The following is a 56405-nucleotide window of genomic DNA, read 5'->3' on the forward strand; positions in this document are numbered from 1 at the left end:
TCCTCGAGCGGCTCGACCTCAAGCACGAGGCCCTGATGCGGCGCATCGGCCGGCACGAGGCGGGCGAGGTCCGCCGCCTGCCCGATCTCCACGGGGAGGCCTTCGGGCAGGTGGAACTTCTGCGCGATCTCGCTCGTCACCCACAGCTTGCGCGGCGTCCGCTCCGGATTGCCCAGCGCCGCCTCGACGGCGTGCTTCCCGTAGAAGCGCGGGTATCTGAACGCACCGCCGCCCTTCGCCTTGCCGGATTTGCCCCGTCTGCCCATTGCCGTCTTCCCGTTCCGCCGCGACGCTGCGCGCGTCTTTGCGGCTCCTTAGAGCATCGTGCGGAAAAGTGGGAACCGGTTTTCCGCGAAGAACGATGCGGCCACGAAGAGATGGAGCGGGCTGCGTGATTCCGGCGATCGCGCAGCCCGCTTCAGGGCGGATCGACATTCAAGATGCAGGTTGTGCGTCCCTCGACTTCGCTCGGGATGATACCCGTTTTTACAAGCTGCCAAGGCCCTTCATCCCGAGCGAAGTCGAGGGACGCACAAGGCATGTGGTATTCTTCCGTCCGCACGGCAGCGCTCACGGCGAATGTCGATCAGCCCCAGCCCGCGCGTTCCCCCTCTTCAACCCTCTGTTCGGTGTCCGCGCGTTGCTGTATGAATGTCCGGTCAACCGGAAGGGGGCTTCCATGGCGACTCTGGCACCGCGGCGCTCGGCGGCACCGGCCGACCGCTGGTTCTTCACGTCGACGGCGCTGCTGATGCTTGCGCTCGTCTTCATCGGCTTCGCGCCGAGCTACTACCTGTCGGGCGTCCTCGCGCCGCCGCCGGGGCTGAAGCCGCCGACGCCGCTCGTCCACGTGCACGGCGTCCTGTTCTCGGCATGGATGCTGCTGTTCGTGCTGCAGACGCAGCTCGTCGCGTGGCGGCGCACCGATCTGCACCGCGCGCTCGGCACGATCGGCTTCGTGATGCTGCCGGCCATGATCGTGATCGCGACGGTTTCGGCGCTCTACGGGGTCCACCGCGCGTCCGGCCCGCCGATGATCCCGCCGCTCACCTTCCTTGCCGTGCCGCTCCTCGACGTTCCGGTGTTCGCGCTGCTCATCGGCGGCGCGCTCGCCAACCGCCGCACGCCGCAGATGCACAAGCGGCTGATGTTCATTGCGATGATCGGCATGATGAGCCCGGCGATCGGGCGGATGCCCCTGCCCCCGCCGTTCGTGGGGCCGGTGGCGATCTTCGCGCTGCCGGACCTGTTCCTGCTCGCGCTCGTGCTCTTCGACCTGATGACGCTCGGCCGCGTCCACCGCGCGACCGTTTGGGGCGGTCTGCTGCTCGTCGGCTCGCAGGTCCTTCGCGTGCTGATCTGGGAAACGGAGGGCTGGCTGGCCTTCGCGCGCTGGGCTTCGGGGCTCGTCGCCTGAGGGCCCACATCACGCGTTGACATCGCCGCGGCCATTCGCCATCTAGCCCGCCTTGCCGCGCCCGGCTTTCCCGCCGGGCCGCCCGCCCTGTGGAGGGGTGGCCGAGTGGTTAAAGGCAGCAGACTGTAAATCTGCCCGCATAGCGTACGCTGGTTCGAATCCAGCCCCCTCCACCATCCCGTCAGAATTATGGGGCATTTTCAATCCTTTAGCTGGGTTTTTGTCAAACTACGATTCGAGTTTGACAATCTTTGTTGCCGTTTCACCCCCTCCGATTGCCGCAATAGCATCCCTAGCCAGTTGCGCCTGATTAGCGGCGGCGGTGTACCGGACGACCTCTTTCAAGGTTTTATGGCCCGTGATCGCCATGATTTGGTGAGGGGTACAGCCCGCCTCTGCCAAGCGCCGCGATGCAGCCTTTCTAAGGCCGTGGGGTGAGCGGCCCAGAGGCAAACCGGCGTCCTGAACGCAATCACGAAACCAGTTCGTGAAGCTCTCCGGCGTGAAAGGCTTCCCATGAGCCGACACGATAAAGGTCATATTGCCCGACTCGGTAGCGTCCAGCACCCGCCTCAACTCCGGATGAATCGGGATTTGAAGCCGCGCTTTCGTCTTATGCTGGCAAACGGAAATCGTCCCGTCCCGGACATGTTGACGGCCCATGCTCACGACATCCGACCGCCGCTGAGCGGTATACAGCAAGAGCGCCATAGCGAGTCGCGCACGGCTGCCCAGCTTATGGCACGCCTCGAACTTCGCGATTTCTTCTTCCGTCCAGCTATGAAACCCCGTGGATGCAGATCGGATTTTCCGGACGTGCAGCGTCGGGTCGTCACGCCGTATGTTTCGCTCAACGGCAAAGCGCATGAGCATCCGAAGCATTCGCAGCAAGTTGTTCGCAGCGGCCGGTGTATCCGCCTTCGCATCCAGCATAGCCCGTATGTGGTGGGGCTCCAGTGCCGCGACATTCCTGTCGCCGTATTTGGAGCCGCCCCCGTTAGGCTTACTCTCGCGGAAGTTTTCGATGATGTTCCGATAAGTCCGGCGGGTCGCGTCCGATAGAGTCCGATAATCGGCCGAACTATAGTAGCTCGCGATCAGGGAATTGAACGTGCCGGGTTTGATACGCGCGTTCGCTTCCTTCGGCGTGCCCTCCAGCGCGGCCTGATAAGCTTCCATGAACTCCGTTGAACCGGGCAGGCCGGGAAGAGCTATGCGTTTGCAGCCCGGCTTCCGAAAGTAATAGCGCTGTTTGCCGAAACGGTCGCGGAACGCCTGAATGTATTTTAGCATCAGTCGTGTCATTGCAGCACATCATCCCACTCATTGAAGCGGGATGCCTCATCATCTGTCAAACGGCGTTCAAAAGGGACCCCCGATCGGCGTCGAAGAGGGACCCCCTTTTCGGATAATATGATGCTGGTTTGTTGAAGATGGCCTTGCGCTGCGTGCGGCGGAGGGCGGGCGTAGCCCGACCGGAGGCGCGCGCAGCGCAAGATAGATTTTTGAAGGCGCCGAAGGTGGCTGTCAGCTGCGGTTTTTGAAGCGCCAGCTGTCGTTGCCCGTCTCGACGATATCGCAGTGGTGGGTGACGCGGTCGAGCAGCGCCGTGGTCATCTTGGGATCGCCGAACACGGTCGGCCATTCGCCGAAGGCGAGGTTCGTGGTGATGATGACGCTGGTCCGCTCATAAAGCTTGCTGATGAGGTGGAACAGCAACTGCCCTCCCGAGCGGGCGAACGGCAGATAACCGAGCTCGTCGAGCACGATCAGGTCGAGCCGCGACAGCTGCGCCGCCAGGGTCCCGCCTTTGCCGATCCGGGTCTCCTCTTCGAGGCGTGTCACCAGATCGACGGTGTTGAAGTAGCGGGCGCGAGCGCCCCTTCGCACGACATTGGCGGTGATCGCGATGGCGAGGTGGGTCTTGCCTGTCCCCGTGCCGCCGACCAGCACGATATTGCGGCGAGGCGGGAGGAAGGAGCCATCGTGAAGGGAGCGGATCATCTCCTCATTGATCGGTGTGCCCTCGAAGCTGAACCGCTCCAGGTCCTTCACCACGGGCAGCCTCGCAGCCGTCATCCGATAGCGGATGGAGGCTGCATCCCGGTGGGTCGCCTCAGCACGGAGCAGGTCGGTCAGTATCTCCATGGTGGTGCGCTTGCGCTGGAGGCCGGTGGTGACCGCCTCGTCGAACGCCGCCGCCATGCCCTTGAGTCCGAGGCCGCGCATCGTGTCGATCATATCATGCCGCTGCATCATAGCCTCGCAGCAGATCATAGCGGGCACAGTCGGCGAGCGGAGGATGCTGCAGCATCCGGTCTTCCGAAGTGACGATGCTGTGGGGTGTCGCCGGCTCGCGGCGCCGGGAGAGGATGTTGAGGATCAGCTCGTCGCTGGCCGTTCCGTTCGCCAACGCTTCGCGCACGGCAGCCTCTACCGGCTCCAGGCCATCGGTGAGCACCGCCGAGAGGACCCGCACGAACCTGCGATCGGCCTCGTCCCCGGTGCCGAGCCTTCGCCGTAATCGGTGCAGGGCGGGCGGCAGATCCCAGTCCTGGAACGGTGCGCCGTTACGCAGCGCGCCGGGCTTGTGCGCGAGGACCGGCAGATAATGCCAGGGATCGTATATCGTGCGGTTCCGACCGAAGTGGCGCTCATGCTCCCCGACGATCGCATCGCCGCAGCGTATGACGATGCGATCGGCATAGGAGCGCACCTGAACGGTCCGGCGTGCGGCCGTCGACATGACCGAGTAGCGGTTGCGATCGAAGCTGATGAGGCAGGTGCCGGTGACGGCATGCTCGCTCTCATGGAAGCCGTCGAACGGTGCCAGGATCGGCTGCAGGGCCGGTCGCTCCATATCCAGCGCCTCGGCGACGGTAATATCCCCGCGTTCGGGATGGGCATGATGCTCGGCCCAGCGCCGGCACTCGGCCTCCAGCCACCCGTTGAGCTCGGCCAGGCTGGCGAACCGGAGTCGCGGCTGGAAGAAGCGGCCTCGGATCGTCTGGACCTGCTGCTCGACCTGGCCCTTCTCCCATCCCGCCGCCGGCGAGCAGGCGGTCGGCTCGACCATGTAATGATCGGTCATGATCAGGAAGCGGCGGTTGAACACACGCTCCTTGCCGGTGAACACGGCCGTCACCGCCGTCTTCATATTATCGTAGATACCGCGTCGCGGCACACCGCCGAAGAACGCGAACGCCCGGGCATGGGCATCGAACAGCATCTCCTGGCCCTCGCGCGGATAGGCTCGGACATAGGGTGCGCGCGAGTCGCAGAGACGCATATGCGCCACCTTCACCCGCATCGGCTTGCCGGCGATCTCCACATCCTCGTGGCTCCAGTCGAACTGGTAGGCCTCACCCGGCTGGAAGGTCATCGGGATGAACGCCGGTGCGCCTTCGCCAGCATCCTTCCGCCGCGCAGCACGCCAGCGCGCCGCATAGCGGCGCACCGCATCATAGGATCCATCGAACCCCTCGCGCACCAGCAGGTCATGGATACGCGTCATCCGTAGCCGATCGCGGCGGCCGCGACCTTCGTTCTCCTCAAGCAGCGCATCGAGACGATCCTGATAAGGACCGATCCGCGGCAGCGGCTGGACTTTGCGCTGATAGTTGAACGCCGCCTCCGGCGACCGGATCGCTTTGCGGACGACCTTCCGCGACAAACGAAGGTCACGAGCGATCGCCTTGATCGCCTTACCCGCTGCATGCTCACGCCGAATCCGAACCACTGTCTCCACGATCAACATCCCGTTCTCGCCAACTGATCAAAACCAGTCGGCCGACTAAATCCCCGGGATGAAGGGGTCCTTTTTGCACGCCGATCACCCCACGAAGGGGGTGCCTATTGCACGCTGATCCTCATCGGTGAGGATAGCGAGGGCTTCACGCTGAGCGACGGGCAGAGGCTTCCCCCGTGGCACTGTCCCGGCGGGCAGTTCGTCCACGATGGCAGCGGTGATCGCGTCCCCGTCCTCATCGTGGCCCAATTCTTCCGCCGCCACGCGGAACGCTATGTCGAGGTCACACGGACCGTTCCGATTCTTGCTCAGGCGCCCCCGGATGATCCCATCATTGTCAGGTGGGAGAAGCTGAAGCGCCACATCTAGCGCGCCGTTCAGGACGCTGTGTCCGCGCGGCGTCGAGCCTTCGGCCTTCGTACCGTGATGGATGAGGACGACAGCCGCCCCGTGGCACGTCAGCGACCGTGTGGTGGCCACGACCCGATTCATGGACGCGGCGTCGTTTTCCTCCAGATCGCGGAAGCTCATTGCCAGCGTGTCGAGAAAGATCAGGGCCGGGCGCTTGTCGTCCACGACGCAACGAAGCGCCGCCAGATCGGGGCTATCATCGTCCAGAAGGTCCGTTACGCCGTCCACGACATAGAAGCCGGGAGCATCGCCAAGCTGCCCCCGCAACGCCTTCACGCGATTCTTCATGCCGTGGGCATCTTCGGCGGCGACGTAAAGGACGCCGCCCGGCCTCGTGCGAAGCCCGAACGCCTCAGCGCCGGTCGCAACGCGATAGCCCAGATAAGGCGCGATCGTCGATTTTCCGCCGCCCGGTGCGCCGAAGATGCAAGCAACATCGCGGGGCGCAATCAGTCGCTTGATGACGTAGCCGCGCGACGGGGCATCCATGCATTCGGCTGGGGTGAACAGTTGGAGCCGGGATGTCTTGACCGGACTGGCGGCCTTGACGTTCCAGCCGTGATCCTTCGCCATGCGGTATAGTGTCCCGATGGCCGTTGCCTTCCGGCCGTGTCGCCCGAACGACTGCCAGACTCGCCGCTGATCGCGGGCGTTGTATCGTGGGCTGACGGCGCTCCACTCATCCCAGAGTGCAAAGCCTGCTTCGTCGCCATCGAACTCATCGTGCAATGCCATTCCGACCGGCCGCCAGCAGGCTTCCCGGTCGTCGCGCGCTTCTACTGGGATCGCGGCAAGCGCGGCGTTGATCTTTGCGAGGTTCGGAGCGGGTCTCACATTGCCGAAAGGATCGTCGTCCAACAGTTCGGGCGGGACATACCAGAAATCGTTGGCAAGGCCGTTGCCGGACAACGATCCGGAATCAGACGGCGCCAGAGTGTCGGGGGAGGCCGAATCGTTTCCGGCCGCCTTGTCCGGGGCGCTGGCGGCCTTGCCCCTCTCAAAGGGCTTGCCCCGCTTATCGAGTGCGGTTGCATCGAGCCCGCCTAACGTGTCGATACCTGCGCCATCTACCATGATCGTTTCGACCGGTGCGCCACCCTCGACTCGTCCGTAGTAGTAGCTTTGCGAGAGGGTGAAGGACTCAGGCGCCAGCGCGCCACCAAGGATTCCCTGCAACCGGGCGCATAACTGTTCCCGTTCATCAGGGGATAGCGAACGCGAGGTGGGGCATAGGACACGCCAGCGCGGGTGCTCAGGTGTATGTGACGGACTGGTATAGATCAGCGCGGCGGTGCCGTTGGCCCGGAGCCGGTCAGCCGCTTGGCCGGGTGTAAGCGTTCCCTTGTCATGGTCGCCTTCCACGCCGTCTATTGCCGTCACGTTATTGTCGTTCCGGAGACAGCCCTTGTCGGTCGACTGGTTGCCGAAGCTGGCGAGCTTGAGCCAAGGCAGCTTGTCCTTTCGGCGAGCACGACGCGCCGCGATTCTCGGGGCTTGGTTCCTCAGCGTGACAACGTGCCGCCGGGCTTCGGTCGCCAGTCGGTCATGAAAGGTCGTGACAGTGATAGGCCGGTCGAGCGGACTTGCTGTACCGGTGCCGGTGTGGTATCCAGATACCGGTTTAGGTAGGCTTTGGCAGTCGTGATCTGAACCGGCATTAGAAGATACCGAAGCGCCGTCACGGGGACCATCCGGGGCGGCGTTTTCGTAGGGCGGCCCTTGGGAGAGGTTTGACACTGCCGAAGAAACGCCTTTGAAATCAACGGGCGCAGATTCGGCGGTTTGACATAATAAGGTATTGGAATCAGTGGATTGAGCGACTCCAGCCCCCTCCACCATCCCGCGCCCCGCCGAGCGCTTTCGGCCCCGCCCGGACCCTTGTAGCGGCTATAGTGGCCGCGGCGCGGCCCGCTTGATCGGCCGCATCACGATGCTCGACGTGATGCTCCTGACGCTCGGCAGCTTCAGCAGCGTATCCATCGTCAGGTTCGCCATGTCCGCCATGTCGCGGACCTCCGCCCGGATCAGTATGTCCTGGCTTCCCGTCAGCGCGGCGCATTCGATGATGCGGTCGTCGCGCGCGATCCTGTCGAAGAACATCTTGGCGTCGGTTTCGATGCGCTGGTCGAGGTCGACCATGATGTAGAGCGAGATGCGGGGTCCGAGCGCCGCCGGATCGACCACGGCGGCATAGCCGCTGATGACGCCGGCCTCTTCCAGCGCCCGCGTGCGCCGCAGGCACGTGGACGGCGACATGCCGACGCGCGCCGCGAGGTCGATGTTGCTGAGCCGCGCATTGCGCTGCAGCTCGCGCAGGATTTTCCGGTCACCCGGATCGAGTGTCATGGTCGATCTGGTCATTTCTGGCGCATATCTGGTTCAATTGATCCGAATTCGGCGCGAATCATGGCATATCCGGCGAGATCGTTCAATCGCCACGCCTTACTCTCACCAAGCGGCGCGGGAGGAAAAATGGCATCCGATCGACAACTTCGTCTACATATCACCGCGGACGCGCTGGACCGCGACCCGCACCCGGTTTTCGAGGCGATGCAGTCGGCACCGCCGGCGGTCTGGGTGGAGGACCTCGGCATGTGGCTGGTGGTCGGCTACAAGCACGTGGAAGCGATCCTTCGAAACACCGAGGACTTCGTCACCGGCACGCCGGGCTCGCTGATCTTCGACACGTTCGGCGAACACATGCTGACCGCCGAGGGCGCGCAGCACGAACGATTCAAATCCCGCTTCCGCGGCGCCTTCAGCCCCGCCCGCATCCGCGCTTCGATGGCGCAGAAGGTCGATGCCTGCTCGCAAATGCTCCTCGACGGTCTGTCGAGCGGCGGCAAGGCCGATTTCCGCAAGGCCTATGCAAGCAGGCTCCCCGTGCTTTCGATCCTTTCGCTGTTCGACATGCCGCTCGAAGAGGAGCCGAAGCTGCGCCTCTGGTACGACGGCTTCGAACGGGCGCTTTCGAATTTCGCGTGGCGCGAAGACGTTCGGGCGCGTGCCCACGGCTACGTCGGCGAGTTCCATGCCCTCGTCCGGCGCCACATCGCGCGGGTGCGTGCGGCGCCCGACGACAGCCTGCTCAGCGAGGTCGTCAACGACGAGAGCGACGACCGGCTGGATGACGCGGAGATTTGCAGGAACGCCTCCATCATCTTCTTCGGCGGCATCTCCACGGTGGAGGCGGTCATCCTCAATTGTCTCTACGCGCTGTGCACGCACCCCGATGCGCTCGCCGACGTGCGCCGGGACCTCGACCTGATTCCGCAGGCCATCGAGGAAACGCTGCGCTGGCTTTCCCCGGTGCAATCGGCGACGCGCCATGTCGTGCGGGACCTTTCCCTCGGCGAGTCAACGTTTCGCGCCGGCGACATCGTCAACTGCATGATCGGAGCCGCCAACCGCGACCCCCGCGTCTTCGAGGATCCCGGCGCTTTCCGGCCGTGCCGGACGAACGTCAGAAAGCATCTCGGCTTCGCGCTCGGTCCGCACTTCTGCCTGGGATCGAATCTCGCGCGCCTCGAAGCGGCCACGGCCATCCGGCATATCCTCGAACGATGCCCCGGCCTGCACCTGTCGGCCGATCACCCCACGGAAATTCGAGGCTTCGAGTTCCGGCAGCCGACGGCGCTGCATCTCGAATGGCGCACATAGGCGCCCGGTTCAATAGATCGGCGAATTCGGCTCTAGCCCCAGAATCGCGCGTCCGTGCAGCTCCGTCGCGCCATCGTAATCGTACACGACGTGGCTCGCCATCACCGTCACGTCGCGCATCGCGCGCTGGATCGGGTTGTCGAGCATGTGCGCACTTGAGCCGGACGCATCGCAGAGGATGCGCGTCGCGCGCTTGCACATGTCCATCGCCAGCGCGACCTGCGCGCGCAGCGCGATCCGTTCTGCCGGGGATGCGAGATGGTCGCGCTTTCCGAGTTCGAAATTCGCCCTGCCGACCTCGCGCAGCAGAGCCTCGGCCGATGTGGCGAGCACGGTCGCCTCGCCGAGCTTCATGTGCGCCGCCGGCTTTTCGATCTGCGATGTCGTGGTGCCGTGCATGACGCGCTTTCCGATCCGCGTCTTGAAATGCTCTGCGGCGGATCGGGCCGCGCCGACGGCGCCGATTGCCGCCGTGATGGCGAGAAACGGCGTCATCGGCATGTGATAGACGGGGTTCGCGTGGATCATGGCGCCCGGTGCGCGCCCGGCACGCATCTCGGCCATGTTCATCACCCGGTGCTCCGGCACGAAGAGGCCGTCGACGGCGATGTCGTTGCTGCCCGTTCCGCTCATGCCGTCGACGTGCCATGTGTCGATCACGCGCACGTCCGCCGCCGGCACGGCGCAGAACAGCGGGCGCGGCGGCGTCTCCCCCGGCACGTTGCCGACCACCATCACCCAGTCCGCGTGCATCACGCCGGTGCCCCATTTCCAGCGCCCGGTCAGGCGATAGCCGCCGTCGACCGGCTCCGCGACACCGGGCGGCGCCGTGGCGCCCGGCGCAACGATGTAGGGAAACGCGCCCGCGAAGGTTTCCTCCTGAAAGCCTCTCGGGAACTGCGCCGCCATCCAGTTGTGCTCGACGCAGAAAGCCGTCACCCACCCGGTCGATGCACACCCCTCGGCGAGCGGCAGCATGGCGTCGATGAACGTGTCGATGTCGAATTCGAGCCCGCCGAACGCGCGGGGCACGAAATGATAGAAGCACCCCGTCGCGCGAATCGCGTTCCAGACGCTGTCGACAGGCCGCCGCAACCGTTCGCATTCCTCCGCGTGTGCCGCGAGCAACGGCTTCAGCGCCGTCGTCCGCCGCACCAGCTCCTGCGGTGTCAGCGCATCGAGCTCTTCGCGGGTCAGCCAGTCGCCCCCGGCGGGAATGCGGCGGTCGGCGAGCGGTTCGTTCGCCGCAAGACGCACCTGATTGATGTTCATTTTCCAGCCTCTCCCCACAGGTTTTTTCGTTTGAATTTCGCGACAGGTGGTAAAGCTACTTGACGACATAGGTCAAGTCACTTTACGTTTAGTATTCTAAGAGCCCTGAAGGGCCATGCAGGGGAGGTGTTGTGGGTGAGGCGCTCCGGGTGGACCCGACGTCGTTCGAGTTCCGTCACAATAGCATTGCCATGTATCAGCGCCTGCTCCGCGAGCAGCCTGTGTGCGAACTCGAGAACGGCAGCGTCCTGCTCTGCCGGCACGCCGACGTATCTCGCGCGCTGACCGATCTCGACGCATTCCGGCGCCCCTATGAATGGTCGATGGCGAACAAGCCCGAAGGCCCGTTTCGCGAATTCGGCCGCAACAACATGATCGCGATGAATCCGCCCGACAACACGCGCTATCGCCGAGCGATGGCCCGCGCCTTCGCGCCGCGCCGCATCGCGCAGATGACAACGGACATCCAGACGACCTGCGACATGCTGATCGACCGCATGGCGGAAACCTCGGAGTGCGATTTCATACGCGATTTCGCTTTGCCGCTTCCGGTCGCGATCATCTGCCAGATGCTCGGCATCCCGATCGAGGACCAGCACCATTTCGCGGAATGGTCGGCGACGATTCTCGCAGGCATGGAAATCTCGTCGAGCGCCACGGAGAAGGCGGCCGCAGAGACGGCCACGACCGCGCTGTTCGACTATCTCGCGGCGATCGCGGAGACTCGCCGGAAGGACGCCGGCGACGATCTGATCTCGACGCTCGTCGAAGCGGCCGATGCGGAGAAGCTGCGGCGCGACGAGGTCGTGTGGGGTGCGATCACGCTGCTCATCGCCGGGCATGAGACGACCACACATCTCCTCGGCAACGGTATGCTCGCGCTCATCCGCAATCCCGACCAGATGCAATTGTTGCGGGCGCGGCCGGACCTCACCCAGAATGCCGTGGAGGAATTTCTCCGCTACGACCCGTCCGTCTACGTGCTGTTCCGCGAAGCCGCGACCGACGTGACCTTCGATTCCGTTCCGATTTCGAAAGGTACGCTGCTGGTGCTTTCGCTCGCGGCGGCAAATCGCGACCCGTTGGTCTTCACCGATCCCGACCGGCTGGACATCACCCGGCCCAACGCGAAAGCCCATCTCAGCTTCGGCGCGGGCTTTCATCTATGCCTCGGCCAGGCGGTCGCACGCGTGGAGGCGCGCATTGCCTTCGAAACCCTGCTGCGGCGGGTGGGCAGCATCGGGCTCATACATGAACCGACGCCGCGCGACGGCCTGATGTTCAAGGGAAATCACACGATGCCGGTCAGCTATAGGATGGCCGCCTGAGCCAAGAAAAAACGAAACATTCAAACTTGCGGGAGGGACGAATGAAATACGGACGCAGATTTGCCGTGACGTGCAGGGCGGGCGCAGCGGGAATCGCACTGACGGCAGCCGCAACACATGCGGCGGCACAGGGAACGGAAAGCCCCTCATCCGCACACGGGTTCGAAGAGATCATCGTCACGGCGACAAAGCGCGCGGAATCGCTTCAGGACGTTCCGATCTCGGTCGCCGTCATCAGCGGAAACATGATCAATGAGCTCGGCCTCAGCCGCTTCGAGGATCTGCAATCGACGATTCCCAATGTCCAGATCGACAATTCGCTGGGGGCGCCATCGATCTTCATCCGCGGCATGGGGTCCGGCGCATCCAATTTCTCGTTCGAGCAGTCCGTGGGCCTGTTCGTCGATGGCGTCTATTCCGGCAGGTCGCGATTCTTCACGGTTCCGCTGTTCGACGTCGCGCAGGTGGAAATCGTGCGCGGGCCGCAGGGTGCGCTGTTCGGGCGCAACACCAACGCGGGTGCGGTCAGCATCACCACGGCGAAGCCGACGGACGAGCGGTTCATCTCGCTGCGCGGCGGCTATGAGGTTCTCTACGACGGCTATTTCCTTGAAGGCATCGCCTCGGGCCCGCTCAGCGACACGTTCGGCGTGCGCGTGGCCGGAACGGTGAACCGCGAGGGCGGCTACCTGCGCAATCACGCGACCGGCAAGCGCGAGCCGGTGACCGACACGTGGTATCTGCGCGGCACGGCCGTGTGGAAACCCTCGGACGGTTTCAGCGCCACGCTCCGCGTCGAAGGCGGCAAGGTCGATCAGGACGGCGGCGTCTTTCAGCTTTTCAATCGTGGCACCGCCGCGCTCGCAGACCTGTGGTTCGCAACCGATCCCAACGCGGAGGACAATCTCGACCTCAACCGGTCGGTGATTCCGCTGCTGCCCGAATTCGATGACACGGACACGCTCAACGGGTCGCTCACGATCGAAATCCCGCTCGGCGACCATACGCTCACCTCGATCACTGCAGCCGGCGGCGTCAACAATCTGAAGAGCGTCGAATACACGGGCACGAGTCTTCAGATCGCCGCCTCGACACTCGGCGAGAATTTCGACCAATGGAGCCAGGAAGTCCGGCTGTCGTCGCCGACAGGCGGCGCGTTCGAATATATCCTCGGCGTGCTCTACACGCGGCACAAGCTGAAGACGCTTCAGGAATCCGAGTTCAACAATTTCGGCCCCTTCACGGGCGTTTCGACGCGCACGTACCATGAGCGCGACCGCGCGATCTCGCCGTTCCTCTCGGCGACATGGTCGCCGATCGAACAACTCACGCTGATCGGTGGGCTGCGCTACACGGACGAGGTGAAGCGCGGCCGCACCAGCCACGTGGCGAGCGGTGTCATCTTCCCGACCTACCTCCCCTACAGCTACAGCGGACGCAGGCACGAGAAGCACTTCACGCCGTCGCTCACCGTTCAGTACAAGCCGAGCCGTGAGCTGATGCTCTATGCCCTCTACGCCACGGGCACGAAGGCAGGCGGCTTCCTTTCCAACGACGCCACGCTGCAGGCGCGCATCCTTGCCGGCACGAACGACTACGAGTTCGAGGAGGAAACCGCGAAATCCTATGAAGTCGGCGTCAAGGCGACATTGTTCGGGGGCAAGGGCCTTCTCAACGTCGCCGCGTTCCAGACCGATTTCGACGATCTCCAGGTCTCGAACTTCAACGGCGATTTCTTCATCACCAACAACGCCGCCAAGGCGCGATCGAAAGGCATCGAGGCGGACTTCCGCGCGAACGTCGCCGAAGGCGTGACGCTCGGCCTGTCCGGCGCCTATCTCGACGGCAAGTTCCGCGAGTATCCGAACGGCCCCTGCATCGACGTTACGCCAAATCCCGATTGCAGCGCCTTGCAGACGCAGGATCTCGGCGGCTATCGCCTGCAGCGCGCGCCCAAGTGGACCGGCAGTGCGAACCTCGATGTCCGCCGGCCGATCGGCAGCGATCTGGCCTTCGGCGGCACGCTCAACGTCAACTACAAGAGCAAGTACTACGGCGGTCAGAACCTCTCCGAGTACGACGCCGAGAAAGCCTTTGCGAAAATCAACGCCCGGCTTGCGATCGGCGCCTCGGACGATCGCTGGCAGGTCGCCGTCGTCGGCCGCAACCTCACCAACAAGCTGACCAAGAACTGGAGCTTTCCCACACCGGCCTTCGGCGGCAACGCGCACACGACCTCGATCAGCCAGCCGCGGATGATCACGATCGAAGCGCAGACCCGGTTCTGATCTCGGGCGAAGGATGCAAGACCATGCCGTTGTTATTTCACGCTTCCGTTTTTGTGCCGGGCGGGTCTGGACGTCCGCAAGGCACCGGACCCATAAGGGGTTCCGCTTTCAGACGACTGGGACCCGCGCGTGCGACACCGCAATACCGAACGCCACATCATCGCCGGCCTGCTCAAGGGTCTGGACTGGTTCGACAACAGCCTGCAGAGCATCCTTGCCGACCGGGGCTTTCCGGCGGCGCACAGAACACACTCGATGATGGTCGTGCTCGTCGCCAGCGGCATCAACCGGCCTGCTGACATCGCGCGAGAACTCGGCGTGTCCCGTCAGAACATCCACTATATGGCACGGCCGCTCATCGAGAACGGAATCCTCTGCCAACTGCCCGACACGAAGGACGCGCGCGGGGCCGTGTATGCTTTCACCGAGGAATCGAAGCCCCGGCGCGATCTCGCCATGAGCGCCCTCGCCCGTCTCGAGGAGATCCTGATCAGCCGCATCGGTGCCGAGCACGTCGCCAATCTCCACAACGTCCTCGCTCAGGATTGGGGTCCGGAGGTGGAGTCGCTCAGCGACGAAGAGCTGCGCGGAACGCAATGATGCTGTCCCGCGGCGACGCTGCGAATACACGCATCGACGCTTCGCGGGGCGATCCCGTTCTCCTGCTGGACGCCGCGACGCGCGTCGTTCAGCGCGATATCTCGATGATGTTCACGCAGCTCGGCCGAAAGCTCGGCGTCAACCGGACCCAGATGCGCCTCCTCTATCTGCTGGCGCAGAACGAGAGCATGACCCAGCGCGAGCTTTCCCGAAAGCTCGCGATGCATGATCCGGGAATCACCCTCGCCCTCGGCGCGCTGGAGGGCGAAGGCTACATCGTGCGGTTGCGGCACCCGCACGACGCACGGCGCATCGTCGTCCGGCTTTCACCGGGGATGAAGACGCAGATGGCCGCTGTCGCATCCGACATCCGCGAGACCCAGAAAAAGGCCGAGCGGATCCGGTCCTCCCTTTCGCAGCTGCTTTCCCGGTCGCGCTGACGAACGGCACATATGGGGCTGGGCCCATCACGGTCGGGCACCCCGTCACGGGGCCGGCGGACCTTTGCAGAGAAGCGGCAGGCTCTTATATTCCTCCCCATGAGTACTGCGAAGTCCATTGCCGCGCCCGTACCGCGCCTCGCGCTCCCCCTCGGCGAGCCCGTCACCACCGCCAGCTTCGGCATCGGCGAGGTGGTGCGGCACCGCTTTTTCCCGTTTCGCGGCATCATCTTCGACGTCGACCCTGAGTTCGCGAACACCGAGGAATGGTGGGAGGCGATCCCCGAGGACATCCGGCCGGCGAAGGACCAGCCCTTCTACCACCTGCTCGCCGAGAACGACGACCAGACCTATGTTGCCTATGTCAGCCAGCAGAACCTGCTGCCCGACGAAAGCCGGGCCCCCGTGCTGCACCCGGCCGTTCCCGAGATGTTCGAGCGGATGCCGGACGGCAGCTATCGGCTGAAATCCCGGCACCGGCATTGATGCCCGAACCTGTGCTGAATCGGTTGACATTCGCGCCCGCCGCCAGTAGCTAGCTGCGCTTTCCGCAGGCATCGGCGTGTTTTTGCGCGCGGGTGTCTGTTGTTCAATTTCTGGGCCTAAGGTAGCCAAAGCCATGTTCGCAGTCGTGCGCACGGGCGGCAAGCAGTATCGCGTCGCCGCCGAACAGAAGATCACAGTCGACCGCCTGAAGGGCGAAGTCGGCGAAACCGTCCAGCTGGGCGACATCCTTGCCATCGGCGAGGGCGGCGAGCTGAAGGACGTGGCCGGCCAGGTCGTCTCGGCGGAGATCGTCGCGCAGCCGAAGGGCGACAAGGTCATCGTCTTCAAGAAGAAGCGGCGCCACGGCTATCGCCGTCGCAACGGCCACCGCCAGCTGCTGACGGTGTTGAAGATCACCGCGATCGGCAAGGCCGCGACCAAGACGCCGAAGGCCGCGAAGGCCGAAGCCGCTCCGGCCGTTGAAGCCGCAGCCGAGCCGGCCGAAAAGCCCGCGAAGGCCGCCAAGGCGCCGAAGGCGGAAGCCGCCGAGAAGCCGGCTGCCGAAAAGAAGGCTCCGGCCAAGAAGGCCGCCAAGGCCAAGACCGACGCCGAGTAAAGAGGAGTTTGAACCATGGCACATAAGAAAGCTGGCGGTTCGTCGCGCAACGGGCGCGATTCGGCAGGTCAACGGCTTGGCGTGAAGCGCTTCGGCGGACAGGACGTCCTCGCCGGCAACATTCTCGTCCGGCAGCGCGGAACCAAGTTCTACCCCGGCCGTAATGTCGGCATCGGCAAGGATCACACGCTGTTCGCGCTCGTGGAAGGCCGCGTGGCGTTCCACGACGGCAAGCTCGGACGCAAGTACGTCAGCGTCGACCCGATGCCGATGGCAGCGGAATAGCGAGGCGGCCCGCTTTGACAGACGGCCGCCGGGAAGGCGGCCCCTGAACAGGTGCAATCGCACAGGGAAAGGGAGATGGGTCGCCATCTCCCTTTTTTCGTCTCTCCCCTTCCCGATCGGGCAGATGGAGCGAGAGATGTTTGCACGCACGAAGCGGCTGTTCCTGAGGCCGGCCTGGCCGGAGGACGCCGATGCGCTTGTCGCCGCGATCGCCGACGAAGCGATCGTCCGCAACCTCGCGACAGCGCCGTGGCCCTACGGCATCGACGACGCGCGCGAGAAGATCGCGCACGACGCGGAAACCCCCGCGCATGAAGCGAGCTGCCTCGTCTTCCTGCGCACGGCGGGCGCCCCGGAACTGGTCGGAAGCGTCGGTTTCGGGCGCTGGAACGACAAGATCGCGATCCCCGAGATCGGCTATTGGGTGGCGCGCAAGCACTGGGGCAAGGGCATCGCCGTGGAGGCCGCCGAGGCTGTCCTCGAAGCCGCTTTCCTGGGCGTCGGGAGCGACATGCTGGGCGCGGGCCACTTCATCGACAACCCGGCTTCGGGCAAGGTTTTGAGAAAGCTCGGCTTCGTGCCCACCGGCGAGATCATCCCGTACCCTTGCCGCGCACGCGGCTGCGAGATCGATTCGGTCGAGTACCGCCTGTCACGCGAACGCTGGCTAGATCGCGTCGGCATGTATAGGGAAGCCGCATGAAGTTTCTCGATCAGGCGAAGATCTACCTGCGCTCCGGGGCCGGCGGCCCCGGCGCAGTGTCGTTCCGCCGTGAGAAGTTCATCGAATACGGCGGGCCGGACGGCGGCAACGGCGGCAAGGGCGGTGACATCGTGTTCGAGGCGGTGGACGGCCTCAACACGCTCATCGACTTCCGCTATCGCCAGCACTTCAAGGCGCCGCGCGGGGAAGGCGGCGCAGGCCGCAACCAGACGGGCGCGTCGGCCGAAGACCTCGTGATCCCCGTGCCCGTGGGCACACAGATTCTGGCCGACGACGACGAGCATTCGCTGCTCGCCGACCTCACCACGGTCGGCGAGCGCATCACCTTCCTGAAGGGCGGCATGGGCGGGCGCGGCAACGCCTCCTACAAGACCTCGACGAACCGCGCGCCGCGCCAGTCCCAGCCCGGCGTTCCCGGCGAGGAGATGTGGGTGTGGCTGCGGCTAAAGCTGCTGGCGGACGCGGGCCTGCTCGGCCTGCCGAACGCGGGCAAGTCCACCTTCATCAACGCCGTCACCAACGCCAACGCCAAGGTCGGCGCCTACCCCTTCACGACGCTGAAGCCGCAGCTCGGCGTCGTGCTGCACCGCGACCGCGAGTTCGTGCTCGCGGACATTCCCGGCCTCATCGCCGGCGCCGCCGAGGGCGTGGGCATCGGCGACCGCTTCCTGGGGCACATCGAGCGCTGCCGGGTGCTGCTCCATCTCGTCGATGCAAGCGCGCCCTCGCCCACCAAGGCGTACCGCACCGTTGTGGACGAACTGGAGGCTTACGGCGCCGGTCTTGAAGACAAGCCGCAGGTCGTCGCGCTCAGCAAGATCGACCTCATCGACGCGCGCGGGCGCGCCGCGAAGCAGCGCGCGCTCGAAAAGGCCTGCGGACACAAGGTCCATCTGGTTTCCGCGGCGACCGGCGAGGGGTTGACCGAGGTTCTCGATGCGCTGCTCAAGGAAATCGGCGAGCCTGCGCGCAGCGGAGCGACGAAAGCGGCGGACAAGACAGCAGCATGGTCACCGATCTGAGCCCCTTCTCGCCCGGCAACTGCAAATGTCTGGTCGTCAAGGTGGGCTCGGCCCTGCTTGTCGACGAGGACGGCAAGCTGCGCCGCGAATGGCTGCAAAGCCTCACCGCCGACATCGCCGCCCGCCGGGCGCGCGGCCAGCGCATCGTCGTGGTGTCGTCCGGCGCGATTGCGCTCGGCGCGCGGCGGCTCGGGCTTCCCAAGGGCGGACGCGCCTGCCTCGAGGACGCGCAGGCCGCTGCCGCCACGGGACAGATCCTGCTCAGCCAGGCGTGGGCTGAACTGCTCGGCGACAACGGCATCACCTCCGCGCAGATGCTGCTGACGCTCGGCGACCTCGAGGATCGGCGCCGTTTCCTGAACGCCGCCGCCACGCTCGAACGCCTGCTCGGCCTTGGCGTCGTCCCCGTGCTCAACGAGAACGACAGCGTCGCGACCGAGGAAATCCGCTTCGGCGACAACGACCGGCTCGCTGCGCGTGTCGGGCAGGCAGCCGCGGCGGACGGCGTACTCCTCCTCTCCAACATCGACGGGCTCTACACGGCCGATCCGCGCGGCGACCCGGACGCGGAACTCATCGCGCGCGTCGACGACATCGACGCCGTGCTGAAGCGCGTGACGCTCGGCGAAAGCGCCGCGATGGGCTCGGGCGGCATGGGCGCGAAGGTCGCCGCCGCGCGCATCGCCTGCAAGAGCGGCATCCCGCTCGGCATCGCGCAGGGCACCGGCCTCAATCCGCTCGCGCGGCTGGAGGAAACCGGCCGCTGCACGCTGTTCGCCGCCGTTTCGGCGAGCCGCGCGCGCAAGGCGTGGCTCGCGGGCCGCCTCACCTCCGCCGGTCGCCTCACCATCGACGCCGGTGCCGTGAAGGCCCTCCAGCGCGGCGGCAGCCTGCTCGCCGCAGGCGTAAGGCAGGTGGACGGCAAGTTCGCGCGCGGCGACGCAATCGAGATCGCCGACGAGAGCGGCCACGTCCTTGCACGCGGCCTTGCGGGCTACGATATCGCCGATGCACGCGCCATCGCGGGCAAACGGACGGAGGCGCAGGCGGACATCCTCGGCTATGCGCCGCGTTCCGCCATGGTACACAGGGATCATCTGGTTCTGCTATGAGCGACATCGAAGCCCGCATCGCCGACATGGCCATCGCCGCCCGCGCCGCGTCCCGCACGCTCGCGGCGACGCCGACCGTGCGCAAGGCCGCTGCATTGAAGGCCGCCGCGAAGGCCATCCGTACCGCTGCGCCCGCGATCCTCGCCGCCAATGCCGAGGACATGAAGGCTGCCGAAGCGCGCGGCACGTCGGGGGCGATGCTCGACCGGCTACGGCTGGACGAAACCCGTCTCGAAGGCATTGCCGCAGGCGTCGAGGCCGTCGCGGACCTCCCCGACCCCGTGGGTGCGTCGATCAAGGAGTGGACGCAGCCGAACGGCCTCAAGTTCGAGCAGGTGCGCGTGCCGCTCGGCGTCATCGGCATCATCTACGAAAGCCGCCCGAACGTCACCGTGGACGCGGGCGCGCTTTGCCTGATGTCCGGCAACGCCTGCATCCTGCGCGGCGGATCGGAAGCGCTCGCCACGTCGAAGGCGCTGCACGCGGCATTCATCGCGGGAATCACCAGCGAGGGCCTCCCCGCCGACGCCGTGCAGCTCGTGGACACCCCCGACCGCGCCGCCGTCGGCGCGATGCTGGGCGCGGCGGGCCTCATCGACATCATCATCCCGCGCGGCGGCAAGGGCCTCGTCGCGCGCGTGCAGGCGGAGGCACGCGTGCCCGTGCTCGCGCATCTCGACGGCATCTGCCACGTCTACATCGACCGCGACGCCGATGCGGACAAGGCGGAGGCCATCGCGCTCAACGCCAAGCTGCGCCGCACCGGCATCTGCGGCGCCGCCGAGACGCTGCTGATCGACGAGGCCGCGGCGGCGACCGGCGCGCGCGTGGTGAAGGCGCTGCTCGACGCGGGCTGCGAGGTGCGCGGCGACGACGCCGTGCGGGCCATCGACCCGCGCGTCGTGGCCGCGGACGACGCCGACTGGGGCACCGAGTATCTCGATGCGATCATCTCCGCGAAGGTGGTGGACGGTGTCGACGGTGCGGCAGAGCACATCGCCCGGCACGGCAGCGCCCACACCGAGAGCATCGTCACCGAGAACGCCGAGACCGCGAACCGCTTCCTCGCGGGCGTGGACAGCGCCATCGTCATCCACAACGCCTCCACGCAGTTCGCGGACGGCGGCGAGTTCGGCTTCGGCGCGGAGATCGGCATCGCCACGGGCCGCCTCCACGCACGCGGCCCGGTCGCGCTCGAAGGGCTCACCACCTACAAGACCATTGTGCGCGGCGACGGGCAGGTGCGGCCCTGAACGCGGCATGATCCCGCTTTCGATCCTCGACCTCTCGCCCGTCGTCCAGGGCAGCAGCGTCCGGCAATCGTTCGCGAATTCGGTCGAACTCGCACAGGCGGGCGAACGGCTCGGCTACCGCCGCCTCTGGCTCGCCGAACACCACGGTATGCCGGGCATCGCCAGCGCGGCGACATCGGTGCTCATCGGCCATATCGCGGGCGCGACCTCCACGATTCGCGTGGGCGCGGGCGGCATCATGCTGCCGAACCACGCGCCACTGCTGATCGCCGAGCAGTTCGGCACATTGGATGCGCTCTACCCCGGCCGCATCGACCTCGGCCTCGGCCGTGCGCCCGGCTCGGATCAGAAGGTCTCGCAGGCGATCCGCCGCGACCTTCACGCCGCTGCCGAGCGCTTTCCGCAGGACGTGCAGGAACTGCTCGCCTATTTCCGCGGTGAAGGCCCCGTTCCCGCCGTGCCGGGCAATGGCGCGAACGTGGACGTGTGGATTCTCGGCTCCAGCCTGTTCGGCGCCAGCCTTGCCGCACATCTCGGCCTTCCTTACGCCTTCGCGTCGCACTTCGCCCCGCAGGCCTTGATGCAGGCGATCGAGGTGTACCGCGGCTACTTCAAGCCTTCCGCATACCTCGACAAGCCGTACCTGATGCTCGGCTACAACGTCATCGCGGCGGATACGGACGATGAGGCCGCCATCCTCGCCACCTCGCAGCAGCAGGCGTTCGTGAACCTCGTCACCGGCCAGCCGGGCCGGCTGCCGCCGCCGATCCCCGGCTACCGCGAATCGCTGCCCGCCGAACTTCAGGCGCACCTCGCGCGCACCCTCTCCTGCTCGGCCGTCGGCAGCACCGAAACGGTGGCGCGGCAGATGCGGGCGTTCGTCGAGGAAACCGGTGCGGACGAGTTGATGGTCACAGGCATGATCTTCGATCACGGCGCGCGGCTCCGCTCCTACGAAATCGCCGCGCAGGCGGCGGGCCTCTAGTGGCACGCATCGGCCTCGTCGGCGGGTCGTTCAACCCCGCGCATCGCGGCCACCGGCACATCAGCGTCGAGGCGCTCAGGCGGCTCGCGCTCGACGAGGTGTGGTGGCTGGTCAGCCCGCAGAACCCCTTGAAAGACAAGGCGGGCATGGCGCCGCTAACCGCACGCATGGAATCCGCCCGCCGTGCCGCGCGCCACCCGCGCATCCGGCCGACGGACATCGAAACCGCGCTCGGCACCGCCTACACGGTCGACACCATCATCGCGCTCAAGCGCGCCTTCCCGCAGCACCGGTTCGTGTGGATCATGGGTGCGGACAATCTGTTGCAGTTCAGCCGCTGGAAGCGCTGGCGCGACATCGCGCGCGAAGTGCCGATTGCCGTGATGGCGCGGGGAGACTACATTGGGCGGGCACGCCGGGCTCCGGCCATGGCGTGGCTTCGGCGGTACATCCGCGGCGAAGCGCGTGTGAAACACTGGGCTGAATGGGAGCTGCCGGCGATTGTGATCCTTTCGATCCCGCTCGACCCCTCCTCCGCCACGGCGATCCGCACGCGCGATCCGGGATGGGCGAGCCGAATTGGTGCAACGAACCCGAAGGGATAAGGATTGTCTCCCAGAACCGCCGCGGCAACGCCCGGCGACCGTGAAGGCGGAAGCTCCGACGAGCTGCACGCCCTCATCCTGAAGTCGCTCGACGACGATCAGGCTGTCGATGTCATCGACATTCCGCTCAGCGGAAAGACGCAAATCGCCGATCACATGATCATCGCCAGCGGCCGCTCCACGCGGCAGGTGGCCTCCATGGCGCAGAAGCTCGCCGAAAGGATCAAGACCGACCTCGGCCGCGCCGTGCGGATCGAGGGACTCCCCGCGGCGGACTGGGTGCTGATCGACGCCGACGACGTGATCGTCCACCTGTTCCGGCCCGAGGTGCGGAGCTTCTATAACCTCGAGAAGATGTGGGCCTTCGACAAGACGCCGGCAGCGGCCGCAACCGCCTGAGGTGCTCCTTCATGTCATCGCGCGCGGACGCATCGGGCGCGGCCCGGAAGCCGATCTCGTCGAGCGCTACCGGGCGCGGATGAACTGGCCGTTCCGCATCACCGAGCTTCCCGACAAGGGCGGCCGCGTACCGCCGCCCGCCGGCGATTGCCGGACGGTGGCGCTCGACGAGCGCGGCGAGAGCCTTGCCTCCGCCTCACTTGCCGAACGCCTCGGCCGCTGGCGCGACGACGGCGTGCGCGAGGCGCGCTTCCTGATCGGCGCCGCCGACGGGCACGATGCCGGGACCCGCGACGAAGCCGACCTCCTCATCAGCTTCGGCAAGGCGACGTGGCCGCATCTTCTGGTGCGCGCGATGCTCGCCGAGCAGCTTTACCGGGCGACGTCGATCCTCGCCGGTCACCCCTACCACCGCGAAGGCTGATGCGCGCCGCGGCCCTCGCCCTCCTGCTGCTCGCCGCCGCCGCGCCCGCGGACAAGGCGGAGCAGGACGCACTGAAGGCCGATTCCCGCGCCGCGGCCCTGCGCCACGATGCCGACGTGGCCGACGACAGGGCGCGGACCGCCCGGCAGACGGCGATCGCGCTTGCCCGGCGCATCCAGAACGGCGAAGCGCGTGTCAGCGCCATCGAGACCGGAACCGCCCGGCTCGAACAGCTGCGGCGGCAGCAGCGCGCCCGTCTCGCCGCGCAGCACGGCGAGATCAGCCGACTCCTCGCGGTTCTCCAGACCTTGAGCCGCAGACCGGCGGGCCTCGTGCTTCTCGAACCGTCGTCAGCCGTCACCACCGCCCGCGTCAGCGCGCTGCTGGAAGCGGTTCAACCGGCGCTTCGGGCCCGCACCGCCGCGTATCGGCGCGAACTCGCGGAGTCGCGCGCCGTGCAGGCGCGGCTCGACACCTCGAAGCGCCAGCTGCTTGCCGCCAACACCGATCTGGCGGCGGCGATCCGGCAGCTCGATACCGTGCAGGCCGACCTGCGCGCCGAGCGCGACTCGCTCGATCGCGAGGCGGACGAGGAGCGGGCGCGGGCGCGGGCGCTTGCCGCCAAGGCGATGGACCTGCGCGGGCTCGCGGGCGCATTCGATGACGGCGCCGGCACCAACGCCCGGCGGCTGGCACCGTCCCGGCCCGTCCGAAGCGCCGCCGCACCCCTTCCCTTCGCCTACCTGCAGCCCGCAGCGGGCACCATCGTCGAGGGGTTCAACGACGTGAGCGGCGTCGGCGTCCGCGCACGCGGCATCACGCTCTCGACGCGCAAGGGCGCGCAGGTCGTGGCCCCCGCGGGAGGCCGGATCGCCTACGCCGGACCGTTCCGCGCCTATGGCGACATCGTGATCGTCCAGCACCCCGGCGGCCTCCTCAGCATGATGTCCGGTCTCGAACGGGTCGACGTGCTGGTCGGGGAGACGGTTGCAGCGGGAACGCCGATCGGCCGCATGGGGTCGCTCGAACCGGAACTCTACCTCGAGCTCCGCCAGAGCGGGCGCCCCATCGACCCCGCGCCGCACGTTCGAAAAACCGGCCGCGATGGCTGAAATCCGTTACTCGCCAATTCATCGGCGCGTGCTATGATGGCGCCAATGCGCTGGGACAGGGGGGCCGCGCCGCCGGTCACGACAAGGAAGAAGTGATGTCTCGTAAGTTGTTGCACACGCTGATCCCCGCCGCGGCGATCGCGCTCATCCCCTCGACGACGGCCGTGCAGGCGGCAAACCCGGCGAGCACCTATCGCCAGCTCGACCAGCTGATGGACGTGTTCGAACGGGTGCGCGCCGAGTATGTTGACGAAGTTACCGACGAGAAGCTGATCGAAGGCGCGATCAACGGGATGCTCTCCAGCCTCGACCCGCATTCGAGCTTCCTCAACATGCGCAACTTCGAGCGGATGCGGACGCAGACCGAGGGCGAGTACGGCGGGCTCGGGCTGACCGTCAGCCAGGAGGACGGCGTGGTGAAGGTGATCGCGCCGACCGACGACACGCCCGCCGCGCGGGCCGGCATCAAGGCAGGCGACTACATCACGCACATCGACGGCGAGCTGATCTACGGCCTGTCGCTCGACGACGCGGTCGACAAGATGAAGGGCGTGCCGGGCACGACCGTGAAGATCAGCGTCGTGCGCGCCGGCCAGCAGAAGCCGATGGAGCTGACGCTGAAGCGCGAGATCATCTCGCTGAAGCCGGTGAAGTCCGAGGTGAAGAACGACATCGGCATCCTGCGCATCTCCACCTTCAACAAGCAGACCGGCGAGGCGACGCGGCAGGCGATCGCCAGCATGGAGAAGCAGGCGGGCGGCAAGCTGCTCGGCTTCGTCGTCGACCTGCGCTCGAACCCCGGCGGCCTGCTCGATCAGGCGATCGAGGTGTCGGACGCGTTCCTCGAACGCGGCGAGATCGTCTCGCAGCGCGGCCGCCGCAAGGGCGACGTGCAGCGCTACTACGCGCGCGAGGGCGACGACACCAAGGGCAAGCCCATCGTCGTGCTCGTCGACGAAGGCTCGGCCTCCGCCGCCGAGATCGTCGCGGGCGCGCTTCAGGACCACCGCCGCGCGCTCGTGCTCGGCCAGCGCAGCTTCGGCAAGGGATCGGTGCAAACGCTGATCCCGATGACGCAGGACACGGCGCTGCGGCTGACCACGGCGCGCTACTACACGCCCTCCGGCCGCTCCGTGCAGGAGGCGGGGATCGAGCCCGACATCATCGTGCCGCAGCTTTCGGACGCCGACTACAAGGAACGCCGCGTGATCCGCGAGGCGGACCTCCGCCAGCACCTGCGCAACGACGCGGTGAAGGACAACAAGATCATCGAGGAAGACGACAAGGAGAATCCGCGCTTCAAGCGGACCGCCGCCGATCTCGAAAAGGCGGGCGTCACCGACTATCAGCTCGACTACGCGATGAACATCATCGGCCGGCTGGGCCCGCAGCCGGTGCAGACCGCAGAGGTGTCCCGCTGAGCGACGACATCGCCCCGCGTCGGGGCCGGGGACTGCTGCTCGCGCTCGGCGGCGCCGTGCTGTTCATCGGCCTTGCGACCCTGTTCGTCGAGCTGCTGCGGCCGCTCGCGCCGAGCCATGCCGCCGCGCAAACCGGCGATACGCGCCGCGCGCAGCCGCCCGAAGCCAAAATCGAGGCCAAGGACGCAGCCGCTTCCGGCACGCTGAGGCCGCCGATCGCGCACGTTCCCGTCACCGACATCGACAAGCCCCAGATCGACGAGGCCCGGCTCGCTGCGGGCGAAACGCCGCCCGCACCGGCCGCCGCCGCACCGGCGGCCCCGATCCCGGACGGGCCGATCGTGGCCGTCATCCTCACCGAGCTCGGACCCAACGCCGCCGCGGCGAAGGCGGCGATCGACCGGCTGCCCGCCGCCGTCAGCCTCGCCTTCTCGCCCTATGCCGACGCATCGCGCGACCTCGCGAAGGCCGCCAAGGCGGGCGGGCACGAGGTCTGGCTGTCGGTGCCGATGCAGCCCAAGTCGTACCCGCGCGTCAATCCGGGCCAGAACGTGCTGCTGACCGGCGAGGCCCCGGCCGAGAACGTGCGGCGGCTGAACTGGGCGCTCTCCCGCGTCGAGGCCCCGGTCGGCGTCACCAACATGATGGGCAGCGCCTTCACCGAAAGCGCCGCCGCGATGCGCCCGGTGCTGGATGCCGTGAAGGCGAAGCGGCTGTTCTACGTGGACGCGCGCTCCTCGGGGCGCTCCGTGGGCGAGACGGAGGCCCGCGCCATCGGGCTTGCCGCCGCCACCAACGACCGCTTCCTCGACGAGCCGGAAACCCCCGCGAACATCCGCAGCAACCTCGACGCCCTCGTCGCCACCGCGAAGCGGCGCGGCTATGCGGTCGGCTATGCCCGCCCCGTCTCCACCACCATCGCCGAGATCGAGCGCTGGTCGGCGGAGCTCGAGGCGAAGGGCGTCACGCTCGTCGGCGCCAGCCTCGTCGCACGAAAGGCAAGCGATGGCTGACCGGCTGCGCCCTGCGCATCTGCTGCTTCTGCTCGGGCCGTCCGCGCTGCTCGGCGGCGCGTTCGCGTTCCAGCACATCGGCGGGCTGCACCCCTGCGAGATGTGCATCTGGCAGCGCTGGCCCCATGCGATCGCGCTGATCCTCGCCAGCCTCGCGCTGTTCGTGCCGGGCGCGGGCAAGCGCGCGCTGCTGGTGTTCGCCGCGCTCGCCGAACTCGTCACCGCCGGGATCGGCGTCTTCCACGCCGGCGTCGAGCAGCGCTGGTGGCAGGGGCCGAGCGCGTGCAGCGCGGGCGATCTCGGATCGGGCGATATATGGTCCAACATGCTGGCGACGCCGGTGGTGCAGTGCGACCAGATCGCGTGGTCGCTGGCGGGCATTTCGATGGCCGGATACAATGCCATCTTCTCCGGGCTGATCGCGGGAGTCGCGCTGTGGCTGATCCTGAAACGCTGAAACACCCGCCGCAACACTCGCTTCCGGGCGACCGTGGCGCCGACATCGCCTCCATGCTGCGCGTCGATCAGGCGGGCGAGTACGGCGCGGCGCGCATCTATTCCGGGCAGCTCGCGGTGATGGGGAACCGCCATCCCGACAGCGCCGAGATCGCGCGGATGCGCGCGCAGGAGCAGCACCACCTCGACGTCTTCAACCGCATGGTCGTGGAGCGCGGCGTGCGCCCGACGGCGCTGGCGCCGTTCTGGCACGTGGCGGGCTATGCGCTCGGCGCGGCGACCGCGCTGATGGGCCCGCGCGCCGCGATGGCCTGCACTGCCGCCGTCGAGACCGAGATCGACCGCCACTACGCCGAGCAGGCCGAGGCGCTCGGCGACAGCGACCCCGAATTCAAGGCGCGCATCGAGGAATTCGCCGCCGAGGAACGCGAACACCGCGCGACCGCCATCGCGCACGGCGCCGAGCAGGCGCCGGCCTATCCACTGCTCTCCGCCGCGATCCGGGCGGGATGCCGGGCCGCGATCGCGATCTCCAAGCGAATCTAGGGTGTCTAGCGCATGGATGCGGTTTTCCGGGCGGCGGGCGACGGCGGCGCCCTTCTGACCGTGCGGAACCCGATATGCGATGCGCCGAGGTCCTGTTCCTGCGCCTGAAAGGCCGCGGCCCGGAAATTCGCGCAGTAGTTCATGGAACAGAGATAGGAGCCGCCCTTGAGCAGCCTCGACCCGGCCATCGACGGCGCGGAACTGCGCGTCCACTCCCAGACATTGCCGATCATGTCCCGCACACCGAGGCTGTTCGCCTGAAAGCAGCCGACGGGTGCAATGCCCGTGTGCCGGTCCTGACCCGTATCGCGCATGGGGAAAATCCCCTGCCACGTATTCGCGATGGGGCGGCCCTGCGCGTCGAACGCCCAGCTCAGCGGATCGCGCCCGGCACGCTGTTCCGCGCGCGCGGCGCGCTCCCATTGAACGACGTCGGGAAGTTCGGCGCCCTTCCATCGCGCATAGGCGGCGGCATCCGCGAACGTGACATGGACCACGGGATACCAGTCCTTGCCGTCGATAGTGCTTTCGGGGCCTTCGGGATGCCTCCACGACGCACCCGGCCGGAAGCGCCACCACTGGGCGGAATCGAGCGATCCGTCCCAATGCGGCGGCGGAACGAAAACCGCCGATCCGCCTTCCCGTTCAGCCTCTGTGACATAGCCCGTCGCCGCGACGAAAGCGGCAAACTGGCCGTTGGTCACTTCATGGCTGTCAATCCAGAATTCCGGGACCTCGACCGATCGGCCTTCGCGGCCTTCCCCGTCCTCGCCGAGCAGGACGGTTCCCGCCGGCACCCGCACCATGCGCGTATCCCGGCTGCACTGGATGCGCGCCGGCGAATTGCCGCCGCCGGCTTCCTGCCGAGACCCCTCCGGTGCAAGGACGCCGCCGCCGAGGCCAAGCCACAGAACGACCGGCACGAGCGCCATTCTGGTCATCGGCATCCGTTCCGCCCTTTCCCGAGAAAACACCGGTTCGGAAAGCGCCCCGATCAAGGCGAACCGCGGGGACCGGTATCGGCCATGCGCGCCGCCAGATCCTCGGCGCCGACCTCGAAATCGACACGCTCGATCCTGCCCGTGAACGTGAAGGGCGCGGCGTAGCCGGGAACGGCGGCCGTCAGTTCGTCACGGCCGATCTCCATGCCCTCCGTCACCAGACCGACGGCGGTGCTGCGAATCGGCGCCCTGCCGACAACCGCCCCGTCGATCTCCAGCGTCCCGGTTCCTCCCGCTCCCGAGCCGGCAGGCCGGAACGTGAACGAGACCGTCGATTCACCGGTCGGCACCCGCCGGTCGGACACGAGGCGGACCGCATCGGTCTTGCGGTTCTGCTCGTAGATCAGCAGTCCATCCTTGATATAGAACGCCCAGCCCGCAGCGACGTCTCCGAGCGCAACGATCACGCCGCCATCGGTGGACGCGGAGCGATTGATGCGGGCGCGGATGCGATACGGCGAACCCTGAAGCCGCGGCTGATCGGCAACCTTGATCGTCGGGTCGGCCGGATAGAAGGTGTGGAGGGCGCGCGACCCCTTCGGCGACAGGCCCGAGATCCGGTTGAGCAAGGTGCGATCGTCGATCGGCAGGACCTGATAGCGGCGCGCCGCCTCCCACCATTTCCGTTCCAGCTCCCTGACCTTTTCCGGGTACTCTGCCGCGAGATCCCTGGTTTCGGAGAAATCCTGATCGAGATTGTACAATCGCCAGGGGGCTTCGTGATATTTCGACCCGTCAACGCGCCGGGAAACGAGCCGCCATCCATCGGCATAGTAGGCGCGGTTGCCTTCAATCTCGTAATACTGTTCGCGCTTGACGCCGGGGGCGCGCGGCGCCGTGAACGAATAGGCCATGCTGACGCCTTCGATCGGCTTCGCTTCATGCCCGTTGTAGGTTTTCGGCGCTTCGATCTTCAGCACGTCGAGCAGGGTGGGAACGATGTCGTTCACGTGGTGGAACTGGGTTCGCACCTCGCCGCGCGCCTTGATTCCCCTGGGCCAGGAAATGATGAGCGGAACCCGGGCGCCGCCGCCGTCGGTGGTCCGCTTTCCTTCCTGCAAGGGTGTATTGCCCGCCTGCGCCCAGCCGTGGGGATAGTTCGGGTGCGTGTTCCAGTCGCCCAGGCTGTCGTAGTACTTGAGGTTTTCCGCGTTGGTCGCCGGCTCCCCCACGAAATACCCCGCCGCCACGTTGGCTTCGCCCTCGGGGCCGACGACGCGGCTGGCGCCGTTGTCCGAGGTCACGATGAAGATCGTGTTCTCGTAATCCCCGGTTTCCCGCAGGTGATCGAGAAGCCGGCCGATGTTCCGGTCCGTGCGATCCAGAAAGGCCGCGAAATTTTCCTGGAAGCGGGCGTACATCCTCTTCTGGTCCGCGCTGAGGCTGTCCCACGCGACGACGCCGGGATTGCGCGGCGCGAGAACCGCGTTCGCGGGAACCAGCCCGGATTTCTTCTGGCGCGCAAGCCGCTGCGCGCGGATCCTGTCCCAGCCCGCATCGTATTTCCCCGCGTATTTCGCGCGGTCCTCGGGCTTCGTATGGTGCGGCGTGTGGGTCGCGCCGGTTGCGTACCAGAGCAGGAACGGCTTGTCGGGGCTCGACACGCGCAGGTCGCGGATCATGGCGATCGCCTTGTCGGTCAGCGCGTCCGGCAGGTAGAAGCTGCCGTCGCCCGGCGGCTTGATGTACGTGGTGCCTTCGGCCAGCGACCCGGGATAGAACTGGCTGTCCTGCCCGCCGATGAACCCGTAGAAGCGATCGAACCCGCGATGCGTGGGCCAGTTGTGGAACGATCCGCTCGGCTTCGAATCCCTCGCCGAGACCTGATGCCATTTCCCGATCGCGATGGTCCCGTAGCCATACGGCTGGAGCAGTTCGGCGATGGTCGGCGCATCAAGGGTGAAGTCGTCGCGATAACCCGGGTAGCCCTGATCGACGATACCGTGCCAGCCCATCCCGGCCGAGTGGTGGTTGAGGCCGGTCAGCAGCGCAGCGCGCGTCGGCGTGCAAAGCGCCGTGGACGTGAAATGGTTGTAGCGCAGACCCTCGCTCGCGAGCCGGTCGATGTTCGGCGTGCTGACCTCCGACCCGTAGGCGCCGAAGTCGGCATAGCCGAGGTCGTCGAGAACGATGATGACGATGTTCGGCGCGCCGGCCGGCGCGCGGGGGCGCTCGACATAGCTGCGCGGCGGCGGGTTCGCGTCTTCCCGGGTCGGGGTCAGGTCCGGCGCGCTCGCCGCGGCGGGCAGCGACAGCGGCACGCACACGGCGCACAGCACGCGAAGGATCGACTTCATGGTCATGGCCCATGCTCCTTGAGTGGGGATCGCGGTCGATGGCATCGCCGCCCGCGGCATCGTCACGACGAGCGCCCGATCGTGTAGGAGGCGTAAGGCTGGAGCGCCGCGATCGCCGCGACCGGCTCGGGCGGCCGCCAGCGGAACTGGCGCACCTCGACGCGGTCCGGATAGGCATCGACGATGGAGAAGCCGTTTCGCTCCTCGATCTTCGCGAGGTCCTCGGAATCGAGGACGGCGGGATGCCACGGGAAGACGCCGCGCACGCTGCTCGGGAAGCCCGGCGTGCCGGTGCCGATGGTGCCGGGCAGGATGGTGTGGACGGGGTTGGCGGACAGGTCGAGGTCGCCGCTGCGGGTGATCCGGCTGATGGCGCTCGCGTGCATGTCGCCGGAGATGCTGATCGCGGCGCGCTCCTTCTGCGCGCTGAGCGCCGCCGCGAGGCGCTGGTGCTGCTCGAACCAGCCCTGCTGCCAATAGCCCTTGTCGTTGTCGAACGCGCTGGTTTCGGACGGGCCGTCCGCATACCACTCGCCGAGCTTGCCGGCGGTCCACCCGAACGGGTTGGAGGGGGCGTGGATGTACTGCTTGGCGGTCGAGGCGCGCAGGCGCTCGATGAGGAACGCCTCGGCCTTCGGGAACAGCACGCCGGCGTCGGCGCCCGTCGACCAGCCGCGGCGGCAATCGAAAAGCGCGATCTCCAGAAGGTTGCCGACGCGCACCGTCTCCACCGTGCCCGCTTCGTATGGGTTGCCCCAGTCCGGCCGGCCGAGCGCGATCGGGTAGGCGAGCGCCGCCGTCTGCTGCTGCAGCCCGAAGATGAACGGGCGCGGCGGCAGGCTGTAGCCCCACGGCCCGGCGTTGTCGTTCTCGTAATAGTCGTGGTCGTCGGTGATGAAGACGAGCGGCACGGACGCGAAGCGATCCTCGTAGATCGACGCGATCTGGCGCCCGGCGATCGTGTTGATCGAGCGCCGGTTGGTTTCGGAATCGAACGCGAGATCCTGGTCGATCCACGCGATCTGGCGATACTGCGCCTCCGTGGCGGCGCGCCGCGCCGGATCGCGGCGGTACTTGAGCGCCGTGTCGAGATCCCAATAGACGTGGTCGCCATTCGCCACGGCGAGATCGGGCGCGAAGCTGAGCGCGCGGTCGAACAGGGCCCGGCGGACGGAGATCGGCAGGTATCCGTAGGGCCTCCCCGCCTCGTCGCCGCCCGCGCAGGTGAAGAACAGCACGCGGAAATGATCGGGCGCCGAATCCGGCGGCGGCAGCGTCTTCAGCGGCCACGGCTCGCGGAGCAGCCGACCGCTCTCGTCGGACAGCGACAGCTCGTAGCGCCTGCCGCCCGGCAGACCGGACTGGACGAACGCCCACGCGTAGCCGTCGATGTCCGCCTTCTCGGCGGCGACGGCGCGCCCGTCGATGCGGAGCACGGGCGGCGCGGACGGCGGCGTATCCAGCAGCACCTTCACGGCCAGCGTGTCGTGCGTGGCGGACGGCAGGATGGCGCGCACGGTCTTGCTGGTGCCGGACCACGCGACGCCGCCGTTCAGAATTCCGCCGAGGCCGAGCGCGGCGGTGCCTTTCAGAATATGGCGGCGATCGAACATGTCATTGCTCCTGAACGGGAATTGGCGAGGAAGCGGCAGGCGCGGCGGGCGCCGGGCGCGGTATCCGATACCGCAGCCTGAGGCCGAGCGCGGCGACGCCGAGCGCGAAGGAAATGAGCGTGATGGGCGGCAGCCCGCCCGGCCACGTCGACGGCTCGAACCAGCCGGAAAACCCCGGGAACGCCGCGTGGGTCCCGGCGATGAAGGCGACGGCCGCCAGCGCGTCGTAGCGGCGGACCGGGCTCCAGCCGGTTGCCTCCCGCTGGCCGACGTGGAACAGGACCGCGCTTGCCGCGCCGAGCGCAATGGCGGCGCCGGCGACCGCCGTGAGCTTCTGCCCGTCGAAGAACTTCGCGTAATAGGCGGGGCCGAGCAGCGCGAGCGAGAGCAGGACATGGGCGAGCGCGAAGCCGCCCGCCGCCGCCATCACGGGGCGCACGGCCCCCGCGCCCGGTCTGCCGGTGCGGAACACCGCGACGACGACCAGCGCGAGCACGGCGAGCGCAAGGCTCTTGTTCAGCGTGTAGGACGGCCATTCGGACCAGGCGACGCCCTTGAAGACGTTGTAGCGCGCGGTCGCGTAGGCGAGCGCCGCGGCATGGACGCCGGCCACAAGCCACAAGGTGCGGGTTCGGGGAGCACTCATGTCATCGTCTTTCGATGCCGCCGCCCGGCGGGACGGGCGGCGGCACGGCAAGGTGGGCGGCGGTCAGCGCCCGCCGGTCTCGATGCCGCCGAGGGTCTTGACGACCTCCGGCGGAACCGGCGTGCGGTCGGGCTTCGCCTCCGAGGTCGAGACGGAATGGGCGAAGACGAGGTCCCCGGTGTAACCGTCCCGGAACTCGAAGACGACCTGCGGCTCGGGATAGGCGATCCACCTGTCCTTCCCTTCGGCGTCGGGGATGTTGTAGGCGTTGTTGGCGCGGATGACCGTGTAGATCGGCCAGCCCTTGCCGCTGGCCTGCCCGGCATTGCCGCCGCTGTCGTTGCGGTACTGGTTGCTGCTCCAGAGCACGTTCACCAGACGGTCGCCGGACTGGTACCAGCCGCTCGGCGGCGAGCCGCCCGCGTCTCCGAGCCGGTGGTTGTTGCTGGTGTGCGGGCCGGTGCCGACGTCGTAGACCCCCGGCGCGACGCGGGCCACGAACGACTTGTGGAGGTCGCCCGTGAGGAAGAACACGGGCTTGTGCAGGCTCTCCGCGACCTTGAGCAGTTCCTCGCGCTCGTGGAGATGCGCGGTCCAGCCGTCGTCCTTGCCGACGCCGCCCGAGCCGCGCCCGTACCACACGCCGTTGTCGTGCGGCAGCGCGAGGTTAACCGACGAGACGATGAAGACGAAATCGGCGTCGCTCTTCTTCAGTTCGTCGAACAGCCACTGCTTCTGCACCGGGCCGATCATGCTCGTGTTCGGGTCGGCGAGATTGGTCTTGTCGTGCAGCGTGCGGTTCGACCGCGTGTCGAGCAGGAAGAAGTCGGCGTTGGAAACGCGGAACTTGGTGTAGAGATTGGTGCCGATGCTGTAGCGCACGGTCTCCGTGACATCGAGCGCGGGTTCGACCTGGATGCGGGTCTTCCCCAGCACCTTCGCGATCTTGTAGACGCCCGTGTTGCCGAAGCCCCAGAGGACGTGCAGGTTCGACGTCTTGGCGGGATCGAGCTTCGTGAAATCGGCGTTGGGATCGGTGAGGATATTGCTGCCCGCCTCGACGCGCGCTTCCCCGAAATAATTGGGCTGCTGGTTGCCGATGTCGGGATTGCTCCAGCCGACATAGTCGCGCCACACGGCGACGGCGGGATCGCGGAACACCGCGCGCTCGACATCCTTCTGGAGATCGTCGCGCTGGAGGTCCTGCTGCCACGGCTTGCCGCGCGCGTCGATGCGGAAGCCGGTGTGGCCGGAGCCGGTCACGTCGTTCAGGATCTCGTGATCGTCGATCGTGACGAACAGCGGCACTTCCTTGTAGAAATCGGCAAGCGCCTGCGACCCTTCGAGATAGAGCCGGTAGTTCTTCCAGACGCCGGCGATGCCCTTGGCGAGCGAGACGCTGCGGGGCGGTTTGCCGACGCCGTTCGCCACCGCCCATTCGGCCTCGGTCTTCTCGCGGCCCTTTTCATAGAGCCAGTCGCCGTTCTGGATCTGGAAATAGATCCTATCCTTCAGCTCGGCGAGCATCCGCGTGTAGGTGGGCGGCAGCGACGTCTTGTCGGGCTGGTTGTTGCCCGTGCCGGTCTCGAACGCGAAATTGTAGACGCCCTTCGGATTGACCTTCGGGTCGACGAACGTGGACGCGTCGGGAAATGTCGTGAAGCTGTTGATCCTGCCGCCGACGCGCGTGTCGGCGACGCGGCCTTCGTGGACGAGGGCGTAATAGTATTTCGTGCCGGGCTTCAATCCGTCGAGCTGGATCCAGCCGCTCGAATCATGTTCCCAGCTCGTCTTGACCGGCTTCGAGAGAATGCCCCCCGAAAGATCGGGCTGGGTCGAATAGAGCACGCTGAACGCGCCGGGTTGCCGGGTCCGCGCCCAGACCCGGATCGACCCGACCCCGACGTTGCCGAGCTGCGGCCCGTGGGTGATGGCGTCCAGCTTTTCGAGAACCGGCGCCGGACGATTGCCTGCCTGCGCGGCGGGTGCCGCGGCAAGGGCGAGATTCGGCGTCAGCAGCAGGGCGGACAGGAACAGGCCGCCGGAAAGCGCGTGGCGGCGCTTCCGCGAAAGCCCCGCGCGGAGATGCGGAGGCGATGCCGGGAGATTGGTTTCGATCATGAGAGTCCCCTGATGAAAGGAAGGTCAGCCTAGAAGCGCGTGCGGACGGTGAGGCCGATCGTTCGCGGATCGCCGATGTTGCCCGTGATGAGGCCGAGGTTGGCGACGCTGAGCGCCGTGAAGTACTTCTTGTTGAGCAGGTTGCGCGCCCAGACCGAAACGTCGAACTTCTGGTCGTCGACCCTGAGGCCGATGCGCCCGTTGAGGATGCCGTAGCCGTCGATGCGCGTGTACTGCGAGTTGGTGCCGCTCGTGTCGTTGGACGACCTGTGCGAGAAGTCGACGCGGGCATAGGCCTCGTCGTCGTCGCTCAAGGGATAGGCGAGATCGGTGCTGAGGCTGTAGATGAACTTCGGCGCGTTCGCGAGCTGGACGCCGCTCAGGTCCTGCGTCGCGCCCTCGTTGCGCCGGTTGGGCGCGACCTGGGCGTTGGTGTAGTCCTTGTAGACGGCGTCGTTGTACGCCGCCGATGCCGTGAAGCGGACGTACTGGCTGGGCGCCACCGTCAGGTCCACCTCGAAGCCGCGGGAGCGCACGCCGGGAATGTTGGAGATGTAGCGGCGGAACGCGTTCGTGTTGCCGATGTTCTCGGTGATCGCGGCCTGATAATTCTCCACCTCGATCCAGTAGGCTGCGGTGTTGAGCGTGACCCTGCGGTCCCAGAACTGGCTTTTGACGCCGACTTCCCACGCGTCGATCGTCTCCGGCTTCACCACCGGCGACACGCCCGCGGGCAGCGTGCCGAGGCTGAGGCCGCCCGACTTGCTGCCGCGCGAATAGTTCGCATAGGCGAGCACGTCCTGCGCCACCGTGTAGGCGAGGTTGATCTGGCCGGTGAGGCTGTCGTTCTTGTGCTTCACCGTGTAGCGGACCTCGGGATAGATCGCATCCCGCAGCGCCTGCGCGGCGGCGCGGTCCGCGTCGCTGAGCAGGGAAAGATCGTTGCCCGCGACGGTGTACTGATCGAACAGCCCGGTCTTGTCCTCGTGCGTGAAGCGAAGACCCGCAGTGACGGCGAGCGCATCCGTGGCGCGCCACGTCAGCTGGCCGAACGCGGCGTAGCTCTTGGTCCTCGGTTCGATGATCGAATCCGACTCGAAGTTCGTGTAGGCATAGTTGGCGAGATCCCGGTTCGCGTAGGTGTGGTTGTTCCACACCGCGTAATCCGGCCCTTGCTGGTATTGGCCGAGACCGTGGATGACCTGCCAGAAGTAGTAGAGGCCGACCACGTAATCGAGCCTGCGCTCGCCTTGCGAGGCCAGCCGGACTTCCTGGCTGAACTGGCGCTGCCAGTTGGTCGTTCCGCCCCGCAAGGTGACGCTGAGCGGCGTATTGTCCTGATCGTTGAGCGGATACCAGTCCCACCAGCGATAGGCGGTGACGGAGGTGAGCGTGGCGTTCCCGAGGTCCCAGTCGACCTTGCCGGAAACACCGTAGCCTTCCATGTCGGCCTGGATCGGCGCGTTGAATTCCACCTCGCGCGCGAACGGATCGTTCACGTCGTATGCGGGCGTGTATCCGGCGCGCGCCGCGCGGTCGAAGAAATTGTTCGTGTTCGCCGCGCCGTTGTCGAACTGCGTGAACACGCCCACGATGCTGGTGATGCGCGAGTAGGACGTCTGCTTCGAATAATCGCCGCTGAGGCGGATCGAGATGTCCTCGGTCGGCAGGATCAGGAGCTGGCCGCGAACCGAGAAGTTGTCGTAATCGTTCGCCTTCCTGCCGTTGTAGAGGTTGGTGAGCAGGCCGTCGCTGTGCGTGTCCGACAGCGTCAGGCGGTAGGCGACCTTGTCTTCGATGAGCGGACCCGACAGCGTTCCCCGGACCTGGTGATAGCCGCGCTCGCCGAGCGTCGCCTCGCCGCGGAATTCCGTCTCGAACGTCGGCGCGCGCGTGGTGATGTTGATGGCGCCCGCCGTGGTGTTCTTGCCGAACAGCGTGCCCTGCGGGCCGCGCAGGATCTCGACGCGCTCGAGGTCTATGAGATCGAATTGCGACGCGCCGATGCGGCCGTAATAGACGTCGTCGACATAGAAGCCGACGCCGATCTCGAGGCCGTCGTTCTGATCGGAATTGGAGCCGAGGCCGCGAATGTTCACGAAGGTGTTGCGGGCGTTGTTGTTCCTGATGACGAGGCTCGGCGTCAGGTCGGCGATCTGCACGAGATTGACGTTGCCGGTGCGCTCGATGATCTCGCCGCTGACCGCGCTGAGCGCGATCGGCACGTCCTGCGCGCGCTCCTCGCGGCGGCGGGCGGTGACGGTGATCTCGCCGAGATTCTCATAGGCGGCGTCCGCGGCTTCCGCTGCGGAGGCCGCGTCGGCGGCTGCATCGGCGGACGCAGCAGCAGACTCCGCGGCAAGCGCCGCGTTCGCTGCAAGAATAAGGCCGAGCGCGCTGCCGGCACCGGCAAATCGAATGAAGCTGGTTCTGGTGATCATGGATCGACTCACAATTCCCCCGACACCGGCCAGCCCCTCCCGGGATCGGCCGGTCCATGCGCGCAGAGGCGCAGGTCTTTTCTGATGAACATGCCAAGCCGTTCCGCGCCCGGCATGGGTGTGCGGATGACAACGGATCAGTGCCGCCCGAAAGAGGCGCCTGTCGTTGAAACTAGTCTAGGTATGACATTGCATCGTCATTTCCCCTTGCCCGGTTGGGGGAACACGAAGCCTGGCGTCGTTGCCTCAGCATCGTGCGCTTTAGCGGTTGGTGTCGCGGAGCAAGCTGCATCCCATCAAAAGCCGCGGACCTCAAAAGGGCATGGCCCCGGAAACTCTCGTCAGGAGTTTCACGACTTGATGTCTACTGTTATCGTAGAAATTGAAAGCCGGTCAATGCAAGATTTTCTATCGCACGGGAAACATGGGATGGTCCGAACGCGCCGGTGCGGGCGGAACGGCGACCCTAGTTCGCGGGCTCGATCCGGTCGTTGACGAGGCGGCCCTGCCGGGTGAGGCGGGCGACGACGACCATCGGCTGACGGCGCAGCATGTCCTCGAGCGCGGGCGCGCGCGTCTCGGAGACGAAGATGCGGCTCGAGAAGTCCGGGGCCTGTCCCGGCGCGCGGCTCTGCCGCCTGATGCTGCTGCCGTTCACGTCGACGTAGGCGGGGCAGGCGGTGCCCGGCGCGGCCATCGTCGCGACGATCTCGCCCGCCTCTTCAGAGAGGCAGAGGCCGCAGGCGGCCTTGCCGCAAAGCGCGGGATCGCCGGCGACGCGCCAGTCGTAGCGGAACTGGATGAAGCGGCCGCGGATGGGATCGCGGGGATCGTAGCCGGCGATCGGGATGCGCCATTCGGACGCGCCCGACAGCCCCGCCTCGCGCGCGGCGATGCTGAGCGCGAGGCCGACCAGCGGCAGCAGCAGGGCGAGCGCGAGCCAGCGCTTCATGCGCGCCTCCCCACCAGCGCGAACACGCGCCGCCAGCCGAGGGCGAGCGCGATGAGCAGCACGCCGCCCGCGATGAGCCCGGCGCCGGTCGTCGCCAGCGAGCCGAACAGCTCGAAATAGATGATGAAGATACGGATGCCGACGGCGGCGATGGCGACGCCGAACAGCGCGCGCCAGCCGGACGCGACGGCGGCACGGGCGACGACGCCCCACATCGCCATGTAGATGAGCGCGCCGACGAGGCGCGCGGGCCAGCCGTCCGCGTGGGGCACCACGGTCGCCAGCAGCAGCGCCGCCATCGGCGCGGCGATGACCGGCAGCAGCATCGCCTCAGGGATCATCCGCCAGCGCCGCCCGGCCCAGACCGCGGCGGCGGCGACAAGCACGGGGACGATGAGGCGCACGGCCATGTCGCGGGCCTCGGTGGAGGTCACGGTTCCCGCCCAGACGAAATGCGAGAGGCTGACGCCGCCGAGCCAGACGAGGATGCCGACCTCGCGAAGTCCGTCCGCGAAGCTGATGCGGTCCCGCCACGGCAGCAGCGACAGGCCGATGAGGATGAGCGGCCCGGCGATCGCGAGGCCGTGGACGGCGTACCAGAGCCCGCCCGCATGCTCGTTCTCCAGCGCCAGCGACGCCAGCGTCCAGAGCAGCATCCCGGACCAGCCGTAGGCGACGAGCCGCGTGCCGCCAGCGATCAGCATCGCGGGCGTCGTCAGCACCAGCCACGGCACCAGCGCCTGCCACATCGGGCCGGTGAGCTGGTAGACCTGCGAATGCAGCGCGATGCCGGCAAGGACGAGCGCCGCCAGCAGGAACAGCGCGCCTTCCGTGAGCCAGCGATTGCCGCGCTGCGCGCCCACCCACGCGGCGGCGGCAGCAGCGGCGGTAAGCGCCAGATGGACGCCGAGCTTCAGCCAGTCGGCGATCAGGTCCCAGTTCGCGGCGACGACGAGCGCGAGGCCGAGCGCCAGCGCGAACAGGCCGAGGCCGACGATCGCCCAGAGCACGTAGGGGCGATCGTTCGCCGCCTCGTGGGCGCGGATGCGGGCGGCGGCATCGGCATCAATGAAACCGGCGGCGACCCACGCCTCGAGCTTGCTGTCCAGCGACATGGCGCGGACTGTGGCGAAGCGCGGGCGCGCTGTCTAGGCCGCGCGTCCAGGCCGCGAATCTAGGCGGCGAGCATTGCCTTTTCGGCGGCGATCGGCCCCGCGAAGGACGGGCGCGACAGGATGGTCGGCAGCCACGCGCCGAGCCGCGGGTGCTTCGCGCAGTCGACGTCGACCGCGCAGTGCGAGAGGTTCACGAACGGGCTGGCGACGGCGATGTCGGCAAGGCTGAGCGCGCCGCCGACGAGGAAGCCGCCGGGCTCCGGCACCACGCCTTCGAGATAGTCGAACAGGCGCGGCAGCTCGGCGATGCCCTGCTGCACGGTTTCCTCGCTACCCGCCTGCTTCAGGAAGCGCGGCGCGACGACGCGGTTGAAGAACACCTTGCCGCCCGAGAGCGCCACGATGGTGTCGCCGAACTCGTCGAACCAGACCGCGCGGCCGAGATCCTCGGGCGTTTGCGGAATGAGGCGGCGCTCGGGATACTTGGCGTCGAGGTAGTGGATGATGGCGGAGGAATCGGAGAGGGCGAAATCGCCGTCGCGAAAGGCCGGCATCTTGCCGAACGGCGAGATGGAAAGGAAATCGGGATTGCGCGACTGGAGCGAGACCGGAACCAGCTCGTAGTCCAGCCCCTTCTCGGCGAGCGCCACGACGACCTTGCGGACGAACGGCGACAGCGTCGCCCCGTAAACCCTGATCATGCGGCCCCTCCCCTTTTCGCGCTTCTACTCGGTCAGCTCATCCCACTTGGCACGAATCTTCGCGAAGAACCCCTGACTTTCCGGACAGCTTCCGGCCTCCGGCTCCAGCGCCTGAAACTCTTCCAGAAGCTCGCGCTGGCGCTTGGAAAGCCGCGTCGGCGTCTCGACGTCCACCTCGACGATGAGGTCGCCGCGCCCGCCGCCGTTCAGCGGCGGCATTCCGTGCCCGCGCCGCGAGAACTGCCGGCCGCTCTGCGTGCCCGCGGGGATCTTGAGCTCGACCGCCTCGCGGTCGATCGAGGGCACCTCGATCGTGCCGCCGAGCGCGGCAAGCGTCATCGGCACGGGCACCTTCACGTAGAGATCGGTGCCGCTGCGCTCGAAGATGTCGTGCGGATCGAGATGCACGAAGATGTAGAGGTCGCCCGGCGGCCCGCCGCGCGCGCCCGCCTCGCCCTCGCCCGACAGGCGGATGCGCGTGCCGTCGTCGACGCCCGCCGGGATGCGCACGTCGAGCGACTTGTGCTTGTCGACGCGGCCCGCGCCGTGACAGTCCTTGCAGGGATCGGAGATGACGCGGCCCGCGCCGTGGCAGTTCGGGCAGGTGCGCTCCATCAGGAACATGCCCTGCTGCACGCGGACCTTGCCGTGGCCGCCGCAAGTGCCGCAGGTGTTGGCGGTGGCGCCCGGCGCCGCGCCCGAGCCGCCGCACGGCTCGCAGGCGGTGGCGACGTCGATCTCGATGGTGCGGGTGTTGCCCGCGAAGGCTTCCTCGAGGCTGAGGCGGAGGTCGTAGCGCAGGTCCGCGCCGCGCATGGCGCTGCTGCGCTGCCGCTGGCGGCCGCCGCCCATGAACTCGCCGAAGATGCCCTCGAAAATATCGGCGAAATCGCCGAACCCGGCGCCGCCCGCGCCGTTGCCCGGCCCGCCGTTCTGGAACGCCGCCTTGCCGTAGCGGTCGTAGGCGGCGCGCTTCTGGTCGTCCTTCAGGCAGTCATAGGCTTCGTTGATCGCCTTGAACTTCGCCTCTGCGTCCGTGCAGCCGCCGTTCTTGTCGGGGTGGTACTGCATGGCGAGCCGCCGGTAGGCGGACTTGATCGCCGCGCCGTCCGCGCCGCGCTCGACACCGAGGAGTTCGTAGTAATCGGCTTCAACCATACGCCCGGCCTGCCCCCGCTGGCACGCGGCCGCCACCCCGGAAGACGGCGGCCGCCACCGATCTTACGCCTTCTTGTCTTCGTCGACTTCCGAGAACTCGGCGTCGACCACGTCCTCGTCCGAAGACGGGGACGGCGAAGCCTCGGCGCCCTCGCCGGACGCCGCGGCGGCTTCCGCCTTGTAGATCGCCTCGCCGAGCTTCATCGCTTCCTGCGCGAGCGCCTGCGTCTTGGCGTTGATGTCGTCGACATCGTCGCCGTCGAGCACCGACTTCAGCGCGGCGACCGCCGTCTCGATCTCGCGCTTCGTCGAGGCGTCGACCTTGTCGCCGTGCTCGGCAAGCTGCTTCTCCGTCGAGTGGACGAGGCTGTCCGCCTGATTGCGGGCCTCCGCCTTCGCGCGGCGCTTCTTGTCCTCGTCGGCGAACTTCTCGGCGTCCTTCACCATCTGCTCGATGTCATTGTCCGAAAGGCCGCCCGACGCCTGGATGCGGATCTGCTGCTCCTTGCCGGTGCCCTTGTCCTTCGCCGAGACGTTGACGATGCCGTTCGCGTCGATGTCGAACGTCACCTCGATCTGCGGCACGCCGCGCGGCGCGGGCGGGATGCCGACGAGATCGAACTGGCCGAGCAGCTTGTTGTCCGCCGCCATCTCGCGCTCGCCCTGGAAGACGCGGATCGTCACCGCGCCCTGATTGTCCTCGGCGGTCGAGTAGACCTGGCTCTTCTTGGTCGGGATCGTCGTGTTGCGGTCGATCATGCGCGTGAACACGCCGCCCAGCGTCTCGATGCCGAGCGACAGCGGCGTCACGTCGAGCAGCAGCACGTCCTTGACGTCACCCTGCAGCACGCCCGCCTGAATGGCGGCGCCCATCGCGACGACCTCATCGGGGTTGACGCCCGTGTGCGGCTCCTTGCCGAAGAACTTCTTCACCTCCTCGCGGACGAGCGGCATACGGGTCATGCCGCCGACGAGCACGACCTCGTCGATCTTGTCCTTGTCGAGCCCGGCGTCCTTCAGCGCCTTGCGGCACGGCTCAAGCGTGCGGGCGACGAGTTCGCCGACCAGCTTTTCGAGGTCGGCGCGGGTGATCGTCTTCACGAGGTGCTTGGGGCCGGTCTGGTCGGCGGTGATGAACGGCAGGTTCACCTCCGTCGACTGCGCCGACGACAGCTCGATCTTCGCCTTCTCGGCGGCTTCCTTGAGGCGCTGGAGCGCGAGGCGGTCGGAGCGAAGGTCGATGCCCTCGTCCTTCTTGAAGCCGTCGGCGAGCGAATCGACGATCTTGGCGTCGAAGTCCTCGCCGCCGAGGAAGGTGTCGCCGTTCGTCGACTTCACCTCGAACACGCCGTCGCCGATCTCGAGGATCGAGACGTCGAAGGTGCCGCCGCCGAGGTCGTAGACCGCGATGGTCTTGCCGTCGTTCTTCTCGAGCCCGTAGGCGAGCGCCGCCGCGGTCGGCTCGTTGATGATGCGCAGCACCTCGAGGCCGGCGATCTTGCCGGCGTCCTTGGTGGCCTGCCGCTGGGCGTCGTTGAAGTAGGCGGGCACGGTGATGACGGCCTGCGTGACCGTCTCGCCGAGGTAGCTTTCCGCGGTTTCCTTCATCTTCTGGAGGATGAACGCGGAGATCTGCGACGGGCTGTAGTCCTCGCCGCCGGCCTTCACCCACGCGTCGCCGTTGCCGCCCTTCACGATGTGATAGGGGACGAGCGCGATGTCCTTCTTGGTGACGGGATCGTCGAAACGGCGGCCGATCAGGCGCTTCACGGCGAACACCGTGTTGTCCGGGTTCGTCACCGCCTGGCGCTTCGCCGGCTGGCCGACGAGGCGCTCGCCGTCCTTCGTGAAGGCGACCATCGACGGCGTCGTGCGCGCGCCTTCCGCATTCTCGATCACCTTGGGCTTGCTGCCTTCCATCACGGCGACGCAGCTGTTGGTCGTGCCAAGGTCGATACCGATTACCTTGCCCATATCTCCCGTGCTTCCTCTTTCAAAATCCAAGCAGGAACAAACGATTGACCGTGCCGCCGCGCAAATTTGCCGCAGCGGTTCCGGCCCACGCGGGCGATGTAGGAACAGCGCCAGCGCCATACAAGAGCGCGCGGCCGCGCCGGATGCGATTTGCGCGGGCGATGAGGACGCGCTGCCGCATGGCGCGGAGCCCCCCGGGTGTGGCATGAAGCGTCCAAGCGGAGCGTGGATGTCTCTGGCGAAGGATTGAAGACCGTGACGCGTATCGACAGAAACCTTGGAATTGCGGCGTGTGTGACGGCCCTGCTGCTGCTCGCGGCGGCAGCGATCGGCGGCAGCGCGCTCGCCGCACCGCCGAACCCGGCCGCCCCGAGTCCGGCGGCAAGCCCCGCCGCAAGCCCCGCCGTGAGCAACGCATGGCTGCGCCTGCCCGTCGTCGCCGGGCGTCCGGCGGCGGTGTATGCGACGATCACGGGCGGCGCGGCGGCGGACCGGCTGATCGCCGTGGAAGGCCCGAAGCCGGCGCGCTTCGCGCTGCACGCGACGAAGGCCGAGAACGGCGTGATGCGGATGACCCCGCTCGCCGGGCTGCCGGTGAATGCCGGCCAGAAGGTCGAGATGAAGCCGGGCGGCACGCACGTGATGGCGTTCGGCCTGCCGGACACCAAGCCCGATTCGCGCGTGGCGCTGACCTTCGTGTTCGAGAAGGCCGGACGCGTCGCCGTCTCCGCGCACGCGATGAGCGCGACGGCGCCGGAGATGAAGGCCGGAGAGCACGCCCATCATTAGGCCGCTGACCGACGGCGAGCAGGCGATGGCGCGCCGCGCCTTCGGCGACGCGATCGACCTCGCGCGCGTCACGCTCCGGCGGGCGAAATGGTGGTGGCTGCAACCGGCGTGGGTGGTGATGGCGCCCGACGGGCACATCTGGTTCCACCCCAACAACGCCTCGTGGCGCGAGGATTTCAGCCGCGCCTCGCTGTTCCTGCAGGGCCTCGTCGTCCACGAGCTGACGCACGTGTGGCAGCACCAGCAGGGCGTGAATCTGATCCTGAGACGCGGGCCGCTGGCACGCTACGACTATTTGCCGTTGAAGCCGGGCCTCGGCTTCCCCGATTACGGGCTGGAGCAGCAGGCCGAGATCGTGCGCGACGCCTATGTGAAACGCATGGGCGGCGACGTGCCCGGCACCCCGCCGCTCGCGACATACGATGCGCTGCTGCCGTTCCGGGCGGGAGTCGGCGGAAGGGAGATTGTGTAAGGAAACACGGGAAGCGGCCTGCCGCGTTAAACCGCCCGCACCCAGATCAGATCGTGGAAGAACTCGGCGCCCGAGCGGCTGGTTTCGGGGGGCGTGCGGAGCAGCAGTCGGCCTTCGCCGGCGGAGTCGAACTCCACGACGCGGCGGGTGAGCGTGGTGCCGACCCAGCGCGCGACGGTGGCGTGCTCGACGGCGTGGTGGATGTCGTCGCCCTCGCGCCGCCAGCGGCCGGCGTAGGCGATGACCTGAGGCCCGCTGTCCGTCTGCCGCGTGAGGATCGCGCTCACGTGGCCCTCCGGGTGGTAGAAGAGGCGCCCGGCCGCATCGAGCACGTAGGGGTCGCCGTCGCGGAACTCGACCCACTGGTCGAGCTGCCACACGCCGCAGATGGGATCGGGCGCCGCCACGCTCAGCCCGCCTTCGCGACGCTGACCATCGCCGGGCGCAGCAGGCGGTCCTTGAGGACGTAGCCCGTCTGCAACTCGGCGACGATGGTGCCGGCCTCGGCGCCGTCCTGCGCCACCTCCAGCATCGCCTGATGGCGATTGGGATCGAGCTTCTGGCCGACGCTTTCGATGCGGGCGATGCCGTGCTTCTCGAAGACCTTCAGAAGCTCCTTCTCGGTGATCTCGACGCCCGAGAGCAGCGGACCCTGCACGGTGCCGTCCTTCGCGGCGGCCTCGAGCGCGCGGCGCAAATTGTCGGCGACGCCGAGCAGGTCGCGCGCGAAGCCGGTGACGGCGTAGGCGACCGCGTCCGCCTTCTCGCGTTCGAGGCGGCGGCGCACGTTCTCCGATTCGGCGACGGCGCGCAGCAGACGGTCCTTGAGCTCGGCGATCTCGGCATCCTTCTCGGCGAGCGGATCGGCCTCCGGCGTCTCCACCGGCTGTTCGGCGGCGGCGATCTCCTCGGGGGTCAGCTTTTCGTTGTCTTCAATCATCCTATCAGCCTGCTGAGTGTTCGGGCGGTATAGTCCACCATGGGTACGATGCGCGCATAATTCAGGCGCGTGGGGCCGATGACGCCCACGACACCGACGATCCTCCCTTCCGCGCCGCCACTGTAGGGCGCGGCGATAACCGATGAGCCGGAGAGGGAGAAGAGCTTGTTTTCCGAACCGATGAAGATTTTCATCGCCCGCGCCTCGCGCGCATCGTCGAGGACGCGCAGCATCTCGACCTTGTCGTCGAGATCGGCGAGCAGCGAGCGCACGCGCTGGAGGTCGGCCTCCGCCGCGTCGTCGAGGAGGTGCGACTGGCCGCGCACGATGAGCACCGCGCGGTCGGCGTCGTCCGCCGACCAGCTGGCGATGCCGCGCGCGATGAGGTCGCGCGTCGCCGCGTCGATGAGGGCACGCTCGGTCTCGATCTCGCGCTGGAGCCGCGCGGCGGCGTCGGCGAGCGTGGAACCGGCAAGGCGCGCGGTCAGATAGTTGCCCGCCTCGACGAGCGCGGCCGGGGACACGGGATATTCCAGATCGACGATGCGGTTCTCGACCGTGCCGTCGTCGGCGACGAGGATGGCGAGGACGCGCGTCGGCGACAGCGCCGTGAAGCTCGCCTGCCGCAGCACGCGCTCGGTGCGCGGCACCATGACCACCGCCGCACACGACGAGAGCCCGGAGAGCACCGCGGTCGCGCGCGACAGCACGTCCTCCACGGCACGGTCGGGCGCGCTGAGGCCCGCCTCGATAGCGGCGCGCTCCTCGGCGCCCGCCTCGCTCGCCTGCATCATGCCGTCGACGAACAGCCGCAGGCCGAAATCGGTGGGCACGCGACCGGCGGACGTGTGCGGGCTGCCGAGCAGGCCGACGCGCTCCAGATCGTGCAGCACGCTGCGGATCGAGGCGGACGACAGGCCGAGGCTGTCCGGCCGGCCCGCGAGCGTCTTCGAGCCGACCGGGGCGCCGGAGTCGATATATTCCTCGACCACCTGCCGGAACACGGCGCGCGCGCGATCGGAAAGCTCTGATATGGTCGGGCCGCTCGTCATCGCGGGGGAATGTAGGGTGGAGCCCCGCCCCTCTCAAGTCATCTGGACCCCGTCGGCGCGAGCCGGTACACGGCGCGGCAGACACGTTCCCCCGCACAGGAGTTTTCATGCGACCCTCCGGCCGCGCGCCCGACGAGATGCGCACCATCGAGATGACCCCCGGCGTTTCGCGCCACGCCGAGGGCTCGTGCCTCGTCAAGTTCGGCGACACGCACGTGCTGGTGACGGCGAGCGTCGAGGAGCGCGTGCCGCCGTTCCTGCGCGGCAAGGGCGAAGGCTGGGTGACGGCGGAATACGGGATGCTGCCGCGCGCCACGCACACCCGCGGCTCGCGCGAGGCGGCGAAGGGCAAGCAGTCCGGCCGCACGCAGGAAATCCAGCGGCTGATCGGCCGCTCGCTGCGCACGGTCGTCGACCTGAAGGCGCTCGGCGAGCGGCAGATCACCATCGACTGCGACGTGCTGCAGGCGGACGGCGGCACGCGCACCGCCGCCATCTCCGGCGCATGGGTGGCGCTCAGGATCGCGATCGACAAGCTGATCGCCGACGGGCTGCTGACGGCGGACCCGATCCGCGCGCAGGTCGCGGCGATCAGCTGCGGCGTCTACGAGGGCGCGGCGGTGCTCGACCTCGACTACCCGGAGGATTCCGCCGCCGAAACCGACGCCAATTTCGTGATGACCGACAAGGGCGGCATCGTCGAGGTGCAGGGCACCGCCGAGCGCGACCCGTTCGACGAGGAGACGCTGCTCCGGATGCTGCGCCTCGCGCGCATCGGCTGCGGCAAGATCTACGCGGCGCAGGCGAAGGCGACCGGACGCTAGGGCCGTGGCGCGGAAACTCCTTCCCGGCCGGCTGATCGTCGCCAGCCACAACCCCGGCAAGGTGCGCGAGATCCGCGCGCTTGTCGCGCCGTTCGGCGTCGAGCCGGTGTCGGCGGGGGATGCGGGCCTCGCGGAGCCGGAGGAGACGGAAACGACGTTCCGCGGCAATGCCGAGCTGAAGGCGCTCGCCGCTGCGCAAGGCTCCGGGCTTCCGGCGCTTGCCGACGATTCGGGGCTCAGCGTCCATGCGCTCGGCGGCGATCCCGGCATCTGGTCGGCGCGCTGGGCGGGGCCGGAGAAGGACTTCGCCCTCGCCATGCGGAAAGTGCACGAGGCGCTCGGCGACGCCGCCGACCGCGGCGCGCACTTCACCTGCGCGCTGTCGCTGGCGTGGCCGGACGGACACGTCGAGACCTTCGAAGGCCATGTGCACGGCACGCTCGTCTGGCCGCCGCGCGGCGGCAAGGGCTTCGGCTACGACCCGATGTTCGTCCCCGAAGGGCACGCCATCAGCTTCGGCGAGATGGAGCCGGACGCGAAGCACGCGATGAGCCACCGCGCGCGGGCGTTCGCGCAACTGGTCGAGGCATGTCTGAAATAGCGGAACCGCTGGCGCTTTACGTCCACTGGCCGTTCTGCGTCTCCAAGTGCCCGTACTGCGACTTCAACAGCCACGTGCGCGAGCGTGTGGACGAAGCGGCGTGGCGGGAGGCGCTGATCGCGGACATGGAATACGAGGCGCGGGCAACGCCGGAGCGGCGGCTTTCGAGCCTGTTCTTCGGCGGCGGCACGCCCTCGCTGATGGCGCCGGAAACGGTCGGCGCGATCATCGACGCGGCGGATCGGCTGTGGGGCTTCGAAAATGCCGAGATCACGCTGGAGGCGAACCCTTCGAGCGTCGAGGCGGAGCGCTTCGCGGGCTTCGCGGCGGCGGGCGTGAACCGGGTGTCGCTGGGGCTGCAAGCGCTCGACGACGCAGCGCTGAAGGCGCTGGGCCGCGCGCACGACCTCGCCGAGGGGCTTGCCGCGCTCGACGTGGCGCAGGCGCATTTCCCGCGCGTGAGCTTCGACCTCATCTATGCGCGCGAGGGGCAGACGCCGGATGCATGGGAGCGCGAACTGGCGCGGGCGCTGGCGTTCGGGACCGAGCACCTGTCGCTCTACCAGCTCACCATCGAGCCGGGGACGGCGTTCGCGACGCGCGCGCGGCTCGGGCGGCTGACGCTGCCCGAGGAGGACGCCTCGCTCGGCATGTTCGAGACGACGCGCGCGATGACGGCGGCGGCGGGGCTTCCCGCCTACGAGGTTTCGAACCACGCGCGGCCGGGCGCGGAGAGCCGCCACAACCTCGCCTACTGGCGCTACGGCGACTACGCGGGCGTCGGCCCCGGCGCGCACGGGCGGCGCGGCGGCATGGCGACGATCCGCGAACGGCTGCCGGAGACGTGGCTGAAATCGGCTGTGGCGAGCGAGACGCCGCTCGACGCGCGCACACGCGCCGACGAGGCGCTGATGATGGGGCTGCGGCTGCTGGAGGGCATCGACGAGGCGGTGTTCGAGGCGCGTACCGGGGTGGTGCTGGGCGACGTCGTCAGCGCCTCCGGCCTTGCCGAGACCACGCGGCTCGGGCTGGTGACGCGCGAGAACGGGAGGCTGCGGCTGACCGACACAGGGCAGCCGCTGCTCAACGCGGTGGTTTCAAGGCTGCTGACATAGGCGCTTGTGCGTCCCTCGACTTCGCTCGGGATGAAGGGCCTTTATACCCTGTAAATACTTGCATCATCCCGAGCGAAGTCGAGGGACGCACGATCTTCCCGTCACGCCCCCGGACGCTTCGCGAAGGTGCGCGGGGCGGGCGAGACGACGGTGGTGCCCGTGGCGCCCACCTGCCCGACCTCGAGGCCGCGGTCGGCGATGCCCGACGCGCCGAAGCGGAAGATGCCGTCGACGCCCGCGAAACCGTCCGGATCGCGCAGGCGCGCCTCCGGGAAGTTCGCGCCGATCGGCCAGTCGCCCGCGATCGCGTTCACCAGCAGCACCGAATCGTAGCCGAGGCTGGCGAGCCGCGACGGCGCGCCGCCGAACTTCGCCCGGTAGCGCGAGGCGAGCTGCGTGAAGCGCGCATCGGGCACGCTCGCGTACCATGCGCCATGCAGCCCCTGCACAGCGCGGATGCCGGGCTCGGCGTTCCAGAGCTCGGAGCCGAGGTAGCGGACCTTGCCGGGGCCCGCGCCGTACTGGGTGAGCGGGCCGAGGAAAGCGGAGGCGATCTGGCTGCCGTCCGCGATCAGCAGCGCCTGGAAGGACACCGGGCCGAGCCGGTCCTGCACCGGCGCCACCGTGCCGTCGGCGCGGACGATGCCGCCCTGGCTCGCCCGCGCGACGCGCGCCTCGTAGTCGGTGAGGCGGCGAACGGCGGCCTGAAGCTTGGCGCGCGAGCGCTCGTAGGTTTCGACCGCCGTCACCTTGCCGCCCGAATCGCGCACCGCGCGGAGCAGCGCGCCCGACGCGCGCTGGCCGTAGTTGCCCACGGGCACGAGCGCGCCGAAGCGCTCGACGCCCTGCGCGCGCGCATAGCGCACGACGCGGTCGATCGACTGGTCGGGCTGGAAGCCGAGGATATAGACGCCGCTGCCGGCGACATCGGCGTCGTTCGAATAGGAGATGATCGGGATGCCCGCCGCCTTCGCGACGCCGCGCACGGCGGTGACGTCCGCCGCGAGCAGCGGCCCGAGGAACAGCTTGTTGCCCTCCGCGACCGCGCGCCGCGCCGCCGCCGCCGCGCCGGGCGCGGTATCATAGACGGTGAGCTTGATGTTCGTGTTCCTGACGTCGAGCAGCGCCATGTTGGCGGCGTTCGCCAGCGACTGGCCGACGCGCGCCGTGCCGCCCGACATCGGCAGCAGCAGCGCGACCTTGTTCTGCGGGATTTCCTGCGGCGTTTCCACGACCGGGGGCGGGGGCGGGGGCGCCTCGACCTCCGGGGCTTTCTGGACCGTCTGCGCGCACGCGGCGGCGGCGAGCGCCGCCAGCGGCAGCAATGTCCGCCTCAGGCCGTCAAAACAGCGATTCCAGAATCGCCCGCGGCCCTCCATGCTGTAGATCGACATGTCCATGACGCCCTTACCCCTTGATCTCGAACCCGGCCTTTACATCGTGGCGACGCCCATCGGCAACCTGGGCGACATCACGCTGCGCGCCGCCGACGTGCTGAGGTCCGCCGCCTTAATCGCCGCTGAAGATACGCGCGTGACAGCAAAGCTGCTCGCCCGCATCGGCAGCGACCGCCCGATGGCGCCCTATCACGACCATAGTGACGGCCGCGTGCGCGCGCGGCTGCTGGAACGTATGCGAAACGAATCGGTTGCGCTGGTGAGCGACGCGGGCACGCCGCTGATCTCCGATCCCGGCTTCAAGCTGGTGCGCGAGGCGCGCGCCGAAGGCATCCCGGTGACGACGATTCCGGGACCGTGCGCGGCGATCGCGGCGCTGACGCTCGCCGGGCTGCCGACCGACCGGTTCCTGTTCGCCGGCTTCCTGCCTGCGAAGGCGAAGGCGGCGGCGGACACGATCACGGAGTTCGCGGGGCTCGACGCGACGCTGGTGTTCTACGAATCCGGGAATCGCCTCGCGCGGACGCTGGAAGCGCTGCGGGACGGGCTCGGCGACCGGCCCGCCGCCGTGGCGCGCGAGATCACCAAGGCGTTCGAGGAGACCGCGACGGGCACGCTCGGCAGCCTCGCCGCGCGCTATGCGGACGCGCCGCCCAAGGGCGAGATCGTCATCGTCGTCGGCCCGCCCGAGCCCGCCGCGCCGCCCGACGCGGGCACGCTCGACGCCGCGCTTGCCGCCGCGATGGCAACGCAGCCGCTGAAATCCGCCGTGGCGGAGGTGAGCGCCGCGCTCGGCCTGCCCCGCAAGCAGGTCTACGCCCGCGCCCTCGCGCTTCGGGACGAGGCGTGAAGCGGCAGGCCGCCGAACGGCATGGCCGCCGCGCCGAGCGCATCGCCGCGCTGTGGCTGCGGCTGAAGCTCTACCGCATCCTCGGGGAGCGCGTGCGAACCCCGGCGGGCGAGATCGACATCGTGGCGCGCCGGGGCCGCACGCTCGCCTTCGTGGAAGTGAAGGCGCGCGACGACGAGACGGATGCTTCCGCCGCGCTCGAACCCGCGCGCCTGCGCCGGGTGGCGCGCGCCGCCAACACGCTGCTCGGCCGCTACATGGCGGGCTGCGACGGCGCGCGCATCGACGCGCTCGTCATTTCCAGAGGCCGCCTGCCCCGCCACATCGAGGGCGTGGTCGACGGCGATTGGGCTTAGCTGCTAGACGGCCCTGCGAATCGAAGGAACGTCCCCATGAGCCTCACCGTCGCCGTCCAGATGGACCCCATCGAGCGCATCAACATCGGGGGCGATTCGACCTTCGCACTGATGCTGAAGGCGGAGGAGCGCGGCTACACGCTCTACCATTATCTCGCCGACCAGCTTTCGTGGCGGGACGGCCGGGTGATCGCGCACGCGCGGCCCGTCTCCGTGCGGGCCGTCGCGGGCGACCACTACACGCTTGGGCCAGCGCGCAACATCGACCTCGGCAGCGACGTGGACGTCGTGCTGATGCGGCAGGACCCGCCGTTCGACATCGGCTACATCACCGCCACGCACCTCCTCGAGATGCTGGACGGCGAGACGCTGGTGGTGAACAACCCGCGCGAGGTGCGCAACGCGCCCGAGAAGCTGTTCGTCACGCAGTTCGCCGACCTGATGCCGCCGACGCTGATCACGCGGCGGCTGGAGGAGGTGCTGGCGTTCCGGCAGAAGCACGGCGCCATCGTCGTGAAGCCGCTGCACGGCAACGCGGGCGCCGCCGTGTTCAAGCTCGGCGAGGACGACGGCAACCTCCCCGCGCTTGTCGAGCTGTTCTCGAACGTGTGGCGCGAGCCGTTCATGGTGCAGCGCTTCCTGCCCAAGGTGAGCGACGGCGACAAGCGCATCGTGCTCGTCGACGGTGCCGTGGCGGGCGCGATCAACCGCCTGCCCAAGGCGGGCGAGATCCGCTCCAACCTCGCCGCCGGCGGCAACGCCGCGAAGACCGCGCTGACGGCGCGCGAGGAGGAAATCTGCGCGCGGCTGGGGCCGGAGCTGAAACGGCGCGGGCTCCTGTTCGTCGGCATCGACGTGATCGACGGGCGCCTCACCGAGATCAACGTCACCTCGCCCACCGGCATCGTCGCCATCGACCGTTTCAACGGCACCGACACGGCGGGCATGATCTGGGACGCGATCCTCGGGAGGCTCGGCCGATGATGGGCGAATGGGTCCGGGAACTGATCGCCGAGAGCGGCTATCTCGGCATCGCCTTCCTGATGTTCCTCGAAACCGTGTTTCCGCCGATCCCGAGCGAGATCATCATGTCGTTCGCGGGGCTGGAAGCGGCGCAGGGCGCGTTCAGCCTTATCGGCGCGATCCTCGCGGGCACCACGGGCGCGATGTTCGGCAACATCTTCTGGTACCTGCTGGCCAAGCAGATCGGCATCCACCGCTTCGATCCCCTCATCCGCCGCTTCGGCCGCTGGCTGACCGTGAGCCTCGGCGACATCGAGAAGGCGCACAACTGGTTCGACCAGCACGGCGCCGCGTTCGTGCTGTTCGGCCGGATGCTGCCGACGGTGCGTTCGCTGGTGTCGGTGCCGGCGGGGCTGATGGAGATGAACTTCCGGCAGTTCGTCATCTATTCGACGATCGGCACCGCGGGGTGGACGACGCTGCTCGCCGTCGCAGGCTACCGGCTCGGGCAGGACTATGCCGAGATCGAAGCCTATATCGGGCCGGTCTCCACCGCCGTGATCGTGGTGTGCGTGGCGGGCTACCTGTGGCGCGTCGTCACGTGGAAGCCGCACGAATAGGCGGTTCAGGCGCGCGGATGCGCGTGCCGGTAGACGTCGAGCAGGCGCGCCGCATCGACCTCCGTATAGACCTGCGTCGAGGACAGGCTGGCGTGGCCGAGCAGCTCCTGAATCGAGCGCAGGTCCGCGCCGCGCGCCAGCAGATGCGTCGCGAAGCTGTGGCGGAGCGCGTGCGGCGTCGCCGACGGCGGCAGGCCGAGCGCGGCGCGCGCGGCGCGCATCGCGGCGCGGATCATCCCGGCCGAGAGCGGGCCGCCCTTCGCGCCGCGGAACAGCGGCGTGCCGGGCGCGGGCGTGAACGGCGCAAGCGCGAGATAGGCCCCGATCGCCTCGCGCACCTTCGGCAGCACCGGCACGACGCGCGTCTTGCCGCGCTTGCCGGTGACGGTGATCGCCGCGCCGATGGGGAGCACGTCGCCGGTGAGCGACAGCGCCTCGGCGATGCGAAGCCCCGAGCCGTAGAGCAGCAGCAGCACCGCCGTGTCGCGCGCGCCGATCCACGGCTCGCGCGCGCCGTCCGCCGCCGTATCGGCGACGCCGGCCGCGTCGGCGGGCGCGAGCGGACGCGGCACGCGCTTCCTGAGGCGGGGCGAGGCGAGGCCCGCGATCGCCTTGCAGTCGATGCCGCGATGCTTTCGCGCCCAGCGGAAGAAGCTCCTGAGCGCCGCGACCTCGCGCGCGACGGAGACGTTGGCGAGACCGTCGGCACGGCGGTGCGCAAGATAGGCGCGGAGGTCGGCGAGGCCGAGCGCGGCGAGCGCGGCGTCGCTCACCGTTGCGCCGAGATGACCGCCGAGGAAGTGCACGAAGCCGTTGAGGCTCGTCTGATAGGCGCGCAGCGTGTGCGCGGAGCGGCGCTCGGCGGCCTCGAGGTGGCCGAGCCATTCCGCGACGCGGGCGTGCGCGGGCTGGTTCAGCGCCGGAAAATCTAGGGCTCGATCTGCATCCACCGCGCGATCATGCGCGAAACCACGTCGCCGAGGAAGGCGAGAAGCTCGCTGCCGTGATAGTCGCCGAAATTGTGCGGCTCGCGCGCGCCGAGCGCGATGATGCCGGTGGGCGCGGGCGGCGTCGGCCGCAGGGCGATGAGCGCCTCCGAGCGGATGAGCGGCGCGGCCGGGCCGAACACCGGCGAGCCGTGCTTGACGCTGCGCGCCTGCCCCACGGGAAGCAGGTGGCACCACAGCTCGACCTGCTCGGGATCAATGAACTGCACGCCGCTGGCGCTGGCGCGGATGCCCTGCCCGCGCGTCATCAGGCCGAGGCCGACGGCGTCGATGCGCAATATGTCCACCCAGTCCTGCGTCACCACGTGGATCAGGTGCTCGAAGTCCCGCGCGTCCATCGCGGCGAGCGCGGCGGCGTGGATCTGCTGCACGGCGCCCGCGTGTCCGCGCGCATAGGCGAGCAGGTCGCTGTTCGCCTCGCCGAGCGCGGCGACGCGGGTGCGCAGGCGAAGCAGGGCTTCGGACTGGAAATCGAGCACGGCCATGACGGCAAGCCTAAGGCCGCCATGGTTAAGGGAAGCTAACCGTGCCGAAAGACCGGCCTAGAGAATCGACTGGCCGGTCTTTTCCCAGTCGGCGAGGAAGCCGGCGATGCCCTTTTCGGTGAGCACGTGGTTGAAGAGCGCGCGGATCACGGCCGGGGGCGCCGTCATCACGTCCGCGCCGATCTTGGCCGATTCGAGCACGTGGATCGGGTGGCGGACGCTGGCGACGAGGATCTCGGTGGCGAAGTCGTAGTTGTCGTAGATGAGGCGGATGTCGCCGATGAGCTGCATCCCGTCGAAGCCGTTGTCGTCGTGGCGGCCGACGAACGGCGAGATGAAGGTCGCCCCCGCCTTCGCCGCGAGCAGCGCCTGATTCGCCGAGAAGCACAGCGTGACGTTGACCATCGTGCCGTCGCTGGTGAGCGCCTTGCAGGTCTTGAGGCCGTCGATGGTGAGCGGCACCTTGATCGCGATGTTGTCGGCGATCTTCCGGAGGACCTCGGCCTCCTTCATCATCGTCTCGTGATCGAGCGCGACCACTTCGGCGGAGACGGGACCTTCGACGATCTTGCAGATTTCCGTGACGACCTCGACGAAGCCGCGGCCGGACTTGTGGATCAGCGACGGGTTCGTCGTCACGCCGTCGAGGAGTCCGGTGGCGGCGAGGTCGGCGATTTCCTTTGTGTCGGCGGTGTCGACGAAGAACTTCATGGCGAGGGCTTTCGAAAGAGGCGTTTGCACTGCCCTTAGCCACCCGAATCGCACGGCGTCCATAGCGCGGCTTTGCCATCGCCGCGCAGGCCTTACATAAGGGCGCGATGCCTGCCCCCCGCCCCGTTTCCCGTCTGCGTGTCCTCACCCGCAACGCCGCGCTCGGCCCGCTCGATTACCGGGCGCCCGCAGAGGCCGTGCCGGTGGGGAGCGTGGTGCGCGTGCCGCTGGGGCCGCGCGAGCTGCACGGCGTGGTGTGGGAGGCTGAACGGCTGCCGACGATGGAAGTGGCGGACGCGAAGCTGCGGCCGATCCTGGGCGTGGCGCCGGTGCCGCCGATCCCGGCGGGCGTGCGGCGGCTCGTCGAGTGGGTGGCGGCCTACTACCTCGTGCCGCCCGCCGCCGTGCTGCGGATGGTGCTTTCCGTCTCCGCGGCGCTCGACGGCGCGCGCACCGTCACCGAATATCGCGTTTCGGGCATTCTTCCCGAGCGGATGACGGAGAAGCGCGAGGCGGCGCTCTCGACGCTCGGCGACGCGCAGGGGCTGGTGCGCGAGCTTGCCGAATGGTCGGGCGTGTCG

57 protein-coding genes and 1 tRNA gene (2 of these 58 cut by a window edge) are annotated in these 56405 nt (G+C 67.8%); 33 read left to right on the top strand and 25 right to left on the bottom strand.

The window, feature by feature from the left end; genetic code table 11:
- On the bottom strand, nt 1–266 hold the 5' end (the start) of the coding sequence (gene rlmB / locus PE061_RS01805; protein ID WP_271257521.1) for a 23S rRNA (guanosine(2251)-2'-O)-methyltransferase RlmB. It extends 478 nt beyond the left edge of the window; 266 of the gene's 744 nt are visible here — the first part of the coding sequence; the start codon lies at nt 264–266; its stop codon lies off the left edge, out of view.
- A 413-nt stretch (nt 267–679) separates the two neighbouring features.
- Here rlmB and PE061_RS01810 point away from each other — a divergent pair, with 413 nt between their 5' ends.
- A complete protein-coding gene (locus PE061_RS01810) occupies nt 680–1417 on the top strand; it encodes a hypothetical protein (protein WP_271257522.1) in 738 nt (245 codons plus the stop codon).
- Nucleotides 1418–1508: 91 nt separating this feature from the next.
- Nucleotides 1509–1593: transfer RNA gene (locus PE061_RS01815), tRNA-Tyr, on the top strand.
- 52 nt (nt 1594–1645) lie between these two features.
- Here PE061_RS01815 and PE061_RS01820 read toward each other — a convergent pair.
- From PE061_RS01820 to PE061_RS01840, 5 genes are all read right to left on the bottom strand, one after another.
- Complete coding sequence (locus PE061_RS01820) at nt 1646–2722, bottom strand: tyrosine-type recombinase/integrase (protein ID WP_271257523.1); 1077 nt, start codon at nt 2720–2722, stop codon at nt 1646–1648.
- Between the two features lie 222 nt (nt 2723–2944).
- Entirely contained in the window at nt 2945–3673 is a 729-nt protein-coding gene (istB, locus tag PE061_RS01825) for an IS21-like element helper ATPase IstB (RefSeq protein WP_031304487.1), read from the bottom strand.
- On the bottom strand, nt 3660–5174 hold the full coding sequence (gene istA / locus PE061_RS01830; protein WP_021238707.1) for an IS21 family transposase: 1515 nt from the start codon (nt 5172–5174) through the stop codon (nt 3660–3662). The genes istB and istA overlap by 14 nt, the downstream gene beginning before the upstream one ends.
- Before the next feature lie 75 nt (nt 5175–5249).
- Entirely contained in the window at nt 5250–7415 is a 2166-nt protein-coding gene (locus PE061_RS01835) for an AAA family ATPase (RefSeq protein WP_271257524.1), read from the bottom strand.
- Nucleotides 7416–7463: 48 nt separating this feature from the next.
- The gene (locus tag PE061_RS01840) at nt 7464–7937 is read right to left on the bottom strand and encodes an Lrp/AsnC family transcriptional regulator (protein ID WP_271257525.1); all 474 of its coding nucleotides are present in this window, start codon (nt 7935–7937) and stop codon (nt 7464–7466) included.
- A gap of 111 nt (nt 7938–8048) precedes the next feature.
- Here PE061_RS01840 and PE061_RS01845 point away from each other — a divergent pair, with 111 nt between their 5' ends.
- Nucleotides 8049–9236: a cytochrome P450 gene (locus tag PE061_RS01845; protein ID WP_271257526.1), complete on the top strand. Its 1188-nt coding sequence runs from the start codon at nt 8049–8051 to the stop codon at nt 9234–9236.
- A 9-nt stretch (nt 9237–9245) separates the two neighbouring features.
- Here the strand turns inward: PE061_RS01845 and PE061_RS01850 are convergent, their stop codons facing one another.
- The gene (locus PE061_RS01850) at nt 9246–10508 is read right to left on the bottom strand and encodes a hypothetical protein (protein ID WP_271257527.1); all 1263 of its coding nucleotides are present in this window, start codon (nt 10506–10508) and stop codon (nt 9246–9248) included.
- Between the two features lie 131 nt (nt 10509–10639).
- Between PE061_RS01850 and PE061_RS01855 the strand changes: the two genes are divergently transcribed.
- The 20 genes from PE061_RS01855 to PE061_RS01950 all read left to right on the top strand — a co-directional run bounded on the left by PE061_RS01855 (nt 10640) and on the right by PE061_RS01950 (nt 27623).
- Complete coding sequence (locus tag PE061_RS01855) at nt 10640–11836, top strand: cytochrome P450 (RefSeq protein ID WP_271257528.1); 1197 nt, start codon at nt 10640–10642, stop codon at nt 11834–11836.
- Between the two features lie 41 nt (nt 11837–11877).
- Complete coding sequence (locus PE061_RS01860) at nt 11878–14124, top strand: TonB-dependent receptor (RefSeq protein WP_271257529.1); 2247 nt, start codon at nt 11878–11880, stop codon at nt 14122–14124.
- A 129-nt stretch (nt 14125–14253) separates the two neighbouring features.
- A complete protein-coding gene (locus PE061_RS01865) occupies nt 14254–14724 on the top strand; it encodes a MarR family winged helix-turn-helix transcriptional regulator (RefSeq protein ID WP_271257530.1) in 471 nt (156 codons plus the stop codon).
- The gene (locus tag PE061_RS01870; protein WP_271257531.1) at nt 14721–15164 is read left to right on the top strand and encodes a MarR family transcriptional regulator; all 444 of its coding nucleotides are present in this window, start codon (nt 14721–14723) and stop codon (nt 15162–15164) included. The genes PE061_RS01865 and PE061_RS01870 overlap by 4 nt, the downstream gene beginning before the upstream one ends.
- Before the next feature lie 99 nt (nt 15165–15263).
- Nucleotides 15264–15650 (top strand): heat shock protein HspQ, encoded by a 387-nt coding sequence (hspQ, locus tag PE061_RS01875; RefSeq protein WP_271257532.1) that lies wholly within the window; start codon nt 15264–15266, stop codon nt 15648–15650.
- Between the two features lie 133 nt (nt 15651–15783).
- Entirely contained in the window at nt 15784–16266 is a 483-nt protein-coding gene (gene rplU / locus PE061_RS01880) for a 50S ribosomal protein L21 (protein ID WP_271257533.1), read from the top strand.
- A 15-nt stretch (nt 16267–16281) separates the two neighbouring features.
- Nucleotides 16282–16551: a 50S ribosomal protein L27 gene (rpmA, locus tag PE061_RS01885; protein ID WP_271257534.1), complete on the top strand. Its 270-nt coding sequence runs from the start codon at nt 16282–16284 to the stop codon at nt 16549–16551.
- 136 nt (nt 16552–16687) lie between these two features.
- Nucleotides 16688–17254: a GNAT family N-acetyltransferase gene (locus tag PE061_RS01890; protein ID WP_271257535.1), complete on the top strand. Its 567-nt coding sequence runs from the start codon at nt 16688–16690 to the stop codon at nt 17252–17254.
- Nucleotides 17251–18297, top strand: a complete 1047-nt coding sequence (gene obgE / locus PE061_RS01895; RefSeq protein ID WP_271257536.1) for a GTPase ObgE — start codon at nt 17251–17253, stop codon at nt 18295–18297. Before PE061_RS01890 ends, obgE begins: the two co-directional genes overlap by 4 nt.
- Nucleotides 18282–19409 carry a glutamate 5-kinase gene (proB, locus tag PE061_RS01900; RefSeq protein ID WP_271257537.1) on the top strand — a complete coding sequence of 376 codons (1128 nt, stop codon included), beginning with the start codon at nt 18282–18284 and terminating at the stop codon, nt 19407–19409. Before obgE ends, proB begins: the two co-directional genes overlap by 16 nt.
- Nucleotides 19406–20662 carry a glutamate-5-semialdehyde dehydrogenase gene (locus tag PE061_RS01905; protein WP_271257538.1) on the top strand — a complete coding sequence of 419 codons (1257 nt, stop codon included), beginning with the start codon at nt 19406–19408 and terminating at the stop codon, nt 20660–20662. Before proB ends, PE061_RS01905 begins: the two co-directional genes overlap by 4 nt.
- Before the next feature lie 7 nt (nt 20663–20669).
- A complete protein-coding gene (locus tag PE061_RS01910; RefSeq protein WP_271257539.1) occupies nt 20670–21647 on the top strand; it encodes an LLM class flavin-dependent oxidoreductase in 978 nt (325 codons plus the stop codon).
- Entirely contained in the window at nt 21647–22252 is a 606-nt protein-coding gene (locus tag PE061_RS01915) for a nicotinate-nucleotide adenylyltransferase (protein ID WP_271257540.1), read from the top strand. Before PE061_RS01910 ends, PE061_RS01915 begins: the two co-directional genes overlap by 1 nt.
- Before the next feature lie 3 nt (nt 22253–22255).
- Complete coding sequence (gene rsfS, locus PE061_RS01920) at nt 22256–22651, top strand: ribosome silencing factor (protein ID WP_271257541.1); 396 nt, start codon at nt 22256–22258, stop codon at nt 22649–22651.
- A 1-nt stretch (nt 22652) separates the two neighbouring features.
- Nucleotides 22653–23075, top strand: a complete 423-nt coding sequence (locus tag PE061_RS01925) for a 23S rRNA (pseudouridine(1915)-N(3))-methyltransferase RlmH (RefSeq protein ID WP_271257542.1) — start codon at nt 22653–22655, stop codon at nt 23073–23075.
- A complete protein-coding gene (locus PE061_RS01930) occupies nt 23075–24187 on the top strand; it encodes a murein hydrolase activator EnvC family protein (protein ID WP_271257543.1) in 1113 nt (370 codons plus the stop codon). The genes PE061_RS01925 and PE061_RS01930 overlap by 1 nt, the downstream gene beginning before the upstream one ends.
- 95 nt (nt 24188–24282) lie before the next feature.
- The gene (locus PE061_RS01935; RefSeq protein ID WP_271257544.1) at nt 24283–25608 is read left to right on the top strand and encodes a S41 family peptidase; all 1326 of its coding nucleotides are present in this window, start codon (nt 24283–24285) and stop codon (nt 25606–25608) included.
- 56 nt (nt 25609–25664) lie between these two features.
- Nucleotides 25665–26621, top strand: coding sequence for a divergent polysaccharide deacetylase family protein (locus PE061_RS01940; protein ID WP_271257545.1), 957 nt, complete (start codon nt 25665–25667; stop codon nt 26619–26621).
- Complete coding sequence (locus PE061_RS01945; RefSeq protein ID WP_271257546.1) at nt 26614–27078, top strand: disulfide bond formation protein B; 465 nt, start codon at nt 26614–26616, stop codon at nt 27076–27078. Before PE061_RS01940 ends, PE061_RS01945 begins: the two co-directional genes overlap by 8 nt.
- Before the next feature lie 53 nt (nt 27079–27131).
- Nucleotides 27132–27623, top strand: coding sequence for a demethoxyubiquinone hydroxylase family protein (locus tag PE061_RS01950; RefSeq protein ID WP_271259108.1), 492 nt, complete (start codon nt 27132–27134; stop codon nt 27621–27623).
- A 5-nt stretch (nt 27624–27628) separates the two neighbouring features.
- Here PE061_RS01950 and PE061_RS01955 read toward each other — a convergent pair whose 3' ends face one another.
- The 11 genes from PE061_RS01955 to dnaK form a co-directional block, all read right to left on the bottom strand.
- Nucleotides 27629–28570, bottom strand: a complete 942-nt coding sequence (locus PE061_RS01955) for an SUMF1/EgtB/PvdO family nonheme iron enzyme (protein ID WP_271257547.1) — start codon at nt 28568–28570, stop codon at nt 27629–27631.
- Between the two features lie 47 nt (nt 28571–28617).
- Nucleotides 28618–30927: an arylsulfatase gene (locus PE061_RS01960; protein ID WP_271257548.1), complete on the bottom strand. Its 2310-nt coding sequence runs from the start codon at nt 30925–30927 to the stop codon at nt 28618–28620.
- A gap of 56 nt (nt 30928–30983) precedes the next feature.
- Complete coding sequence (locus tag PE061_RS01965; RefSeq protein WP_271257549.1) at nt 30984–32534, bottom strand: hypothetical protein; 1551 nt, start codon at nt 32532–32534, stop codon at nt 30984–30986.
- A 1-nt stretch (nt 32535) separates the two neighbouring features.
- Nucleotides 32536–33180 carry a hypothetical protein gene (locus tag PE061_RS01970; protein ID WP_271257550.1) on the bottom strand — a complete coding sequence of 215 codons (645 nt, stop codon included), beginning with the start codon at nt 33178–33180 and terminating at the stop codon, nt 32536–32538.
- Nucleotides 33181–33243: 63 nt separating this feature from the next.
- Complete coding sequence (locus tag PE061_RS01975; RefSeq protein WP_271257551.1) at nt 33244–35301, bottom strand: alkaline phosphatase D family protein; 2058 nt, start codon at nt 35299–35301, stop codon at nt 33244–33246.
- A 29-nt stretch (nt 35302–35330) separates the two neighbouring features.
- Entirely contained in the window at nt 35331–37742 is a 2412-nt protein-coding gene (locus tag PE061_RS01980) for a TonB-dependent receptor (RefSeq protein ID WP_271257552.1), read from the bottom strand.
- Nucleotides 37743–38208: 466 nt separating this feature from the next.
- A complete protein-coding gene (locus PE061_RS01985; protein WP_271257553.1) occupies nt 38209–38694 on the bottom strand; it encodes a GDYXXLXY domain-containing protein in 486 nt (161 codons plus the stop codon).
- The gene (locus PE061_RS01990) at nt 38691–39809 is read right to left on the bottom strand and encodes a DUF2157 domain-containing protein (protein ID WP_271257554.1); all 1119 of its coding nucleotides are present in this window, start codon (nt 39807–39809) and stop codon (nt 38691–38693) included. The genes PE061_RS01985 and PE061_RS01990 overlap by 4 nt, the downstream gene beginning before the upstream one ends.
- Nucleotides 39810–39868: 59 nt before the next feature.
- Nucleotides 39869–40510 carry a glutathione S-transferase family protein gene (locus PE061_RS01995; RefSeq protein ID WP_271257555.1) on the bottom strand — a complete coding sequence of 214 codons (642 nt, stop codon included), beginning with the start codon at nt 40508–40510 and terminating at the stop codon, nt 39869–39871.
- 24 nt (nt 40511–40534) lie between these two features.
- Nucleotides 40535–41668, bottom strand: coding sequence for a molecular chaperone DnaJ (dnaJ, locus tag PE061_RS02000; RefSeq protein ID WP_271257556.1), 1134 nt, complete (start codon nt 41666–41668; stop codon nt 40535–40537).
- Between the two features lie 63 nt (nt 41669–41731).
- Nucleotides 41732–43642 carry a molecular chaperone DnaK gene (dnaK, locus tag PE061_RS02005; RefSeq protein ID WP_271257557.1) on the bottom strand — a complete coding sequence of 637 codons (1911 nt, stop codon included), beginning with the start codon at nt 43640–43642 and terminating at the stop codon, nt 41732–41734.
- A 294-nt stretch (nt 43643–43936) separates the two neighbouring features.
- Between dnaK and PE061_RS02010 the strand changes: the two genes are divergently transcribed.
- Together PE061_RS02010 and PE061_RS02015 are read left to right on the top strand one after the other, a co-directional pair.
- A complete protein-coding gene (locus tag PE061_RS02010; protein ID WP_271257558.1) occupies nt 43937–44431 on the top strand; it encodes a copper chaperone PCu(A)C in 495 nt (164 codons plus the stop codon).
- Nucleotides 44432–44456: 25 nt separating this feature from the next.
- A complete protein-coding gene (locus PE061_RS02015; protein ID WP_271257559.1) occupies nt 44457–44903 on the top strand; it encodes a vgr related protein in 447 nt (148 codons plus the stop codon).
- A 26-nt stretch (nt 44904–44929) separates the two neighbouring features.
- On the opposite strand, the gene PE061_RS02020 is transcribed toward PE061_RS02015, so the two are convergent.
- The 3 genes from PE061_RS02020 to hrcA are packed head-to-tail and all read right to left on the bottom strand — an operon-like array spanning nt 44930 to nt 46895.
- Nucleotides 44930–45310 carry a lipocalin-like domain-containing protein gene (locus tag PE061_RS02020; RefSeq protein WP_271257560.1) on the bottom strand — a complete coding sequence of 127 codons (381 nt, stop codon included), beginning with the start codon at nt 45308–45310 and terminating at the stop codon, nt 44930–44932.
- A 2-nt stretch (nt 45311–45312) separates the two neighbouring features.
- Nucleotides 45313–45843, bottom strand: a complete 531-nt coding sequence (gene grpE / locus PE061_RS02025; protein ID WP_271257561.1) for a nucleotide exchange factor GrpE — start codon at nt 45841–45843, stop codon at nt 45313–45315.
- Nucleotides 45840–46895, bottom strand: coding sequence for a heat-inducible transcriptional repressor HrcA (gene hrcA, locus PE061_RS02030; RefSeq protein WP_271257562.1), 1056 nt, complete (start codon nt 46893–46895; stop codon nt 45840–45842). The genes grpE and hrcA overlap by 4 nt, the downstream gene beginning before the upstream one ends.
- 107 nt (nt 46896–47002) lie before the next feature.
- On the opposite strand from hrcA, the gene rph reads away from it, so the two are divergent.
- The 3 genes from rph to hemW are packed head-to-tail and all read left to right on the top strand — an operon-like array spanning nt 47003 to nt 49435.
- The gene (rph, locus tag PE061_RS02035; protein ID WP_271257563.1) at nt 47003–47719 is read left to right on the top strand and encodes a ribonuclease PH; all 717 of its coding nucleotides are present in this window, start codon (nt 47003–47005) and stop codon (nt 47717–47719) included.
- A gap of 4 nt (nt 47720–47723) precedes the next feature.
- Nucleotides 47724–48320 carry an RdgB/HAM1 family non-canonical purine NTP pyrophosphatase gene (rdgB, locus tag PE061_RS02040; RefSeq protein ID WP_271257564.1) on the top strand — a complete coding sequence of 199 codons (597 nt, stop codon included), beginning with the start codon at nt 47724–47726 and terminating at the stop codon, nt 48318–48320.
- Nucleotides 48308–49435, top strand: coding sequence for a radical SAM family heme chaperone HemW (gene hemW / locus PE061_RS02045; RefSeq protein WP_271257565.1), 1128 nt, complete (start codon nt 48308–48310; stop codon nt 49433–49435). Before rdgB ends, hemW begins: the two co-directional genes overlap by 13 nt.
- 101 nt (nt 49436–49536) lie before the next feature.
- Here hemW and PE061_RS02050 read toward each other — a convergent pair whose 3' ends face one another.
- Nucleotides 49537–50835 (bottom strand): penicillin-binding protein activator, encoded by a 1299-nt coding sequence (locus PE061_RS02050; RefSeq protein ID WP_271257566.1) that lies wholly within the window; start codon nt 50833–50835, stop codon nt 49537–49539.
- Here PE061_RS02050 and rsmI point away from each other — a divergent pair.
- Genes rsmI through PE061_RS02070 form a run of 4 tightly spaced genes read left to right on the top strand, consistent with a single transcriptional unit; the run spans nt 50828 to nt 53621 of the window.
- On the top strand, nt 50828–51682 hold the full coding sequence (rsmI, locus tag PE061_RS02055) for a 16S rRNA (cytidine(1402)-2'-O)-methyltransferase (protein WP_420794361.1): 855 nt from the start codon (nt 50828–50830) through the stop codon (nt 51680–51682). The genes PE061_RS02050 and rsmI overlap by 8 nt on opposite strands.
- Nucleotides 51679–52038 carry a YraN family protein gene (locus tag PE061_RS02060; protein WP_271257568.1) on the top strand — a complete coding sequence of 120 codons (360 nt, stop codon included), beginning with the start codon at nt 51679–51681 and terminating at the stop codon, nt 52036–52038. The genes rsmI and PE061_RS02060 overlap by 4 nt, the downstream gene beginning before the upstream one ends.
- Nucleotides 52039–52074: 36 nt before the next feature.
- Nucleotides 52075–53022: a glutathione synthase gene (gshB, locus tag PE061_RS02065; RefSeq protein ID WP_271257569.1), complete on the top strand. Its 948-nt coding sequence runs from the start codon at nt 52075–52077 to the stop codon at nt 53020–53022.
- Nucleotides 53019–53621, top strand: coding sequence for a DedA family protein (locus PE061_RS02070; protein WP_271257570.1), 603 nt, complete (start codon nt 53019–53021; stop codon nt 53619–53621). Before gshB ends, PE061_RS02070 begins: the two co-directional genes overlap by 4 nt.
- A gap of 5 nt (nt 53622–53626) precedes the next feature.
- Here PE061_RS02070 and PE061_RS02075 read toward each other — a convergent pair whose 3' ends face one another.
- The 3 genes from PE061_RS02075 to fsa are packed head-to-tail and all read right to left on the bottom strand — an operon-like array spanning nt 53627 to nt 55824.
- On the bottom strand, nt 53627–54538 hold the full coding sequence (locus tag PE061_RS02075; protein ID WP_271259109.1) for a tyrosine recombinase XerC: 912 nt from the start codon (nt 54536–54538) through the stop codon (nt 53627–53629).
- A gap of 11 nt (nt 54539–54549) precedes the next feature.
- Nucleotides 54550–55113, bottom strand: coding sequence for a DUF484 family protein (locus PE061_RS02080; protein ID WP_271257571.1), 564 nt, complete (start codon nt 55111–55113; stop codon nt 54550–54552).
- A 57-nt stretch (nt 55114–55170) separates the two neighbouring features.
- A complete protein-coding gene (fsa, locus tag PE061_RS02085; RefSeq protein ID WP_271257572.1) occupies nt 55171–55824 on the bottom strand; it encodes a fructose-6-phosphate aldolase in 654 nt (217 codons plus the stop codon).
- A gap of 107 nt (nt 55825–55931) precedes the next feature.
- Between fsa and PE061_RS02090 the strand changes: the two genes are divergently transcribed.
- Nucleotides 55932–56405: the 5' portion of a primosomal protein N' gene (locus PE061_RS02090; RefSeq protein ID WP_271257573.1), read on the top strand. The gene runs 1710 nt beyond the window's last position; the window shows 474 of its 2184 coding nt (coding positions 1–474); its start codon is at nt 55932–55934; its stop codon lies off the right edge, out of view.

This window comes from Sphingosinicella microcystinivorans (assembly GCF_027941835.1).
In the GTDB taxonomy this organism is placed as follows: Bacteria; Pseudomonadota; Alphaproteobacteria; order Sphingomonadales; family Sphingomonadaceae; genus Sphingosinicella.

Coding starts and splice junctions, on each gene's coding strand:
- PE061_RS01840 (WP_271257525.1), bottom strand. CDS start 7,937: ATGACCAGATCGACCATGACACTCGATCCGGGTGACCGGAAAATCCTG.
- PE061_RS01960 (WP_271257548.1), bottom strand. CDS start 30,927: ATGACCATGAAGTCGATCCTTCGCGTGCTGTGCGCCGTGTGCGTGCCG.
- PE061_RS01965 (WP_271257549.1), bottom strand. CDS start 32,534: ATGTTCGATCGCCGCCATATTCTGAAAGGCACCGCCGCGCTCGGCCTC.
- gshB (WP_271257569.1), top strand. CDS start 52,075: ATGAGCCTCACCGTCGCCGTCCAGATGGACCCCATCGAGCGCATCAAC.
- dnaK (WP_271257557.1), bottom strand. CDS start 43,642: ATGGGCAAGGTAATCGGTATCGACCTTGGCACGACCAACAGCTGCGTC.
- fsa (WP_271257572.1), bottom strand. CDS start 55,824: ATGAAGTTCTTCGTCGACACCGCCGACACAAAGGAAATCGCCGACCTC.
- PE061_RS01835 (WP_271257524.1), bottom strand. CDS start 7,415: ATGGTGGAGGGGGCTGGAGTCGCTCAATCCACTGATTCCAATACCTTA.
- PE061_RS02080 (WP_271257571.1), bottom strand. CDS start 55,113: ATGGCCGTGCTCGATTTCCAGTCCGAAGCCCTGCTTCGCCTGCGCACC.
- istB (WP_031304487.1), bottom strand. CDS start 3,673: ATGCAGCGGCATGATATGATCGACACGATGCGCGGCCTCGGACTCAAG.
- PE061_RS01890 (WP_271257535.1), top strand. CDS start 16,688: ATGTTTGCACGCACGAAGCGGCTGTTCCTGAGGCCGGCCTGGCCGGAG.
- dnaJ (WP_271257556.1), bottom strand. CDS start 41,668: ATGGTTGAAGCCGATTACTACGAACTCCTCGGTGTCGAGCGCGGCGCG.
- obgE (WP_271257536.1), top strand. CDS start 17,251: ATGAAGTTTCTCGATCAGGCGAAGATCTACCTGCGCTCCGGGGCCGGC.
- PE061_RS01950 (WP_271259108.1), top strand. CDS start 27,132: ATGCTGCGCGTCGATCAGGCGGGCGAGTACGGCGCGGCGCGCATCTAT.
- PE061_RS01810 (WP_271257522.1), top strand. CDS start 680: ATGGCGACTCTGGCACCGCGGCGCTCGGCGGCACCGGCCGACCGCTGG.
- PE061_RS01980 (WP_271257552.1), bottom strand. CDS start 37,742: ATGATCACCAGAACCAGCTTCATTCGATTTGCCGGTGCCGGCAGCGCG.
- PE061_RS01850 (WP_271257527.1), bottom strand. CDS start 10,508: ATGAACATCAATCAGGTGCGTCTTGCGGCGAACGAACCGCTCGCCGAC.
- PE061_RS01930 (WP_271257543.1), top strand. CDS start 23,075: ATGCGCGCCGCGGCCCTCGCCCTCCTGCTGCTCGCCGCCGCCGCGCCC.
- PE061_RS01995 (WP_271257555.1), bottom strand. CDS start 40,510: ATGATCAGGGTTTACGGGGCGACGCTGTCGCCGTTCGTCCGCAAGGTC.
- istA (WP_021238707.1), bottom strand. CDS start 5,174: ATGTTGATCGTGGAGACAGTGGTTCGGATTCGGCGTGAGCATGCAGCG.
- PE061_RS01970 (WP_271257550.1), bottom strand. CDS start 33,180: ATGAGTGCTCCCCGAACCCGCACCTTGTGGCTTGTGGCCGGCGTCCAT.
- hspQ (WP_271257532.1), top strand. CDS start 15,264: ATGAGTACTGCGAAGTCCATTGCCGCGCCCGTACCGCGCCTCGCGCTC.
- hrcA (WP_271257562.1), bottom strand. CDS start 46,895: ATGACGAGCGGCCCGACCATATCAGAGCTTTCCGATCGCGCGCGCGCC.
- PE061_RS01985 (WP_271257553.1), bottom strand. CDS start 38,694: ATGAAGCGCTGGCTCGCGCTCGCCCTGCTGCTGCCGCTGGTCGGCCTC.
- PE061_RS01935 (WP_271257544.1), top strand. CDS start 24,283: ATGTCTCGTAAGTTGTTGCACACGCTGATCCCCGCCGCGGCGATCGCG.
- PE061_RS01975 (WP_271257551.1), bottom strand. CDS start 35,301: ATGATCGAAACCAATCTCCCGGCATCGCCTCCGCATCTCCGCGCGGGG.
- PE061_RS02050 (WP_271257566.1), bottom strand. CDS start 50,835: ATGGACATGTCGATCTACAGCATGGAGGGCCGCGGGCGATTCTGGAAT.
- PE061_RS01860 (WP_271257529.1), top strand. CDS start 11,878: ATGAAATACGGACGCAGATTTGCCGTGACGTGCAGGGCGGGCGCAGCG.
- rpmA (WP_271257534.1), top strand. CDS start 16,282: ATGGCACATAAGAAAGCTGGCGGTTCGTCGCGCAACGGGCGCGATTCG.
- rplU (WP_271257533.1), top strand. CDS start 15,784: ATGTTCGCAGTCGTGCGCACGGGCGGCAAGCAGTATCGCGTCGCCGCC.
- PE061_RS01905 (WP_271257538.1), top strand. CDS start 19,406: ATGAGCGACATCGAAGCCCGCATCGCCGACATGGCCATCGCCGCCCGC.
- PE061_RS01910 (WP_271257539.1), top strand. CDS start 20,670: ATGATCCCGCTTTCGATCCTCGACCTCTCGCCCGTCGTCCAGGGCAGC.
- PE061_RS01870 (WP_271257531.1), top strand. CDS start 14,721: ATGATGCTGTCCCGCGGCGACGCTGCGAATACACGCATCGACGCTTCG.
- proB (WP_271257537.1), top strand. CDS start 18,282: ATGGTCACCGATCTGAGCCCCTTCTCGCCCGGCAACTGCAAATGTCTG.
- PE061_RS02015 (WP_271257559.1), top strand. CDS start 44,457: ATGGCGCGCCGCGCCTTCGGCGACGCGATCGACCTCGCGCGCGTCACG.
- hemW (WP_271257565.1), top strand. CDS start 48,308: ATGTCTGAAATAGCGGAACCGCTGGCGCTTTACGTCCACTGGCCGTTC.
- PE061_RS02070 (WP_271257570.1), top strand. CDS start 53,019: ATGATGGGCGAATGGGTCCGGGAACTGATCGCCGAGAGCGGCTATCTC.
- PE061_RS01845 (WP_271257526.1), top strand. CDS start 8,049: ATGGCATCCGATCGACAACTTCGTCTACATATCACCGCGGACGCGCTG.
- PE061_RS01955 (WP_271257547.1), bottom strand. CDS start 28,570: ATGCCGATGACCAGAATGGCGCTCGTGCCGGTCGTTCTGTGGCTTGGC.
- PE061_RS01990 (WP_271257554.1), bottom strand. CDS start 39,809: ATGTCGCTGGACAGCAAGCTCGAGGCGTGGGTCGCCGCCGGTTTCATT.
- rsmI (WP_420794361.1), top strand. CDS start 50,828: ATGTCCATGACGCCCTTACCCCTTGATCTCGAACCCGGCCTTTACATC.
- grpE (WP_271257561.1), bottom strand. CDS start 45,843: ATGATTGAAGACAACGAAAAGCTGACCCCCGAGGAGATCGCCGCCGCC.
- PE061_RS01820 (WP_271257523.1), bottom strand. CDS start 2,722: ATGACACGACTGATGCTAAAATACATTCAGGCGTTCCGCGACCGTTTC.
- PE061_RS01945 (WP_271257546.1), top strand. CDS start 26,614: ATGGCTGACCGGCTGCGCCCTGCGCATCTGCTGCTTCTGCTCGGGCCG.
- rph (WP_271257563.1), top strand. CDS start 47,003: ATGCGACCCTCCGGCCGCGCGCCCGACGAGATGCGCACCATCGAGATG.